Origin of the sequence: Antrihabitans spumae (assembly GCF_043944905.1) — a bacterium.
In the GTDB taxonomy this organism is placed as follows: Bacteria; Actinomycetota; Actinomycetes; order Mycobacteriales; family Mycobacteriaceae; genus Antrihabitans; species Antrihabitans spumae.
Genome location: NZ_JBIMSN010000102.1, coordinates 1 through 49,515, shown reverse-complemented (window position 1 = coordinate 49,515; position 49,515 = coordinate 1). Strand labels below are relative to the sequence as shown.

At 63.6% G+C, this 49,515-nt stretch carries 48 protein-coding genes and 1 pseudogene; 25 read left to right on the top strand and 24 right to left on the bottom strand.

Going from position 1 to position 49,515, the window contains the following annotated elements; genetic code table 11:
* Positions 1 to 2,411: 2,411 nt before the first annotated feature.
* The 3 genes from ACHIRB_RS21925 (at position 2,412) to ACHIRB_RS21915 (ending at position 5,343) form a co-directional block, all read left to right on the top strand.
* Positions 2,412 to 3,407 (top strand): ParA family protein, encoded by a 996-nt coding sequence (locus tag ACHIRB_RS21925; RefSeq protein WP_199708213.1) that lies wholly within the window; start codon positions 2,412 to 2,414, stop codon positions 3,405 to 3,407.
* Complete coding sequence (locus tag ACHIRB_RS21920) at positions 3,404 to 4,423, top strand: ParB/RepB/Spo0J family partition protein (RefSeq protein WP_395117775.1); 1,020 nt, start codon at positions 3,404 to 3,406, stop codon at positions 4,421 to 4,423. The genes ACHIRB_RS21925 and ACHIRB_RS21920 overlap by 4 nt, the downstream gene beginning before the upstream one ends.
* A gap of 194 nt (positions 4,424 to 4,617) precedes the next feature.
* The gene (locus ACHIRB_RS21915) at positions 4,618 to 5,343 is read left to right on the top strand and encodes a GNAT family N-acetyltransferase (RefSeq protein WP_395117773.1); all 726 of its coding nucleotides are present in this window, start codon (positions 4,618 to 4,620) and stop codon (positions 5,341 to 5,343) included.
* Between the two features lie 34 nt (positions 5,344 to 5,377).
* Here ACHIRB_RS21915 and ACHIRB_RS21910 read toward each other — a convergent pair whose 3' ends face one another.
* The 6 genes from ACHIRB_RS21910 to ACHIRB_RS21885 all read right to left on the bottom strand — a co-directional run bounded on the left by ACHIRB_RS21910 (position 5,378) and on the right by ACHIRB_RS21885 (position 13,624).
* The gene (locus tag ACHIRB_RS21910; protein WP_395117771.1) at positions 5,378 to 6,577 is read right to left on the bottom strand and encodes an N-acetylmuramoyl-L-alanine amidase; all 1,200 of its coding nucleotides are present in this window, start codon (positions 6,575 to 6,577) and stop codon (positions 5,378 to 5,380) included.
* A 126-nt stretch (positions 6,578 to 6,703) separates the two neighbouring features.
* On the bottom strand, positions 6,704 to 7,027 hold the full coding sequence (trxA, locus tag ACHIRB_RS21905; protein WP_199708217.1) for a thioredoxin: 324 nt from the start codon (positions 7,025 to 7,027) through the stop codon (positions 6,704 to 6,706).
* 48 nt (positions 7,028 to 7,075) lie between these two features.
* Positions 7,076 to 8,089 (bottom strand): thioredoxin-disulfide reductase, encoded by a 1,014-nt coding sequence (trxB, locus tag ACHIRB_RS21900; protein ID WP_395125636.1) that lies wholly within the window; start codon positions 8,087 to 8,089, stop codon positions 7,076 to 7,078.
* 80 nt (positions 8,090 to 8,169) lie between these two features.
* Complete coding sequence (locus ACHIRB_RS21895) at positions 8,170 to 8,886, bottom strand: hypothetical protein (protein ID WP_395125635.1); 717 nt, start codon at positions 8,884 to 8,886, stop codon at positions 8,170 to 8,172.
* Between the two features lie 108 nt (positions 8,887 to 8,994).
* Positions 8,995 to 9,594: an RNA polymerase sigma factor SigM gene (gene sigM, locus ACHIRB_RS21890; RefSeq protein WP_395117765.1), complete on the bottom strand. Its 600-nt coding sequence runs from the start codon at positions 9,592 to 9,594 to the stop codon at positions 8,995 to 8,997.
* Positions 9,595 to 9,835: 241 nt separating this feature from the next.
* The gene (locus ACHIRB_RS21885; RefSeq protein ID WP_395125634.1) at positions 9,836 to 13,624 is read right to left on the bottom strand and encodes a murein biosynthesis integral membrane protein MurJ; all 3,789 of its coding nucleotides are present in this window, start codon (positions 13,622 to 13,624) and stop codon (positions 9,836 to 9,838) included.
* On the opposite strand from ACHIRB_RS21885, the gene ACHIRB_RS21880 reads away from it, so the two are divergent.
* Positions 13,618 to 13,863, top strand: a complete 246-nt coding sequence (locus ACHIRB_RS21880) for a hypothetical protein (protein WP_395125633.1) — start codon at positions 13,618 to 13,620, stop codon at positions 13,861 to 13,863. The genes ACHIRB_RS21885 and ACHIRB_RS21880 overlap by 7 nt on opposite strands.
* Here ACHIRB_RS21880 and ACHIRB_RS21875 read toward each other — a convergent pair.
* Positions 13,858 to 16,296, bottom strand: coding sequence for a glycoprotein (locus ACHIRB_RS21875; protein WP_395125632.1), 2,439 nt, complete (start codon positions 16,294 to 16,296; stop codon positions 13,858 to 13,860). The genes ACHIRB_RS21880 and ACHIRB_RS21875 overlap by 6 nt on opposite strands.
* Complete coding sequence (locus tag ACHIRB_RS21870) at positions 16,293 to 16,865, bottom strand: NUDIX hydrolase (protein WP_199708225.1); 573 nt, start codon at positions 16,863 to 16,865, stop codon at positions 16,293 to 16,295. The genes ACHIRB_RS21875 and ACHIRB_RS21870 overlap by 4 nt, the downstream gene beginning before the upstream one ends.
* 77 nt (positions 16,866 to 16,942) lie before the next feature.
* On the opposite strand from ACHIRB_RS21870, the gene ACHIRB_RS21865 reads away from it, so the two are divergent.
* Positions 16,943 to 18,433 carry a CCA tRNA nucleotidyltransferase gene (locus ACHIRB_RS21865; RefSeq protein WP_395125631.1) on the top strand — a complete coding sequence of 497 codons (1,491 nt, stop codon included), beginning with the start codon at positions 16,943 to 16,945 and terminating at the stop codon, positions 18,431 to 18,433.
* Between the two features lie 16 nt (positions 18,434 to 18,449).
* Here the strand turns inward: ACHIRB_RS21865 and ACHIRB_RS21860 are convergent, their stop codons facing one another.
* Positions 18,450 to 19,301: an SRPBCC family protein gene (locus ACHIRB_RS21860; RefSeq protein WP_395125630.1), complete on the bottom strand. Its 852-nt coding sequence runs from the start codon at positions 19,299 to 19,301 to the stop codon at positions 18,450 to 18,452.
* Positions 19,298 to 19,615 (bottom strand): ArsR/SmtB family transcription factor, encoded by a 318-nt coding sequence (locus ACHIRB_RS21855; RefSeq protein WP_395125629.1) that lies wholly within the window; start codon positions 19,613 to 19,615, stop codon positions 19,298 to 19,300. Before ACHIRB_RS21855 ends, ACHIRB_RS21860 begins: the two co-directional genes overlap by 4 nt.
* Before the next feature lie 79 nt (positions 19,616 to 19,694).
* Here ACHIRB_RS21855 and ACHIRB_RS21850 point away from each other — a divergent pair, with 79 nt between their 5' ends.
* Positions 19,695 to 20,300 carry a hypothetical protein gene (locus tag ACHIRB_RS21850; RefSeq protein WP_395125628.1) on the top strand — a complete coding sequence of 202 codons (606 nt, stop codon included), beginning with the start codon at positions 19,695 to 19,697 and terminating at the stop codon, positions 20,298 to 20,300.
* Positions 20,301 to 20,304: 4 nt separating this feature from the next.
* Here the strand turns inward: ACHIRB_RS21850 and ACHIRB_RS21845 are convergent, their stop codons facing one another.
* On the bottom strand, positions 20,305 to 21,105 hold the full coding sequence (locus ACHIRB_RS21845) for a hypothetical protein (RefSeq protein ID WP_395125627.1): 801 nt from the start codon (positions 21,103 to 21,105) through the stop codon (positions 20,305 to 20,307).
* A 159-nt stretch (positions 21,106 to 21,264) separates the two neighbouring features.
* Between ACHIRB_RS21845 and ACHIRB_RS21840 the strand changes: the two genes are divergently transcribed.
* Positions 21,265 to 21,693 carry a hypothetical protein gene (locus tag ACHIRB_RS21840; RefSeq protein ID WP_395125626.1) on the top strand — a complete coding sequence of 143 codons (429 nt, stop codon included), beginning with the start codon at positions 21,265 to 21,267 and terminating at the stop codon, positions 21,691 to 21,693.
* Here ACHIRB_RS21840 and ACHIRB_RS21835 read toward each other — a convergent pair.
* A complete protein-coding gene (locus tag ACHIRB_RS21835; RefSeq protein ID WP_395125625.1) occupies positions 21,686 to 23,002 on the bottom strand; it encodes an MFS transporter in 1,317 nt (438 codons plus the stop codon). The genes ACHIRB_RS21840 and ACHIRB_RS21835 overlap by 8 nt on opposite strands.
* A gap of 122 nt (positions 23,003 to 23,124) precedes the next feature.
* On the opposite strand from ACHIRB_RS21835, the gene ACHIRB_RS21830 reads away from it, so the two are divergent.
* Together ACHIRB_RS21830 and ACHIRB_RS21825 are read left to right on the top strand one after the other, a co-directional pair.
* Complete coding sequence (locus tag ACHIRB_RS21830) at positions 23,125 to 23,679, top strand: hypothetical protein (protein WP_395125624.1); 555 nt, start codon at positions 23,125 to 23,127, stop codon at positions 23,677 to 23,679.
* Positions 23,680 to 23,835: 156 nt separating this feature from the next.
* Complete coding sequence (locus tag ACHIRB_RS21825; protein ID WP_395125623.1) at positions 23,836 to 25,470, top strand: ATP-binding cassette domain-containing protein; 1,635 nt, start codon at positions 23,836 to 23,838, stop codon at positions 25,468 to 25,470.
* On the opposite strand, the gene ACHIRB_RS21820 is transcribed toward ACHIRB_RS21825, so the two are convergent.
* Positions 25,450 to 25,830: a VOC family protein gene (locus ACHIRB_RS21820; protein ID WP_199708235.1), complete on the bottom strand. Its 381-nt coding sequence runs from the start codon at positions 25,828 to 25,830 to the stop codon at positions 25,450 to 25,452. The genes ACHIRB_RS21825 and ACHIRB_RS21820 overlap by 21 nt on opposite strands.
* A gap of 114 nt (positions 25,831 to 25,944) precedes the next feature.
* Between ACHIRB_RS21820 and aroQ the strand changes: the two genes are divergently transcribed.
* From aroQ to ACHIRB_RS21805, 3 genes are all read left to right on the top strand, one after another.
* Positions 25,945 to 26,385: a type II 3-dehydroquinate dehydratase gene (gene aroQ / locus ACHIRB_RS21815; RefSeq protein ID WP_199708237.1), complete on the top strand. Its 441-nt coding sequence runs from the start codon at positions 25,945 to 25,947 to the stop codon at positions 26,383 to 26,385.
* A 119-nt stretch (positions 26,386 to 26,504) separates the two neighbouring features.
* The gene (locus ACHIRB_RS21810; protein ID WP_395117744.1) at positions 26,505 to 26,897 is read left to right on the top strand and encodes a DUF4189 domain-containing protein; all 393 of its coding nucleotides are present in this window, start codon (positions 26,505 to 26,507) and stop codon (positions 26,895 to 26,897) included.
* Between the two features lie 126 nt (positions 26,898 to 27,023).
* The gene (locus ACHIRB_RS21805) at positions 27,024 to 27,647 is read left to right on the top strand and encodes an NAD(P)-dependent oxidoreductase (RefSeq protein ID WP_395117742.1); all 624 of its coding nucleotides are present in this window, start codon (positions 27,024 to 27,026) and stop codon (positions 27,645 to 27,647) included.
* 6 nt (positions 27,648 to 27,653) lie between these two features.
* Here the strand turns inward: ACHIRB_RS21805 and ACHIRB_RS21800 are convergent, their stop codons facing one another.
* From ACHIRB_RS21800 to ACHIRB_RS21790, 3 genes are all read right to left on the bottom strand, one after another.
* Complete coding sequence (locus ACHIRB_RS21800; protein WP_395117740.1) at positions 27,654 to 28,793, bottom strand: helix-turn-helix transcriptional regulator; 1,140 nt, start codon at positions 28,791 to 28,793, stop codon at positions 27,654 to 27,656.
* A 420-nt stretch (positions 28,794 to 29,213) separates the two neighbouring features.
* The gene (locus ACHIRB_RS21795) at positions 29,214 to 29,465 is read right to left on the bottom strand and encodes a hypothetical protein (protein ID WP_395117738.1); all 252 of its coding nucleotides are present in this window, start codon (positions 29,463 to 29,465) and stop codon (positions 29,214 to 29,216) included.
* Positions 29,458 to 30,309 (bottom strand): GAF domain-containing protein, encoded by an 852-nt coding sequence (locus ACHIRB_RS21790; protein WP_395117736.1) that lies wholly within the window; start codon positions 30,307 to 30,309, stop codon positions 29,458 to 29,460. The genes ACHIRB_RS21795 and ACHIRB_RS21790 overlap by 8 nt, the downstream gene beginning before the upstream one ends.
* A 60-nt stretch (positions 30,310 to 30,369) precedes the next feature.
* Between ACHIRB_RS21790 and ACHIRB_RS21785 the strand changes: the two genes are divergently transcribed.
* The gene (locus tag ACHIRB_RS21785; RefSeq protein WP_395117734.1) at positions 30,370 to 31,008 is read left to right on the top strand and encodes a GNAT family N-acetyltransferase; all 639 of its coding nucleotides are present in this window, start codon (positions 30,370 to 30,372) and stop codon (positions 31,006 to 31,008) included.
* Here the strand turns inward: ACHIRB_RS21785 and ACHIRB_RS21780 are convergent.
* Both ACHIRB_RS21780 and ACHIRB_RS21775 read right to left on the bottom strand, forming a co-directional pair.
* Positions 30,992 to 32,104: a glycerate kinase gene (locus tag ACHIRB_RS21780; protein WP_395125622.1), complete on the bottom strand. Its 1,113-nt coding sequence runs from the start codon at positions 32,102 to 32,104 to the stop codon at positions 30,992 to 30,994. The genes ACHIRB_RS21785 and ACHIRB_RS21780 overlap by 17 nt on opposite strands.
* Before the next feature lie 74 nt (positions 32,105 to 32,178).
* Positions 32,179 to 33,417, bottom strand: coding sequence for an acyl-CoA dehydrogenase family protein (locus tag ACHIRB_RS21775; RefSeq protein ID WP_395125621.1), 1,239 nt, complete (start codon positions 33,415 to 33,417; stop codon positions 32,179 to 32,181).
* 73 nt (positions 33,418 to 33,490) lie between these two features.
* Here ACHIRB_RS21775 and ACHIRB_RS21770 point away from each other — a divergent pair, with 73 nt between their 5' ends.
* On the top strand, positions 33,491 to 33,805 hold the full coding sequence (locus tag ACHIRB_RS21770; protein ID WP_395117728.1) for a GNAT family N-acetyltransferase: 315 nt from the start codon (positions 33,491 to 33,493) through the stop codon (positions 33,803 to 33,805).
* Between the two features lie 51 nt (positions 33,806 to 33,856).
* Here ACHIRB_RS21770 and ACHIRB_RS21765 read toward each other — a convergent pair whose 3' ends face one another.
* On the bottom strand, positions 33,857 to 34,594 hold the full coding sequence (locus ACHIRB_RS21765; protein WP_199708249.1) for a lysophospholipid acyltransferase family protein: 738 nt from the start codon (positions 34,592 to 34,594) through the stop codon (positions 33,857 to 33,859).
* Positions 34,595 to 34,603: 9 nt separating this feature from the next.
* Positions 34,604 to 35,194: a TetR/AcrR family transcriptional regulator gene (locus ACHIRB_RS21760; protein ID WP_395125620.1), complete on the bottom strand. Its 591-nt coding sequence runs from the start codon at positions 35,192 to 35,194 to the stop codon at positions 34,604 to 34,606.
* Between the two features lie 79 nt (positions 35,195 to 35,273).
* On the opposite strand from ACHIRB_RS21760, the gene ACHIRB_RS21755 reads away from it, so the two are divergent.
* The 6 genes from ACHIRB_RS21755 to ACHIRB_RS21730 all read left to right on the top strand — a co-directional run bounded on the left by ACHIRB_RS21755 (position 35,274) and on the right by ACHIRB_RS21730 (position 40,943).
* The gene (locus ACHIRB_RS21755) at positions 35,274 to 35,849 is read left to right on the top strand and encodes a dihydrofolate reductase family protein (RefSeq protein ID WP_395117724.1); all 576 of its coding nucleotides are present in this window, start codon (positions 35,274 to 35,276) and stop codon (positions 35,847 to 35,849) included.
* 77 nt (positions 35,850 to 35,926) lie between these two features.
* On the top strand, positions 35,927 to 36,901 hold the full coding sequence (locus ACHIRB_RS21750; protein WP_199708253.1) for a pirin family protein: 975 nt from the start codon (positions 35,927 to 35,929) through the stop codon (positions 36,899 to 36,901).
* 235 nt (positions 36,902 to 37,136) lie between these two features.
* Positions 37,137 to 38,567, top strand: a complete 1,431-nt coding sequence (locus ACHIRB_RS21745; protein WP_199708254.1) for a sugar porter family MFS transporter — start codon at positions 37,137 to 37,139, stop codon at positions 38,565 to 38,567.
* A 127-nt stretch (positions 38,568 to 38,694) separates the two neighbouring features.
* Complete coding sequence (locus tag ACHIRB_RS21740; RefSeq protein ID WP_395125619.1) at positions 38,695 to 39,465, top strand: pirin family protein; 771 nt, start codon at positions 38,695 to 38,697, stop codon at positions 39,463 to 39,465.
* Positions 39,466 to 39,485: 20 nt separating this feature from the next.
* The gene (locus ACHIRB_RS21735; protein WP_395125618.1) at positions 39,486 to 39,959 is read left to right on the top strand and encodes a DUF4190 domain-containing protein; all 474 of its coding nucleotides are present in this window, start codon (positions 39,486 to 39,488) and stop codon (positions 39,957 to 39,959) included.
* Between the two features lie 105 nt (positions 39,960 to 40,064).
* Positions 40,065 to 40,943, top strand: coding sequence for an intradiol ring-cleavage dioxygenase (locus ACHIRB_RS21730; protein WP_395125617.1), 879 nt, complete (start codon positions 40,065 to 40,067; stop codon positions 40,941 to 40,943).
* Positions 40,944 to 40,969: 26 nt separating this feature from the next.
* On the opposite strand, the gene ACHIRB_RS21725 is transcribed toward ACHIRB_RS21730, so the two are convergent.
* From ACHIRB_RS21725 to ACHIRB_RS21715, 3 genes and pseudogenes are all read right to left on the bottom strand, one after another.
* Complete coding sequence (locus tag ACHIRB_RS21725) at positions 40,970 to 41,482, bottom strand: hypothetical protein (protein WP_395117716.1); 513 nt, start codon at positions 41,480 to 41,482, stop codon at positions 40,970 to 40,972.
* Positions 41,479 to 43,381 (bottom strand): annotated as a pseudogene (locus ACHIRB_RS21720) (alpha/beta hydrolase). Before ACHIRB_RS21720 ends, ACHIRB_RS21725 begins: the two are co-directional and overlap by 4 nt.
* Positions 43,381 to 43,674, bottom strand: coding sequence for a hypothetical protein (locus ACHIRB_RS21715; RefSeq protein ID WP_395125616.1), 294 nt, complete (start codon positions 43,672 to 43,674; stop codon positions 43,381 to 43,383). The pseudogene ACHIRB_RS21720 and the gene ACHIRB_RS21715 overlap by 1 nt, the downstream one beginning before the upstream one ends.
* Before the next feature lie 91 nt (positions 43,675 to 43,765).
* Between ACHIRB_RS21715 and ACHIRB_RS21710 the strand changes: the two genes are divergently transcribed.
* Positions 43,766 to 45,754, top strand: a complete 1,989-nt coding sequence (locus tag ACHIRB_RS21710) for a M13 family metallopeptidase (protein WP_395125615.1) — start codon at positions 43,766 to 43,768, stop codon at positions 45,752 to 45,754.
* 4 nt (positions 45,755 to 45,758) lie between these two features.
* Here ACHIRB_RS21710 and ACHIRB_RS21705 read toward each other — a convergent pair whose 3' ends face one another.
* Positions 45,759 to 46,709: a helix-turn-helix transcriptional regulator gene (locus ACHIRB_RS21705; RefSeq protein ID WP_395125614.1), complete on the bottom strand. Its 951-nt coding sequence runs from the start codon at positions 46,707 to 46,709 to the stop codon at positions 45,759 to 45,761.
* A 106-nt stretch (positions 46,710 to 46,815) separates the two neighbouring features.
* On the opposite strand from ACHIRB_RS21705, the gene ACHIRB_RS21700 reads away from it, so the two are divergent.
* From ACHIRB_RS21700 to ACHIRB_RS21685, 4 genes are read left to right on the top strand one after another with little or no spacing between them, the layout of a single operon-like run.
* Positions 46,816 to 47,241, top strand: a complete 426-nt coding sequence (locus ACHIRB_RS21700) for a VOC family protein (protein WP_395117708.1) — start codon at positions 46,816 to 46,818, stop codon at positions 47,239 to 47,241.
* A 1-nt stretch (position 47,242) separates the two neighbouring features.
* A complete protein-coding gene (locus ACHIRB_RS21695; protein WP_395117706.1) occupies positions 47,243 to 47,836 on the top strand; it encodes a YdeI/OmpD-associated family protein in 594 nt (197 codons plus the stop codon).
* A 31-nt stretch (positions 47,837 to 47,867) separates the two neighbouring features.
* Positions 47,868 to 48,035 (top strand): hypothetical protein, encoded by a 168-nt coding sequence (locus ACHIRB_RS21690; RefSeq protein WP_395117704.1) that lies wholly within the window; start codon positions 47,868 to 47,870, stop codon positions 48,033 to 48,035.
* 22 nt (positions 48,036 to 48,057) lie between these two features.
* Positions 48,058 to 49,449, top strand: a complete 1,392-nt coding sequence (locus ACHIRB_RS21685; RefSeq protein ID WP_395117702.1) for a protein kinase domain-containing protein — start codon at positions 48,058 to 48,060, stop codon at positions 49,447 to 49,449.
* Positions 49,450 to 49,515: the final 66 nt, after the last annotated feature.

Sequence of the window (49,515 nt, the reverse complement as noted above, 5' to 3'; positions counted from 1 at the left end):
TCAGCTTCCCCCGGACTCTGTCCGGGATTAAGCGTGTCCAACACGCGGGGGCAAGGCCCGACCGCTCACAGTCGATCGGAGATGCCGGTTGTCACCGACCGGCTCATCTTTGTCGATGCCCCTGCATGGATGGTTGCTCGCTACAGGCAGCTCGGTCTGGATTCGAGCGGAATCCTGACACAGTTCATCGAAGGCTTCGTGACGATGCATGTCCCACCCGATCTTTGGTTCGTCGTAGTCGTCGCTGAGATGCACTTCGTGCGTGAAACCCCGAGAGTCGCGGCGAGGGGCGTGAAGGCGAAGTCCGGTCGGACCTCCCCCGCTAGGGTCGCGCCCTCGACGACGTGCAGCACGCCACGGAAGAACCGCTTCGGCGGAGGACTGCGCAACTACCGAATTCCTTCACACTGGTGTCGACTGTGCCTACAGGGCTACGGCATGCGCGCCCGCGACCGAGGAATGGTACTGCGCGGACATGGACAACCCGGAACCCAACCCGACGATCCGAACGACCGACCGAACACCGGGGCGTCCAGGTCTACGCGCGCACTGCGGATCGGTCGACGATCGTGCACCGGGCCTTCGACTGACGCTTTGTCGAGTGAGGGGTGGTGGACTTGCAATCGGCCACACAAAGCGGGCGGAGTGGATCTCGCGCTGTGACGCCCGTAGATCTCATCGCCCGGCGGCCGATAGCTCGTGGTGTTCCCTCGCCGCAATTGGATCCAGTCAGGCGAGTTGCGCGGCCCGAGAGTGGATCAGTCCTGACGGTAGGCAGAGCAACCGTGTGCGAACCGTGGTTGTTCGATCTGTTGAGATCTTCAGGCCTTCCCACTCATGTAGTCGGCGGCACGGCTATGGCTTGCTCGGTGGGCCGACCCCGGGCTTCCTGGAAGAGAGCGAAGGCGCGGAGAGGTGTTGGGTGGATTCTCGACCACGGATCATCGGCTGCACGCAGACCGTTCATTAGGGGGTGGCCGAACAACGGGAGCATCCGCTTGTCCTTTACGTCGCGCCCGTCGCTGAGATCGTCGGTCGTCCCTGAGAAGGAGATGGTCGCGGGGTCGGACCAGCTCTCACAACCTGTCGGTGTGGGCGCGCCACCGGCTGAGGTTCCACGTGAAACATGCGGTCGAGGTCACTGAGCCAGCCATCGTCTCCAACTCCCCCAACCGAGTGATTGTGTAGCTCCCTACTGCCGGTACTGGAGTGTTATTGCCAGGGACGACTCGTTGGATGGCAGTTCACGTGGCCGTTCGATTCCGACTGCGCTGGCCAAAACTCGGATGCACAAGCATGACGTCGACTTTTGGGAGCATGGTCTGAACCGACCAAACGTGACTTTGCGTCAGATGGACCGCGAGTGAGTTCGTCGTTGTCTGCGCGATCGGGAGCGTTCTGCTGGAACGGCGGTGGGAAGTCGTGGTGGAAAAGAGACCGTCGACCGCAACTAGGTGCGAGTCGGGAGGGCGGGTGACCGTGTCCGTGCAGTCACGTCCCACTGGTAGGTCTGAACGTCGTAATCCGTCGATGTCGGTTCGTCGTATTGGAGACGGATTCGATCTATCTGAGGACGTATTGCGACGAGCGGTGATCTGCAAATGTAGGCCAGCGTTCCGGAAGGATTCGCGACCGGGAATCGGATTGGCCGTACCGTGCGACAGCGTCCCCAGGCTATTCGGAGATGTCCGCAATGTTTCACGTGGAACGCTCGGGGACGAGCTCCGACGGTGGCGCTGATTCCCGATCAGTTGCCGCGTCGTCTACTCCGAAACCAAATACCGCACATCCCGCCCTGTCGACCGTTCCACGTGAAACACGGAGCTACGTCCGATCGCTTAAGGCTAGGCCTTCTCGGCCAAGGAACCCGGTGACATCGCCGCACCCCAGAGATTGACAAGTGCAGCCGAATCGGACGGGAGTCCAGGCGCGGATCGACGGACCACCTACCGCCCGACTCGATGACCCGCACTTCTCAATCTGGATCGGCGCCACAGGAATTCGAGTGACGGCGATAGGCGATCCGATGTCGCCCGTTGTCGATAGGTTCGGACATCTAGTACGGCTGAACGGGCCTCTCCGATCCGACGGCCAGCATGTCTCCGCAGACCACAATCACCCGGCGGGCGAACACAAGTTTCTTCGTCTGGTCGGGCTAGTGAGGCAACTTCTATTCGACAAATTACGTTTCGGCGTGTCGGCTGCGTGTCTCGGTTGGTTTGGCCGCGCCCGACTTCCTTATCGGAGCGGGTGCTGGCAAGCTTGGGTTCATCGCGTATGACGGTGGAGCTGACGCCGACCAGAGCCGCTCGGTGAAGCACGATCGCTGCGACGAGCCGATCATTTCTGGGGGGGCGACTCCTGTTGAAGTCATAGACTTTTCGATTCGCTGTAAGGGTTAAGGAGAGCTAATGCCAGGTGGTACCAACGTTTCACGTGAAACGTCCACAGAACCACTGTTGGAGGCCGGACGTCACGGGAAGGTCGATCCTGATTTCGCTGCCGCGTACCCCGGTATCTCCCTCACCGACACCCCGATAGGCGCTGCTGCGCAACGTGCAAGCCAAGTCCTGCACCCGGAGTCTGTAGCACTTCCGAAGCTGAAAGAACGCCGCGTGATCACGGTTGCGAACCAGAAGGGTGGCGTTGGCAAGACGACGACTGCAGTGAATCTCGCATCCGCGCTAGCACTGCAAGGGCTGACAGTTCTCGTCGTCGACCTGGACCCGCAGGGTAATGCCAGTACGGCACTCGGTGTCGATCACCGCTCCGGAATTGCGTCCAGCTACGAACTGCTGCTCGGCGAGACAACGGCGAAGGAAGCCATTCAGACGAGCCCGCACAGCCCGCGTCTGCTTTGCATTCCGGCCACGATCGACCTTGCCGGCGCCGAGATCGAACTGGTGTCGATGGTTGCGCGTGAAGGTCGATTGAAGACGGCACTGAGCGACGCCGCACTCGAGGAATTCGAGATCGACTTCGTGCTGATCGACTGCCCACCGTCCCTCGGACTGCTGACCGTCAATGCGATGGTCGCAGCCAAGGAAGTCCTGATTCCTATCCAGTGCGAGTATTACGCGCTGGAAGGGGTCGGCCAGTTGCTTCGAAATATCCAACTTGTGCAGGCACATCTCAATCCCTCACTGCACGTGTCGACCGTGATTCTCACGATGTACGACGGCCGAACGAAGCTCGCGGATCAGGTCGCAGACGAGGTGCGCAACCACTTCGGCGAAGCTGTACTGCGCGCGGTTATCCCGCGCAGCGTCAAGGTCTCCGAGGCCCCTGGCTACGGGATGACCGTGCTCGACTACGACCCGGGTTCGAGGGGTGCAATGAGTTATCTGGATGCAGGGCGTGAACTTGCTTCTCGCTCCGCCGGCGTAGTTGGGAGCGTAGAGCGATGAGTCAGGCACGCAACAAGGGTGGTCTCGGCCGCGGCCTTGCAGCTCTGATTCCAACCGGACCGACCGGCGGTGGACCCGTTCTCGGCAGTGCAGCTGCCGACGTCATCATCGGCGTCGAGCGATCGAGCGCGGCGTTGAAGCTGGCCGGTGCGAACGAAACGAAGGCACGTGCGGATGCCGCGGACGAGGCCGAACTGGCTCCGGCCGGCGCCGTATACCGCGAGATTCCACCCGGTCAGATCAAGCCGAATCCGAAGCAGCCGCGCCAGGTCTTCGAAGAGGAAGCGCTCACCGAACTCGTCCATTCGATCCGTGAGTTCGGGCTTATGCAGCCGATCGTCGTTCGACGGACAAGCCCGAAGAGCTACGAGCTCGTCATGGGCGAGCGCCGTTGGCGAGCAAGTCAGCTCGCGGGCCTGGAGGCGATTCCGGCAATCGTTCGGGAGACCGCGGACGAGTCGATGCTCCGCGACGCGTTGCTCGAGAACATCCACCGCGTTCAGTTGAATCCCCTCGAAGAAGCAGCCGCGTATCAACAGCTGCTCGAAGAGTTCGAGGTGACTCATGAGGAACTCGCGAACAAGCTCGGCCGATCGCGTCCCGTCATCACCAACATGATCCGGCTGCTGAAGCTTCCGATTCCAGTGCAGCGTCGCGTCGCTGCCGGTGTTCTGTCGGCGGGTCACGCGCGTGCTCTCCTCGCTCTCGAAGCCGGAGCGGACGCGCAGGAAGTCCTCGCAGCGCGCATCGTCGCCGAGGGACTGTCGGTTCGCGCGACCGAGGAAGCTGTCACGTTGGCCAACCGGGAGGACGCAACTGCGCTGCAACCCGCTGCCCGACGCAAGCCGATTCAGATGCCAGGACTGCAGGATGTGGCCGAGCGACTGTCCGAGTCCTTCGACACGCGCGTCACCGTCAGCCTCGGCAAGCGAAAAGGCAAGATTGTCGTCGAATTTGGATCGGTCGACGACCTTCAACGCATCGTCGGATTGATGGAAAAAGAAGGGGAAATTTAGCCCATTTCGAGGGGGTTCCGGCCATACGCGGTCGATACGTCACAGTGACAGGTCGTCGAAACGGACGTTTGGAGCCGTAACTCTCACCTGACAGGCGGTTCGCATCGCCTATCCTTAGCAGTGGCCAGTGCCGAATTCGCGGTGCTGGATTTCTCGAGCCGATTACATTCGGTGGGTATGGAGGCTGAGCGAGCGTGTCGACCAGCGTCACCGCCCTCACCCTCGACCGCCTCGACACCCTCCCGACCCACTCTCGACGATGTGTGTTCTGGGAACTCGATCCAGCAGTGGCAGCGACATCCAAAGAATTCACGGATCCGGTATTCGAGAAGGAAGCTTGGCTGTCGTCGGTGCTCCTCGAGTGGGGCTCCTGCGGACAGGTCGCGACAGTCGACGGATTCCCGGCAGGTTGTGCGCTCTACTCGCCGCCGAGCGCTGTTCCCCGCGCGACGCTGTTCCCGACCTCACCCGTCAGCGCGGACGCCGTCCTATTGACCACACTGCGCCTCGAGCGCGGAGCTGGCCGGGAAGACGTCGCCAACGACGACGCGCTGGCAAGCAGTCTCGTACAGGCAGTCGTCGCCGATCTTGTCCGCCGAGGTGTTCGTGCTCTTGAATCCTTCGGCATAGTCAAGACCGACGAAGAGAACGATCCCGATTCTGCGGCAGCCGACGCAACACCGACCGCCACAGCGGCACTCGACTGCTCGCCGGCGACCTGCATGATTCCCGCGGACTTTTTGGAAAGCGTCGGATTCGAAGTCGTTGCGCCTCATCATCGATTCCCTCGACTGAGGCTCGAATTGGACCGCGACCATGGTTGGAAGGCCGACGTCGAATACGCCCTCGAGCAGTTGCTGGCCGCCGCGCAGATTACGGTTCCGGATTTTGGCTACCGAACGAAGGTCGGTGCCAGATAGCGGCTTTCGTCCCAGGTGAGACGAAAGCCGATGATCAGCCGCGGTCGGCCGAAGCCAACTCTTCCGCCAGCAGTTCGGCGAATGTGTAAGTGCCGGTTGGCTGATCGTCTTGGCCGAGCAGGTAAAGACGTTTGACGGCAATCAGGATCGCCTCTGCGATGACGTCACGGAATCGTGGATTCGTGAGCACGGCAGCGTCGTATTGGTTTGTGAGATAACCGATATCGACCTGCACGGTCGGCATCTTGGTGAGGCGCAACAGATCCCACGTCCGACCGTGAACTCTGCAGTCCTGCAGCGAGGTTCGAGCAACGACCTCACGTTGAATGAATCCGGACAGAACCTGGCCGATCATCGACGTGGAACCGTGCGAATTGCCGAAATGGAAGCTCGCAACGCCGTTCGCGGACGGGCTGCCGTTCGACGCGCAGCGCAACGAGATCATCAGGTCGGCGTCGAACGAGTTGGATGTCTCAGCGCGTTCGACATCGGTCGGATTGGTGTGATGCGGCCGCGACAGGAACGTCTCCATGCCGGTGGCCGCCATCCGACCCTCCAGCCTGCTTGCGAGGTCCCAGAGAATTTCGGATTCGAACATGTCGCCGAACTCGGTCCAGACGGTTCGCCCCTTGTCCGGGCCACCGAGACCGGGATCGATGACGATTCGCTTCCCCGTGAGCTGCGGACCCGACCGGTGGACGAGTTCCTCTTCACTGATGCGGTGCGGATTGCCACCTGTGACGCGAGCGCCAAGCAGCTCGAGCGAACGCAGTGTGTCCGGACCGCAGATTCCGTCCGACGCGAGACCGATCTCTCGTTGGAACGAACTCAAGCCCTCGTGGGTCTGCGGACCGAAGTAGCCGTCGACGCGGTCGACGTAGAAGCCGAGGTCCTGCAATCGGCGCTGCAGGGTTGCGACGTCATCACCGTAGAGGGGTGCGGACAATTGGTAGAACATCGTCCGCGCGCCCAGGCTGTAGGACGCCTCTTTGAGCGACCTATACGTCGCTGGACCTACAACGCCGTCCACAAGCAGGCCACGTTGCTGCTGAAACGCCCGTACGGCGCTGTCCAATGCCTGGTCGAACGCCACATCGGGCGCGATCCAGTAGGTGTCTTCGCCGTCGTCCGAATCGATTGTTTCGCCGTTGTCGTGCAGATAGCCGAGACGGACCAACGTGCCTCGTACCTCTGCTACGGCAGCGCCATGATCGCCGTGACTGAGTCGATGCATTGCGTCAGCGCCTTCCTGTTATCGGCCGGTGTGCGCGCGAAACCGCGCGCACACATCGGTCGATTGTCTCAGAAGCTGCGCAGCCACGGGCACACGAGGGCAATTCCGCCTGGCGGCGAGTCGGTCTCAGATGACGTCGGACAGCTCGCGCAGGAGAGCAGCCTTGCCTTTGGCGCCGACTATCTGCTTCGCTGGCTTGCCACCCTGGAAGAGGATGAGCGTCGGGATCGACATCACCTGGTAGTCACGCTGCGTACCCGGGTTGGCGTCGATGTCGAGCTTGGCGATGGTGAGCTTGTCGCCGTGCTCTTTCGAAATCTCCTCGAGCACGGGCGCAACCATGCGGCACGGGCCGCACCAGGTTGCCCAGAAGTCGACGAGAACCGGCTTCTCGCTGGTGAGGACATCGTCAGCGAACGATGCGTCGGTGACGTTGATGATGTTGGACACGGTTGCTCCTGGTGTGTTGGAGAAAAACTTGGGTGGTTGGCTTTTCGATCAGCCGACGGCGACGGCGTGACCCGCGTTGTCGACCGTGTTGGTGGTGATGTCGCCACGTTCCGACAGCCAGCGCTCGGCGTCGATTGCTGCGGAACATCCGGTGCCAGCAGCGGTGATGGCCTGGCGGTAGGTGTGGTCGACCAGGTCGCCTGCGGCAAACACGCCCTCGACAGTTGTTGCGGTAGAGGGCGATTGGACGCTGACATAGCCTGCCTCGTCGAGTTCCACCTGACCCTTGACCAGTTCGCTGCGTGGATCGTGACCGACGGCGACGAACATGCCCGTCACATCGAGCTGGGTCTCTTCGCCGGTGATGGTGTCGCGCAGCGTCACGCCGGTGACACTGTTCTCACCAAGCACCGCCACGACCGACGAGTTGAGTACGAAGCGGATCTTGTCGTTCGCCTTCGCGCGCTCGAGCATGATTCTCGATGCACGGAACTCCTCGCGGCGGTGCACGATTGTCACCGAGCGAGCGAATTTCGTGAGGAAGGTGGCTTCCTCCATGGCAGAGTCGCCACCACCGACGACGACGATGTCCTGTTCCTTGAAGAAGAAGCCGTCACACGTCGCGCAGGCACTGACGCCACGTCCGAGCAACTCCTGCTCCCCCGGAATGTTCAGATAGCGGGCTGCGGCGCCCATCGCGAGGATGATCGCGTGCGCACGGTAGGTCTCTCCGTAGACGGTGACGGTCTTGATCGGACCTGACAGGTCGATCTCGTCGACATCCTCGGTCCGAATATCCGCACCGAAGCGCTTTGCCTGCTCGCGCATCTCGTCCATCAGGTCGGGGCCCATGATGCCGCCGCGGAAGCCTGGGAAGTTCTCGACCTCGGTCGTCGTCATCAGTGCGCCACCGAATTGAGTGCCCTCGAAGAGTAGTGGTTGGAGTTCGGCGCGTGCCGCGTAGACAGCAGCGGTATATCCAGCGGGTCCGGAGCCGACGATGATGAGGTCGCGGACGCTCGATTCAGCGGCCTGTGCAGAGGGGGCGTTCACTTCGGACATGTGTCCTTCCGGGTACGGACTGGTTGATTCATTCCGATCAACACCAGCGTAAAGGGTGTTGTTCCCGCATTCGCGTCGAGTCAGCCGATGTCCGACCGTGCTCGCAACTGTGGATCGTCCGCCTTGCAGCCTGTTCCGACGACCACAGCGGTCACGGTCGGCGGTGTCGGGCCGCCGACGAGCAGGAGGACCGCATCCTGGCCGCGGAAGGTGACTGGTGCCGCGCCAAGCGGTTTCGCTGCTGGATTCAGCCCGTTGGCCGCCAGACACTCGCTGAGGTTGCCTGCCAGCACGCTCGGCACATCTTGGCGTCCCAGCAGTGTCAGCGCGGTCGGCGCGAGTTCGTCGCCCAGGTCGACAGGTGCGACCGTCGAGGTCGGCTGTGCTTCGACCGACCCGCTCGGCGTTGGCTCGCGCAGCACGACCACCGCAAAGACGACAGCCACGGCTGCCGCGACGGCTGCTCCCGCGCCGAGTGCCCAGCGGCGACGGTTGACGAATCGTGGGTGCGAGGTCAAGGAACTTACCGACGTCGGACTGGGCTGGCGAGCAATCGCGGCTTCCATGCGGGCGGCGACGTCGTCTGGAATCGTCGTTCCGACGCTGGCGTCGCGGCCGAGATCACCGAGTTGAGCAGCGACCCGATCGAGGGCGGCAATCGTACGCATCGCGTCGTCGTCGGCTCGGACGAGTGGCCATAGTTCGGTAGCTACGTTTTCGGGGAGTTCGCCGGCGTGCAGATCGGCAAGCAGTTCGACTGAGTACGGCGGCTGCGGCACGCCGCTGCGAGTGCCCATCTCACGCCTCCACCTGATACTCGATCACGAATACTGCGACACCACACGACGTACTGGGCGCGAGGTTCGGAGAACTTCCTACCCCACACTAGTTTCGACGTACCGATATCAGATTCGGTTCCCGGGATCACGAAGATAGTCCAACTTTTCCGCAAGTTTGAGGCGTCCTCTGGCACAACGGCTTTTGATCGTGCCCGCAGGAACACCGAGGGCTTGCGCGGCGTCCGATACCGAGTAGCCCTCGACGTCGACGGCGACCAGTGCGGCGCGTTGTTCGGCAGGCAACGACATCAATGCTTTCTGTACTACGAGAGACATCTCGAGGTCTGCGTAGTGGTTGCGGTCGTCACGTGGCTCGTCGGATTCGTCCGTCGTCAGCGAGACAGTCGGGCGTGACTTGTTTCGGCGGATGCGATCGAGACAGGCATTCACGACGATTGCGTGCAACCAGCTCCGCACTGCGGCATCCGCTCGAAAGTTCGATGCCTTGCGATGCGCGGAAAGCAACGCTTCCTGCAGTGCGTCGGCCGCGTCTTCACGTGTGTAGGAAGTCCGAAGGGCTGTCTGCCAGAGATGGTCGTAATGGCGACGCATCAGCTCGGCGAACGCGTGGCCGTCCCCAGCTACGTGGGCAGCAAGCAGATCGACATCAGTTGACACCACTCCCCCGCCCCCCTGGATTCCGCACTCCGACTGTGTCGACCCCATCCGTCGACTTCCCCGACGAACACAATAAGCGAGAACCGCGACTCAGGTACGACCTAGGCCGTCGGAATGCTGATATGCCCCCCTGCCGGCATACCAACAGACTCCCGACGACACCCTCTGACGATCGGAACCCGGGTAGGGAGTTCCAGTGCGTCCCTCGTGGGGAGCGCCAATAGATAGTACCTAATCCATCAATAATCTAGCAAACCGGCAGTTACCTTTTTGCTGTCGAGGAACTGCGTCAGCGAGGCGCGGTGAAGATCAGGTCTGCGATCGTGGACTGGTTCTGGTTGCCCTTCTCGGCAAGCTTGGTTATCCACACCAGTACGTAGCGGACCGGTTGATCGCTGGTCACCGGAATCTGCGTTATTCCGGGACCCAGTGTCGCGGAACCGATTTCCTGCGTCTGATCGAGCGTCGGGTTCGTCGAAGGCGACGACCGGATCTCGACGACCGTGCCCGGACTCGGCGAGTTGATCGCCACCTCCGACAGCTTGGTCGGCTCTGGCAACGTGACCAACATGCCGATGCCCGACTTCAATTTCGGGAAAGGCTCGGAGTACTGGTCGGACTCCCAGACGGTGTTCGGATTGCCGTCGAGCACCAGTTTCGCGGCCTCGGGGCTGTCGGGTGTGCCCTGACCCGGCAGCGAGAACTCAGCGACAGCGCTCGCAGGGACCACGATGCCCCCCGGCGCGGGCGCATCGGTTGCGCCGGAAGGCGCCGCGGGAGCCGACGTGAAGCCGGGGACGGTGAAGCCTTCATCCCCGCTGCCGGTCAGCTTGTTGGCCAGAAGAGCACCCGCAGTTGCAAGGAGAATGATGACCACGGCACCGAGGCCGGCGATCATCAGCATCGTCCGCTTGGACCTGGCCTGTTCGGCCGCGAGTTCTTCCGGATCGGCGAGCGAATGTCCCGACGAACCAGGCGACCGCTGGCCGAGACGCAGCGCAGGCATCAGGTCGGTCTTCTGATCGACGACAGACGCCTGGTCGAGGACATGCTGGACGGTGGCGGCGGTGCGAACACCACGATTCGTTTCGAGTGCTCGCACAGCGACGGCGGAGATCTCGAACGGCACCTCCGGCCGAAGCTCACGCGGCTCGATCGGAGCACCGTCGGCGCCACGAGTGGCAGGCAGGAGACCGCCGACCTTCGCAACGGGGACAGCGGTACCGGACACTCCGCCGGGAGTATTGCCGGCCAGGGGCCAGCGAGCGGTGATCAAGGCATAGAGCATGGCGCCGAGGCCGCGGACGTCGGCTTGCGCATCCGCGTCGGCCAACGTTCCGGGGAACGCGAGCACGGCGTCGCCAGCGACACTGATGCGAACACGATCGGGATGATCGATCGACAAGGCGCCGCCACTGCGGTGTGTGAGCTCGGCTGCCGAGGCGAGCGCTCGGATGGCACGGGCTGCGCCGATCGGCGACGGCGTTGTTTCGGCCATCTCGGCAAGGGAACGGCCCGGCGTCCATTCGGCGACGACGATGCCACCCGAACTGCCGCGGACTACGTCGAGTACGCGGGCGAGACCGGGGGAATTGATGCGCCCGAGTCGCAACGTCCGAGACAGGATCGCCTGCGGACCCTCGTCGAGGGTCGACGTCGGATCTGCTGCCTGTTCCGAGTCGACGAAGGTCAGCGCGACCTCGCGATCGAGCTTCGTGTCGAGTGCCTGCCAGAACGTGAGTCCACGTGAGCCACCGTGCGCCGCAAGAAGTCGGTAGCGACCACCGGCGACGGATGCGCCAGGAACGAGTTTCGGTCCGCGAGGAGCACGCCGAACCGTCGGATCGTCGAAGGCAGGACGTGGCGGTTGCACCTGACCGGGAGCCCGGCCATCCTGGTCCCGCGGCAGTTGGCGTGGCCGGACCGGTGTGGTCGCATCGCTGGGCTGTGCAGTGGGTGGGGTCGGACCGGACGCTGCGGGTCCATCCGCGGGAGGACGAGGTGCTGCGGGTTCGGGTCGGTCGGCCGATGTGGGCGCCTTCGTGAACCGCACGGTCTCGTCGGCGGGCTTTGTGTTCGATGTCACAGTGTCTGTCGACACACCACCAGCACCGATGCCGGAAACGGTGGGCTTCGAGGTATCTGCGGCGGTACTGCCGACGGGCTTGCCGGCGATCGAATCGTCGCCCATCCTCACTCCTTCACGAGTTTGTCCCCAAGCTGGTCCCGCTGGTCCCACGTGGGGCCGACCACCCGTCCTCTGCCGAACAGGGTACGGGAACTCACCAACGCCAGTGATATCAACGGCATCGACCCTGATAGTCGGGATGACCATCGTTTGGGCGTCCATCATCGGGTCGTAGGCCGGTTCCGGCTCGGGTTCGATAACGCGGGTCCCACCGAGTCGCCGTCGCAACGCCACTGTTATGGCGACGATCTCGGGAACATTTGCGATTCTCAGAATTGTAAACGTCACAGCGAGCATCAGGAGACCGCCGATACCCACGCGAAGCAGTGAACCGACGCCGCCGAGCCCTTCGGTGAGACGGTCGAACCGGAGCAGCCAGTCGATTCCACGCATCACACCCGCGCCGACCAGCGCTGCTACGAGGACGATCCACACCGTCTTTCCGACGTTCGCCAGGCGCAGCGATCCGAGGCTTCGGCGCAGCAATATCGCGCCGATGATCGCGCCGAAAAAGAAGCCGATGCCGTTCGCGACGCCGAGCAGAATGACGACATCGTCGGCGTCGTTGGCCACGACGGGCGCCAAAGCAGACAGACCGACCTTGACGACCGTGATGCCGAGGATGATCCAGGTCGGGGTCCATGCCTTCTCTCGTGCATAGAAGACACGGAGGTGGATCAGGACGACCGCGTACGGAATAAGAGTGAACGCCGAGCAACTGACGGCGAATCCGAGCCGACTCGCGTCACCGACGAAGTTGCCGTGGCCGTACAGCGCCTCGCCGACCTCGGTGCCTGCGAAGGTGAGCAGGACGACGACGGGGATCAGGGCGATCATCGTCAGTCGGGTCGCGATCGAGAGATCGTCGACAACGGCAGGGGTGTCGTCGCTCGCGGCATTGCGGCTGAGTCGAGGCATGATCGCAGTCAAGACCGTGACGCCGAGAACGCCGTACGGAAGTTGCAGCAGCAGCCACGCATTGTTGTAGATGGCAGGTCCGGCAGCATCGAAGTGCGACGAGATACGGGTCGCGAAGACGTAACCGAACTGGCTGATCACCACGTAGACGACGATCGCGATCGCCATGCCACCGAACTGTTTGAGGCGAGCGTCGAGACCCCACAGCGGTCGTAGCGAGATGTTGTTGCGCCGGATCGCCGGGATGAGGCTGGTTGCCTGCACGATGACGCCCAGAGTGACGCCGCCGCCGAGGACGAGCAATTTCGGGTCGCCCATGCTGACCGGATCGAGCGAGATGTCGCCGGGGACCGCGACATACACGCCGAGCACAAGAAGCACGACGACGTTGTTGAGCACCGGCGCCCACGCGCCGGGCTTGAAATCCTGGCGGGTGTTGAGAATCGCCGTGAGAAGTGCGGTCAGTCCGTAGAACAGAATTGCCGGCAGCAGCAGAAACGACAGCGCTGTCGTCAGCTGCGGGTTGACTTCACCGTCTTTCGACAGAAAGACGTACTGCGTGAGGATCGGCGCTGCTGCTGTCGCGAGCAATGCGGCGGCCGCCAGCAAGGTGACCGCAAGTGTGAACAAGCGTCTGACGAACTCCGCGCCCTGATCGGGATCTTCCATTTCGGCTCTGACCAGCACCGGGACCACGATCGCCGTCAGCACGGCGCCGAGAACGAGCTCGGCGATCATGTTCGGCAACACGCTGGCGACGGTGTACGCGCTGGCGATAGCTGACCCGAGAACGGTCAGCAGCAGCACCTGCTTGAAGAAGCCGGTGATCCTGCTGATCAGCGTCGCGATCGCGATCGAACCCGTCGACGCGAGCAGCGCCTTGTTGGAACTATCGGGAGCTTCACGCCGAGCCGGCTTCTCCTCGAGCAGCACCGCTGCCGGGGCCGGTGCCGACGGAGTCGGCGGTGTCACCGGGCCGCCGGGACGGCCGGGAGGAATACGGACAGGCTGGGCGCGCTGCTGCTGGTTCGGCGGGGGCTGCAACGGCGGCAGTGGACGAGGTGGAAACGCCTGCGGCGGAGCCTGGCGCAGAGGACGTTGCGGCTGATTCGGACGCTGTGCGGGATTTGTGCGACGCGGCTCTATCCACGGAGTGCGCTCCCACGGTGCCGATGGCGCCGACCGTGGCGGCGGGCCGCTACCCGTCATGAACGCTCAAACCCTTCGTCGGCTGGATCCGGCTGGCCGCGGAATCGGTGCAGCAGTCGACGTCCAGCCAACAGCAACAGCAATGCGCCTGCACATCCAGTAATTATCGCCAAGGCTTGACCGTACGCGTTGGAACGCACCGAAACGGTCGTCGGTTCGCCCAAGTCGTGACCGCCCGGTGTTGTAAGCGCAACGTCGACGAAGAGGTTCCTGGTGTCGCTGACCTCGGCGGGGACCTGAAGTGGGCGGCTTCCCCGCGGCGGCAACTGCTGTTCGCCGATGTCGGTGATCTTCATCTCCGGCGGTGCATCGATGCGTAGTCGCACACGAATGCCGACCGGAAGATCGTTGCGGGCGACCAGAAGCAGTGGGCTCTGTTCCGAGGCGAGGGTGTACACACCACCGGGCGAGAGGACGGTTACCGACCTGAACATCGCGTCGACGGACTGTCGCGATTGCGACATCCGCGCCTCCGCCGCAGCTTCCGCCGCGGACCGTCCGTCGTCGCGCCGACCCGACAGTGACATCACACGCAACAGATCTTCGCGCAGCGGTGCGCCGAACAGTCGCGGCGTCAGTTCCGACTGCGGATCTTCGACGAGCGCACCGAGCAGTGCCGTCACCGAAGCGGCCTGCGAGCCCACCGCCGCACGGATCGATTCGGGTACCGCGTCGTCGACGGCCTGCTGTGGATAGGTCAAGGCGAACGGCCGCAGGTCCGCAGGCCGACCGAGGAGGTCGGTGAACGATCGTGGGGTGGCGAGCCCGGATCTAAGCAGCGTTGTGACTGCCGAGAGGATCGCTGCCGCTTCGTTGCCGTCGGCGGTCCACTGCTGCGGCGGCACGAGCAGCATCGATCGTGGTCGGTTGGGTTGCGGGGTCAGCGCCGACCAACTGATCGCGCCGAGCGCGTCCTGCAGCCTGGCCTCGCGGGAATCGTCTTCCAGGTCGTAGCGCGCCTTTGCCGGGGTGAACGACGGCGTCTGTGGCTGCGCACCGACCGCAGCGAGTGCGGTTGCCGCAGAGATATCGAAGGTCGCGGCGTGCAGCGGTTCGGTGTTCGCGGGTGCATCCGGTGTGTTGGCCGGCGCAGAAGGCGGGACCGCGGTCGGTATGCGGACCAGGTCGGGCTGAGCAGTGACATCTTCGGTGTTGCCGTCGACCGCATTTCCGGCGACGACGACCGTCGTGGTTCCGAGCGAGCGCACGAACATGCCGGTGTCGTCGTCGATCGTCCCGGCATCAGGCCAGGTGACGCCGCGGACCGACGTCGCACCCAAGATCCCGTCGACGATGTCGGCAGGAGCCGTGATGGCGCTTGCCGTGATTTCGGAGTCGTTCAATGTTGCCACCGCCGGTACATCGACCTGCGCGAACGGCATTGCGAGCGTGCACATCTCGGTGGCTATCGAGCGGAGCTGTTCCAGCCATTCCGCAGCCACGGCTGCGCCGGTGCCGTCGCGCGTCGGACCGGTCGGATCGTCGGGATTTTCGAGGACGAGATAGCCACGTGCCATGTTCGACACGGTGATCAGCAGGTCGGGGTCGACGGCTATGCAGGTGCTGTCGCGCAAGCGTCTCGCGTCGTCGGCGGATGGTCCGGTCGCGAATTCGAGTGCGCTGACCAATTGCCCGAGGCGGCCGTCCTTACGCAACGAGGTTGCCAGATCGTCGTCGACGAGGCGGACGCGTTGATCGAGCGAGCCGGGGATGCCTGCGACGAGCCGGGGTCGGTCGGCGAGCGGCCACAGCAGTGTCGTCGCGACCGGCGTCGCAGTCGATGGTGCTACGGCTCTGGCGTCGTCGGCCGCTGGGTCGGGCGCCGTCGGGTCCGGTGGCACGCCGAGCACGGGGAGCAGAAAGCGAGCGTCGTCGAGTCGGGCTTCGTCACCGAACTCGGGAGCGCCGTTGACGTTCAACAGAAAGGGATAGATCCCCGGCTGGCCGATACCGAGGTTCGGTGGTGCGTCGGGTCCGGGCTGGGCCGCGCGCAACGGCATGGTCAACGTGAAGGTCTTCTTCTGACCGGCGCCGAGCCGATCGGCGACGGTGACGAACTCCCCGACGATGTCGAAGTTGTACTGATCGAGGCGCAACGAGGTCCGCAGCTCGGCAGACGTTGCCACCGCGGCTGCCCGTTGCATCCGGACATTGATGTCGTCGACGGGTCGGTCTCCGACGTTGGTGACGGTTGCACTCACGCTGACGGTCGGGTCGCTTGTAGTGGTGACCGAACTCGGACTCACCGCGTCCACCGAGAGTTCCAGAAATCGCGGTGCGCGGTCGGTGAGCGGCGGCTCGGTGCCGGGAGCTTGGATACCTGGCTCCGAGTTGCCCGGGACAGCGATCGCGGTCGCCGCCGCCGGACCCAACGCCAGCGCCACGCTTGCCAGCAAAGCCGTCGCAATGCGCGACTGTTTCCGCCACCGCGTCATTCGTCGCCGGCACCGACGGTCGGGCGCTGCGGATCCGAGATCGGATCGGCGAGCTGCGCGATCAGTTTTCCCGCTACTTCGGCAAGTCGACGCTCGTCGGCGTAGGCGAGCCGCGATTCGAGTTCGGCGAGAGGAACCCAGGCAACCTCGGTGACCTCGATATCGGCATCGGAGAGCTCGCCGCCGAGATAACGAAGTAGGTAATGGTGAACAGTTTTGTGAATTCGGCGACCCTCGGCGACGAACCAATAGTCGATGCTGCCGAGCGAGGCGAGCACTTTTCCGCGAATTCCGGTCTCTTCGGCGACTTCACGCATCGCCGTTTGCTCAGCTGTTTCGCCCTGCTCGATGTGGCCTTTCGGCAGGGACCAGAGCAACCGGCCGCGACGGTCGGTTCGGCCGATCAGCGCTGCGCACAACGCTTCTCGTGGGCCGTCCAGGCCATCGACGACCAAACCGCCCGCCGAGGTTTCGCGCACCGTCTTGAGCCGCGGTTTCGTCTGATTTCCGACCGCACCCCGGCGTCGCGGCTGGCGACGACGATTGTTGGCGCGTTCGGCTGGAGACACCCGATCAATTCTAGCTGTGTTGGCGCCTCTCGCCGGAAGGGCGCTCCGAAGCAACGTCTCACCTAAGCTGCATCCTTGTGTCATCTCCAACCCCGAACGGTAAGTCGTCGAGCGGCGCATCCTCCGACGACGAGCGCCGCTCTCGGCTCCTCGCGGGCGCCGCAGTCACTTTAGGGGGACTCTCGGATGTGCTGACGCCGCTCGGTGCCTTGTTCGCGGCAGAGGGTCACGAGCTGTATCTGGTCGGTGGCAGCGTGCGCGACGCGATACTCGGTCGGCTCGGGTCCGATCTCGACTTCACCACCGATGCGCGTCCGGAGGCTGTCCAATCGATCCTGCGGCGCTGGGCCGACAACCAGTGGGACACCGGGATTGCCTTCGGAACGATCAGCGCGTCGAAAGATCAGCAGCAGATCGAGATAACGACATACCGCGCGGATTCCTACGACCGCGTCTCCCGCAATCCCGTCGTCGCGTTCGGTGACACCCTTGCCGGGGACCTGATCCGGCGCGATTTCAGCGTCAACGCAATGGCGGTGCGGATCGGCGCAGATGGATCGCTGGAATTCGTCGACCCGCTCGGTGGCCTCGACGCACTTGTTGCAGGGGTGCTCGACACTCCAGCAGCTCCGCAGGATTCGTTCGGCGACGATCCGCTGCGAATGTTGCGCGCTGCACGATTCGTGTCGCAACTCGGGTTCACCCTCGCGCCACGAGTTGTCGACGCGATGCGTGAGATGGCCGGCGAAATCGACCGGATCACCGCCGAACGGGTGCAAGCCGAACTCGACAAACTCGTCCTGGGCGACCACGCGACCGACGGCGTCGACATCATCTGCGAAACGGGTCTTGCCGATCGTGTGTTGCCCGAGGTGCCTGCGATGAAGCTCGAGATCGACGAGCATCACCAGCACAAGGACGTCTATCAGCATTCGCTGACCGTGTTGCAGCAAGCGATCGACCTCGAGGACGGCGACCCCGACCTCGTTCTGCGTTGGGCGGCGTTGCTGCACGACATCGGCAAACCGGACACACGCCGACTCGAACAGGGCGGCGGCGTCAGCTTCCACCACCACGAGGTGGTCGGCGCAAAAATGGTGCGCAAGCGGATGCGGGCGCTGAAGTATCCGAAAGCGCTGACCGACGATGTCGCGCAACTCGTCTTCCTGCACCTCCGGTTCCACGGCTACGGCAAGGGGCAGTGGACGGATTCGGCGGTCCGCCGCTATGTCACCGATGCCGGCGACCTGCTCCCCCGGCTGCATAAATTGGTCCGCGCCGACTGCACGACGCGTAACAAGCGTCGAGCTGCCGCGTTGCAAGCTACCTACGACGACCTCGAGTTGCGGATCGACAAGATCGCCGCGCAGGAAGATCTTGCACGTGTTCGTCCCGACCTCGACGGCAACGCGATCATGGAACTGCTCGACATACCCGCCGGCCCGAAAGTGGGCATGGCCTGGCGGTTTCTCAAGGAACTTCGCCTCGATCGCGGACCGTTGAGCCGCGACGAGGCCGAAGCCGAACTTGTGAAATGGTGGGCGTCGCAGGGCGATACGACCGCCTGATTTGCTGGTTGGCTGCTCAGCCGACGTGCATGAGGCGTGCCGCTTCGCGCACGATGTGCGCGAGTGCGCCGCCACCCCATTGATCGATCGCGGCGTCGATCTCCGTGGGATCGGTACCGGCGACTTCGAGGGTGAGCCGCGCGCCGTGTCCCGTCCCTTCACCGAGTGTCAGCCGGACGTCGTCGCCAGGCTCGCCCACGCCCGTCGAAAAGCTGAAGGAGCGCTGCGGGTCGAGTTCGGTGACGGTACCGAGCACGACGTCCGGTGCCGCGAACGGCCGAAACTGCTCGCCGACCGCGGGTGCATCTATGCCGCCGAAGAACAGCTGCCACGCGACATCCGCGCTACAGATGAGCTGTCGCTCGAACCTGACCTGCCAGCCGCCGTCGGCGTTGGTCACCTGCGGCTGATCGAGGCCGAAGCGGGTGACGAGTTCTTCGTGCCGTTCGTCGCGACGATCGGCCGTGGCGGAATCCGGTTCGCGATCTGCCAAAACCGACTCCAGCGCAGCGAAGCACTGTTCCCAGCCGGTCGCGAAACTCGCGGCGCCTGCCCGATCTCCGAAGTGATGCGTCAGCGTGAGAACCGTCCCGACAGCCGAAGAGGCGAGCTGGAACTCGAGCACGTCCTCTTCCCAGGTGAACACCAGCCGATGGGGAGGTTCGATCGCCCGCACCTGCCCGTCGCCGCCGAAGCCGAAGCGGACGACTCCCTCAGGCTTCAATTCGATTTCGACGTCGGACGGAAACCAGTGCTTCAGGTTGTCGGACGTCGTGATGGCGCGCCACACGCGGTCGACGGGATGGTCGTATGTGCGGGTCAGCCGGATCGACGGCTGGGTTGGCGAGTCGAGAAACTCCGTATTCATGATTCCTCCGCTTCCATTGCGTCCAGGTGGTCACCGAGTAGATCGAGGCGGCGCTCCCACATCCATCGGTAGGGTTCGAGCCAGTCCGCGACTTCCATCAGTGGCTCCGCGCGGAGCTGATACCAGCGGCGTTGCGCGTCGACACGGACGGTGACGAAGCCGGCCTCGCGCAGGATCCGAAGATGCTTGGAAACGACCGGCTGGCTCACTTCTATCTCGGTAACCAGGTCGTTGACGGACTTCGGCCCGCTGCGCAGCGAATCCAGGATTTCGCGGCGGACCGGCTGCGCGAGTGCCTCGAAGATCAGGGACATATCTGCAATATGCCAGCTTTGATATATAACGTCAATGGCATATATAGGCGTCTCGTCGCTCTACCGGGATACTTGTCGCGTGCCTCGTGATACCGATGACGATCAGTCCGACCGCTCGCCCGCTTCGCCGCGACGATCAGGTCCGCCGCCGCGTCCGCCCGTTTCGGTCAAGCCGTTCGAGGTTGCCGCCGCGCCGAAGGCGCCGACGAGGATGTTGATCGCGGGCTGTCTGTGGCTGGTCTCGGCGTTGCTCGCGCTGCCAACCGTGCTGTATGCGCAAAGCAGATTCGACGAGAACTCGGCTGTGCTCCTCGAGCGCCTCACCAAGGATCGCGACAACACGGTCACCGAGTTGGACAGCGCGCGTGGAATTGCCGACGCCTTGCCGCCCGCGATCTTGGGCGCTGTGCTGGTCGCGGTGGTCGTGCAGTTGGGCTTCGTGGCGTTGATGATCATGAAACGCAGCCGAGGTGCGCGGGCGGCTTTGGTCGTGTTCGGCATCGTGACACTGGGCTTGCTGGTGGTGTGGCACGACATCGTGTTCACCGAGCCGGCCCCGATCTATCAGATTGTGTTTGCGCTGCAGGCTGTTTCGCTGTTGGTAGCGATGGTCGCGATGTTCGGTGACGCACCGAGCGCCTGGTTGCGTGGCGACTTCGGCGTGCCCGAGGGCTCGGCGGGCTAGCGCGTTACCAGACGATGAGCGCGGACCCGGCAACGATGGCGTTGCGGATCTGCGCGAGGTCGAGCTTGCCGGTGACGCTCGGCACGTGAATGAGGAACCGCACGTGGTTGTCTTCGCGGACCGCACGCACGATGCTCGCCTCGTTGGGTAGGTGCGCCAGCGGAATATGGCGTGGCGGAACGACATTCGACGGTACGGGGAAGCCGAACCAGCGGACGCTGCGGATATCGAGCCGAACGAGGTCTTCGCGGACGGATGCGTCGACGACGGCAACCAGCTTCTTCACCGGGTTGGTGGCCTTGATCAGGCCGGAGTCCAGCGCTTCCAGCTCCCAGTCGAGACCTCGGGTGTTCAGCCAGGCGACGACGGCTGCGACGGACACGAGACCTTCCAACTCGACCTGCTCGGCATCGAGGCGCGTCGGGACGCCGGGAACAACGCGGACCCCCGTCGCGATCCCGCGGACCTCTTCGATGAGGTGACCGTCCCAGTCGACGTTCACCAACTCGATCTCGCCCTCGAAGAGCGCGCCACGACGGCGTGCGACGAGTCGTTTGAGGACGCCGCGCATCTGCAGTCCGTGCACTTTGATGTCGATTTCGCGCCCGAGGAAGCGGCTGAGAATGCCGTCGGTCAGGACAGTCATCACCACGTCGGGTAGCAGGGCAGTAACCGTGCCCGCACCCAACGTCGCCACCGGATCTACCCAGGAGGTCGTCACGGCTGCCCACTGGTCCAGCCAGGACTTGCCAACTCCGGCGGCTCGAAAAGGCGACCAGGACTTCGGATCGAAATACGAGGTCATGATTGGTCGAGAATACTGGCGATTTGCCTGTGTCGCCGCGTGTCGTACAACATGTGCCGCCGATCGGGTGCCTGAGCTGCAGACACGCCTCGATTTCGGCTGTGAGGTCCCGCACGCCGGGTATGGAACCGTTCTCCGGTTCTACACATCCAAGTGGTTATGGGTGGATTCGAGTACAGCTTCGGCACAGGTGCAGCTGAGCCGACGTTGTGGTCGTCGAGTGCAGAACTCGACCTCGGACCGCCTGGCGCGTTGGACTCGATATCGCTCGATTTCGACGGCGACGGTCGTACCGACGACGCGATGTGGGATTCGGATGCCGACGGCGTCGCGGACAGGTCGGTCCTCGACCTCGACGACGACGGCACACTCGACGCCTACTTCGCGGATCCGTCGGGCACCGGTGTCTGGAATCAGCAGGTACCCGGCCCTGGGTCGGTGCTGCCGGATATGCACAGCGCTGTTCCGGGCGTCGACGATGTACTCGACACCGACGGCGACGGTCGGTTCGACACCCTTGTTCTTCCCGACGCGACTGTCACCGACACGGACGGCGATGGGTATCTCGACGCGGTGGAATTCACGTAGATCCTTGTCCGGCCGTGATTCTGCGCTGGTTCAACGCAATTGCGACGAGGCCGATGACATAGAACCCGCTGACCGTGACCGCGACTGCGACGGAATGCCCGTCGGCAGGAACGTTTGCCGCGGTGACGACCAGCGCGAGAACGAAGGTGATGTTGAAAACGGTGTCCTGCAATGCGAATACCTGCCCACGTCGGACGTCGTCGATCTCGATCTGCATGGCCGCATCGCCCGTCAGCTTGATCGTTTGTCCCGCGAGACCGAGGAAGAACGCACCGGCAAGCAAAAGCTGTTGAGAGAGCGTTGCGACCAACCCGACCTGAACGACCGCTGCGAAGCACAGCGCGACGACGATCGTCCGGGAGCGGCCGAGGCGCGGGATGAGAAACGGGGCGACGATGGCCGCGATCAACATCCCCGAAGCCGTCGCAGCAACGGCGACGCCGAAGCCGACGAGCCCGTTCGGAACGTTGCCGCCCTCCTCCGGCTCTCGCAGGATCAGCACCATGATCAGCGTGTTCGCGCCGAAAACGATTCGATGCGAACCGATTCCGATCATCGCAGTCGTTACCCCGGGCGAGTTCCAGACCGCTGCCGCTCCGGTCCGTAGACCTGCGGCGACGACCCGGATCGCGTCGAATCCGGTGGGTCCGGCGTTGAGGTCGACGTCGGGTCCGAGTGCGCGGGCGGCAAACCTGGCTGCGGCGATCGCGCCGATGATGGAGCCGAGCGCGCTGCCGATCACGGCGACGGCCGACGCGGTGTCACCTTCGCCGATGACTGCGATGAGCGCGACTGCTGCGGCAGCACCGATGCCGGCGAATCCTGACGCGACGGTTGCGAGAACGGAGTTCATGGGGACAAGCCATGACGGCTTGACGACGTGTGGCAGTCCTGCGGATACGCCGGCCATGACGAATCGACTCACGCCGACAACAGACAGAGCGAGCAGGAGCAGCAGTGATTCGCCTGCGCCTGCGAGGAGGCATGTTGCGACTACGGCGATCAGGATCGCGCGGACGATGTTGGCGACAAGCAGCACGAGCCGCCGATCCCAGCGGTCGAGCAGGGCTCCAGCGAACGGGCCGATGATCGAGTAGGGCAGCAGCAGCACTGTGAAGCCGGCGGCGACGGCGAACGGGTCGGTCTCGCGTTCGGGATTGAACAGGATTGCGCCGGTCAGAGCGGCCTGGAACATGCCGTCACCGAACTGTCCCGCAAAGCGGACGGTGGCAAGTCGACCGATGTCGGGACTTGCTCTGATCGCGCCGACAACGCGGGAGATGCCACGCCCCGGGTCGTCGTCGATCACGGAGATGGACTCTAGGCGCTTCGCGCTCGTGAGTCTTTCCGGAGGGCGGACCCTCCTAAAAGACTCACGACCAAAATGCGGTGTAACGTTGTAATCATCATTACAACGAAATAGGAGCAAGCATGAAACACGCACCACGTGGTCGAGGATTCGGCCGTCCCGGCGGTTGGCAGCAGGCCGACGTCCCCGATGCCGCAGACGCGTCCGACTGGTTCGCAGGTCGACTGCCGAGCGACTGGTTCGACGGCTCGGCCAGTGTCGAAGTCGATCGGGAAGAGATCGTCGTCATCGGCACGTTGCCGAAGCCGGACGAAGCAGAATCGGACGCGACCGCCGAAGGTCGGGTCGCTCGCTTCCGGGAAACGACACGGTCCGCGCGTATGCAGATCGCCGACGAAGCCGAAGCCCGCTACGGACGCAAGGTTGCCTGGGGCGTCAAGGTGGACGACAAGACAGCGCTCTTCACCCACCTCGCGGTGCCGGTCATGACGCGACTGCGCCAGCCCGAGCGCAAGGTTCTCGACACACTCGTCGATGCCGGCGTCGCGCGTTCCCGGGCGGATGCCCTGGCGTGGACGGTCAAACTCGCGGGTGAGCACGCCGAAGAATGGCTCGCCGAACTGCGCGGAGCGATGAAGAAGGTCGACGATCTGCGAGGCGAAGGACCGAAGCTCTGATTGTCGATAAATCAGTTGTCACCCAACGCGATGAGATCTAACCTGGTTCTCGTCTTGTAATCGATGATCGGAGTAGGACCCTTGCTCTTCTAGAGGCAATTGCCGCTGCAGCCCGCGTCGCGCGCTGCGTTATCGCCGCAACCTCTGGAGGGCACCATGGCCTCTCGTTCTATCGCCATCTCCGACCTGGCATTCACCTGGCCCGATGGCACAACACAATTCACCGGTATCGACGCCGTATTCGGTCCGGGTCACACGGGCGTCGTCGGTCTCAACGGCTCCGGAAAATCGACACTGCTGCGATTGATCGCGGGCGATCTCGTGCCGGATCGCGGGTCGATCACCGTCGACGGACGGATCGGCTATCTGCGGCAGAGCATCGCTCTCGATGCCGAACGGCATGCCGACGAGATACTCGGGATCGACGGCATCCGAAAGGCGTTGCACCGCATCGAATCCGGCACGGGAGCAGCGGACGATTTCGACGTGGTGGCCGGCCGCTGGGACGTCGAGGAGCGTGCCGTCGCGCTGATCGGTTCGCTCGGTCTCGGGCACATCGTGTCCGAACCGGCGCAACTCGATCGACCGGTGTCGACGCTCTCGGGCGGCGAGGCAGTACTGCTCGGATTTGTCGCGGAACTACTGCAGGACCCTGATGTGCTGCTGCTCGACGAGCCGACCAACAACCTGGATCGCTTTGCGCGACAACGACTCTACGAGGCGGTCGACGCTTTCGCGGGAACCGTGTTGACAGTGAGTCACGACCGCGACCTGTTGGATCGGGCCGACGACATCGCCGAGCTGCGCGCGGGATCGATGCGGTTGTTCGGTGGCAACTTCACGACCTATCAGCGGATTGTCGAGCGGGAGCAGGAAACTGCCCGGGCCGCGATTCGCGATGCTCGTAGTGATGTTCGCAAGCAGAAACGCGAACTGGTCGAGGCTCGGATCAAGTTGGATCGTCGCCTGCGGACCGCGAAGAAGGCCGAGGAGGAAAAGCGGGTTCCGAAGATCATCTCGGGTTTGCGGAAGATGGCTGCGGAGGAATCGGCAGGCAAACTTCGCAACAATCACATCGAGAAGGCTGCGGACGCGGCAGCTCATCTTGTGCAGGCAGAGACTCAGCTGCGCGACGACCGTGAGATCCGCGTGGATCTGCCTGCTACGCAGCTCTTTCCGGGTCAGGACGTGATCGAGCTGACCGACCTCCGGCTTGCGTGCGGTCCTGTTGTGTCGCTGGCAATCACTGGACCCGAACGCATCGGGCTGATCGGTCGCAACGGTATCGGCAAAACCACGTTGCTGCGGGCAATCGTCGATGCGGGACCGCACGTGCCGTGGCGGTGGTTGCCTCAACGGCTCGACATCTTCGACGGTGACCGTTCGATCGCCGACAACGTCGCGAGCGTTGCACCACAGGCGTTGCCGGAGCAGATTCGTGCGCAGCTGGCGCGCTTCCTGTTTCGCGGGTCGGATGCGGACAAACCCGCAGCGGCATTGTCGGGTGGTGAGCAACTGCGGGCGGCTCTGGCCATGTTGCTGTTGGCCCAACCCGCACCGCAGTTGCTGCTGCTCGACGAACCGACGAACAACCTCGATCTGCCGAGTCTCGCCCACCTGACGCAGGCGCTGTCGAATTACCGTGGCGCGCTGATCGTTGCAAGTCACGACATCGCATTCCTGCGGCAGATCGGTATCACGCGGTGGGTCGAACTCACCGAGAACGGTTTGGTGCCCGCCGATGACATGGCGTCAGGTCGTCCCGAAGCGTCAGGTCATCCACTGCACTAGCTGAATCACGACGCCGTTGGGATCGAGCATCTGGAAGTAGCGTTCACCCCAGGGTTCGGTCTCGATGGGCGTCGCGATCAGCACGCCCTCGGCGGTCAGCCGTTCGTATTCGGCGTCGATCGCGTCGACGACGAACACAACGAGCAGGCCCTGCCCCGCGGACCCGGCCATGCTCGCCGGCTTGAACGTGCCAAGACCCGTGCGCAGGTAGATCAGGTTGAAGCCTGCGTCGGGACGCGACAGGGATACGAAGCCGTCGGCGGACATGTCTTCGGTGAAACCGAGATGCGTTTTCGCGAACTCGGCTGATGCCGTCGGGTCGGCGACGTTGAGTGAAATTGCCGATGACGTGATCTTCATAGGGGTTCCTTCCCGGCGCGCCGGTACGCGCATTCCTCTACAACGTACGACGTACGGAGAATGTTCCGGCTTGTCGACCGAATCTGATTGCGCGCGATTGCTACCGTTGCCATTGTGACGTCTCCCGCACCGATTCTCCTGCTCAACGGCCCGAACCTGAACATGCTCGGCGTGCGTCAGCCCGAGGTGTACGGCAGCGAATCATTGGCCGACGTCGTTCGCCGGACCCGCGAAGTGGCCGAGGCCAACGGCCGCGCTCTGCTCGATTTTGCGTCCAACTCCGAAGGCGAACTGATCGACCGCATCCATCAGGCGCGCGGCGAAGTGTCGGGGATCGTGATCAACCCCGCCGGCTTGACCCACACCTCGGTCGCCCTGCGTGACGCGTTGGTCATTCCCGAGGTCCCGATCGTCGAGGTTCACATCAGCAACGTCTATGCCCGCGAGCCGTTCCGGCATCACTCCTACGTCTCGCCCATCGCCGCCGCCGTCATCTCCGGGCTCGGCACATACGGCTACGTCGCAGCCGTGCAATACCTCTGTGAAACCTCTTGACCTGCGCCGACGCCTGCGTTAAGCCTTCTTTAAGGGACGCGTAACCGGCTTCATGAAATCTCTTCCTCATCGAACGAGCGCGGAACCCCCTCCGCCCGTACCGCACAGGGAGAAACATCATGAAGCTCACCAACACAGTTGCCCGCGCCGCCGCCGTCACCGCGATCGCAGCAGGTGCAGTCGCGATGGCCGCGGCTCCTGCATCGGCGAACAGCTACGACAACTGGGGCGCGATCGCCATTTCGATCGACACCGGCGCGACGGCCTACGCCATCGACTACGGTTCGGCCGGTGCTGCCGAGAGTGCCGCCGTTGGGTCGTGTGGCCAGTACGACTGCCAGGCGGTCGTGAACTTCGCGAACGGTTGCGGTGCGGTCGCGCAGGCACCCAACGGTGCGTGGGGCTGGGCCTACGCCGCGGACCGCGCGGGCGCGGAAGCAAGCGCAATCGGCGCGACACCCGGCGCAGGCGCTCGCATCATCACCTGGGCCTGCACGACCGGCCACCTCTGACCCGTGGAGTGAGGGGCGCCCTGACCACGTCCGACGTGGTTGGGGCGCCCCTCGTTCCACGTGGGGCGGCGGCATCGCAGAAAAGTGGTATTCCACCGCCGACCTGGCAGTTTTACCGTTCGTTGCATGAAAATTGCAATGTTCGGCGTGACGGGCACTGTCGGTAGCGTGTTGTTGGAGCAGGCGCTCGATGCCGGTCACGATGTAGAAGTTCTCGTGCGGTCCCCGGGCAAGCTCGCGACTCGATCGCCGCACCTGTCGATCACCGAGGGTGATGCGTGTGACGCTGCGGCCGTCGAATCGGTGGTCGCCGGCACCGACGCCGTACTCAGTACTTTGGGCGGATTTCGTGGACCGGAAAGTCTCAGTGTCGGTACCGCCGCGATCATGGGTGCGTTGGCCCGCCACAGCGTGCGGCGCATCGTGATCATGCAGGGCTTTCACCTGCACATCGAAGGCGATCCGCGGAACGTCGGCAAGCGTCTGATCGGGCCGATCATGAAGACCGTTGCGCCTGCGATCGTGCGTCATGCGGCGATCATGGGAAAGGCGGTGGGCGAGAGCGACCTGGACTGGACGATAGTTCGAGCTCCACGTGTCATCGCAGGCGGACCGACGGGTCGCATGCGGACGGGCATGTTGAAGATCGGGCCGTGGAGCACCGTGACCTGCGGTGACGTCGCGTCGTTGATGCTCGAGTGCCTGACCAGCGATCGGTTCGTCGGCGAGGCCCCGATGATCGCGTCCTAGCCGGTTCTAGTCTGCATTCCACGGACCGCCGCGAACCGCCTTGTTCGCCAGCACTCGCTTCTCGTTGTCACGAAACCGTGGCTCGTAGTGGTTGAAGAAGATCTTCCCCACCAGGTCGCGTCGACTACGGACCCCCGTCTTGTCGAAGATGCTCTTCAGGTGCTGCTGCACGGTGTGCACGGAGACGACCAGGTCGGTCGAAATCTGCGTCGTCGATGCGCCTTGCAAAACCAGGCGGGTGACGTCCTTCTCCCGCTCGGTGAGTCCATATGCCGACATCAGCAGTGGATTGATTCGGCTCGGATGCGCCGGTTCGACTATCACGGCGATCCGCCGCTGGCCTGTCGAGGTGAGGCAGGCGCCGTGCAACACGAGCCACCTGCCGGAACGCGACCGTATGCGCGACACCGCCACGTCGCCGGGTCGGCTGCGATCTTCGGCCGAACGCAAGGTCCTTCCAGCGAGTGTCGTTACCGCAGAGGGCAATTCGCCACGATCCCAATCGCCGTCCGGTAGCTCTGCCAGCCAGTGCGCCACCCCTGGCGTCACGGACTCGATGTCCCAATTCTCGTTCAACACAAGCAAACCCGGCGAATCCACGTATTCGGGTTCCGCAGCTTGGCCGAACAGCAGCGCGCGGCGAGCGCCATCGGCGAGGCTCGGCGCCACCGCCGCGATGAACGATTTCTCCAGCTCGGTGAACATCGGCTTGTCCGCGTCCCGATAGAGACCGAGAGCACCCCACACCTCGCCGGTTCGAGTGCGCAGCCGTGCGATCAATTCCTGATCGCCGCCCATCGACATGTTGCGTCGCCATCGTGGACTGCTGGACGGATCGCCGTCGGTTGCCTCGTGGAGGGTCGAGATGCCCGTCGACGATCGAATGACATCGGGGACCGACTGAGCATCGTCCTCGTAGTACTCGGCCGCCAGCCACTCGCCGGAGAATTCGGGTAGACCGACATGAAAGTGGCTTGTCATCAGCAACGACGCCGGGTCGACGGTGTACCAGCACGGTGTCTGGAAGAAGGGGACCACGCTGCCGACGACCTCGGTCACCTCGTTCCACAGCGTGACGAGATCCCGCGGTTGGGTGCACAGCCGCGCGACCTTCTCCGTTGCACGCTGAACAGAGTCGACGCTCACGGAGCCAACGCTACGAGCACACCGCACCGAAACGGAATACCAGGTTTGTGTAGGTCTGGCTCCGGTGTTGCACGACCTCCCGCCCGCGGCGAACGGACGGGAGATCGTTCTAACCGGTGGCTGTCCCCCTCATCTTGGACAAGCGAGCAGCTTGCATCAATTAACCTCCACCGATTTGTCGGCACACACGTCGCCGCCGCTCACGGGACGCCCGCTGCGGTCGGATAAATGCTCGTGTGGCTCAACTATTTGCATCCCAGCTCGGAAGAACGGTCGGAAAGTACGTCGAATAGACGCACTTCATCAGTTCGTCCGGCACCGTCTTCAGACTCGAGCCAGGGATCGTCCCAAAGGACGCTGGCCGATCCTATGACCTCTCCAGTGGTGCCGCAACCTGCAGCGCACCGCAGGACTGCTGTGTCAGTCGGTATTTCCGCGGGTTCGGCCGGGGTCGACCGTCAAACCTGGGTGTCCAGGATCGGTTGCGGGAACGGGATCCGGTTCGTCCGATTCGCCGATGACCTTCATCTCGATGAGGCCGAGTTGCGGTCCGCCCTCGTGACGGATCACGGCACCCGAACCGTTGACGACGGTCCACCCGCCGCCGAATCTGCGCAGGCGGATGTTGGCAACTTCGGCTCGATCGGTCTTGCCGGTGAACACCTCAGCCACCGCTTCGAAGATGCGCTTCACATCGTCGGGATGCGGCGCGTCGCGATTGTCGACCATGCCTTTCCACTGGATACCCGTCGGCGGATCGGTGATCCTGAATCAGCCGCATCCGACTCAAATCCATCAGCACTATGTGGGTACTCAGAGCTACCTGCGACATCGCCGCCAGCGCCGCAGACTCCAACGATCGTGGCAACGGGCTGTTCGCAGAAACGTCGTGCAGCAACCCTCGCCACACCTGGTTGTCCTGTTGCGCGGCAAGCACGAGGTGCGCGACACCGGTCCTGCCTGCAGAGCCCCGGACTCTGGCAAGCCCGTTCCAGGTCGATCCGGCATGCGGTTCGAGCACTCGACTGATCATGCCGAGGCCGTCGTCGACACTCATATATCGAAGAGCTTCGGGAGCGGTGAAGGTTCGCCGGTCGGACGCGACGACGTCCGCAGAAAACAGATCGGGCAGTGTTGCAGGAAGCTCGACCAACCGCAGTGTGGAATCCCAGTCGAAGGCAAGGGCCGTGGCCGGCGAGGTCTGCGGCTCCGAAGTCGAGGGGCCGATCCACAGCTGGACCCCGTGGACCTCCGTAGGTCCGATGATCGGCTCGAGTATCAGCCGTGTCGATTGGCCTGGCATGAGTTCTCGCGTCGTGTCGTACCGGATCTTCGTGGTCCGGACGAGTTCGATCTCGCCAAGGACCCACCGCTGGACAGCATCCGAGAGCCGACCGCCGACACGTTCCTTGAGCGCTCGTTCGAGGGACGTCCGTGCTTTCGCCTGCCCGTCCCTGCCGACCAACCTAGGGTCGCCCTCCAGCACGTCCACGACGAACCAGCCCTTGTCGGTCATGTCTCCCCCTGCAGCTCAGCGTGGTTGTCACCCTAGCTGTAGCCGAACAGGCGACAATGAATGTCTATGCAACCCGAACCGATCGTTCGTACATCGGCACGCAGTGACGTTCGTGCCGCGGCCCGCGTTCTTGCCGATGCCTTCGCCGACGATCCGTTGATGGCCTACATCTGGCCGGATCGCGAAGCGCGGATCGCCTCCCTGCCAAGATATTTCGAGGTCTCGCTGCGCCATGTGCACTCGGCGGGAGGCGGAGTTCAGGTGGTGTGCGACGCAGGCGGAAGGATCGCAGGCGTGGCGATCTGGGATCCGCCGAACCGGTGGGAGCAATCGACGACGTCCGCCATTCGCGCTGCGCCCGGCCAACTTCTGGCTCTCCGGACGAGAGTTTTTGCCGCGTTGCGAGTTCGGGGCACTCTCGAAGAGCGGCATCCGCGGCATCCGCCACACTGGTATCTGTCGAACATCGGCACGGCGTCTGCCGTTCGAGGGGCTGGCTACGGCAGAGCATTACTGGACAGTCGGCTGGCCGACTGCGATGCCAACGAGCTTTCGGCGTATCTGGTCTGCACCCGCCGCGAAAACATTGCCTATTACGAAAAGTTCGGATTCGTTGTGACCGAGAGCTTTTCGCTTCCCGGCAACGGTCCTGAGCTTTGGTCGATGGTCCGCGCGGCTGCCGTCAGAACTGTTCCGTAATCCGCCGACCCACTCCTTCTAGCAGTTCGGCAGCATTCGCGATCGACCGCTCCAGGACTGGCTCGACGTCGGACAGGGTGTAGACCCTGGCGAAACCGGCTGCCCGGAGCTGCTCGTTGCTGAGCACGCTACGACCCGCGACCGCGACGACCGGAACGCCGACGGCTTGCGCCCGCGCCGCGACACCGATCGGAGCCTTGCCCGCCAGGCTCTGCTCGTCGAGTGAACCCTCGCCGGTGACGACGAGGTCGGCGTCGACGAGAACCGCGTCGAACCCGACCAACTCGAGGACGATGTCGATCCCGGGACGCTGTCGCGCACCGAGGAAAGCCATGGCTCCGAAACCCGTTCCGCCCGCGGCGCCTGCGCCGGGTTCGGTGCTGACATCGCGACCGATCGCAGCAGCTGCGGTCGAAGCCCATTGCGCCAGAGCAGCCTCCAATTCGACGAGGTCCGCGGCATCCGCACCCTTCTGCGGTGCATAGACGGCGGTCGCCCCGTTCTCGCCGAGCAGTGGATTATCGACGTCACACGCGAGGACGAACGTCGCGGCCGCAGCCGCGGGGACGAGTCCCGACAGGTCGATGCGAGCGGCACCCGCCAACGCCGCGCCGCCACGCTCTACCTCGGATCCGTCGGCGTTGAGAATTCGAGCGCCGAGCGCCTGCATCATCCCGGCACCGCCGTCGGTCGAGGCGCTGCCGCCGAGGCCGATGACGATCTCGCGCGCCCCGCGCTCGAGCGCATCCTTCATGACGAGGCCAAGCCCGAATGTGCTGGCCGTCAACGGTTCTGCGCGGCCGTTCGGCAGCAGAACCAGTCCGACCGCAGCGGCCAGCTCGACGACCGCCGTGGACCCGCGTCGTGCATAGGTCGCAACCACCGGCGTGCCGGTCGGCCCTTCGGTCGCAACTGATACCGCCTCCCAACCGGCTGCGACGGCAGCTGCGACGGTGCCGTCGCCTCCGTCGGCAATCGGCACGCGCTGCACGGTCCACTCCGGCTTTGCGTCGAGAATGCCAGACGCGAGTGCGTCCGCGACGTCGGCGGCGGTCAGCGATCCTTTGAACTTGTCAGGTGCGACGACGACGCGCATGGGGCCTCGCTCTTCTCAGCGTTCCGCAGATATGGCAGCGGGCCCCGTCATTGTGCGTGGGCGAACGCGGACCCTCAACTCGAGGAGCGGCCCAACAAACCTTTCGCTATGTGGGTGACCTGTACTTCGTTGCTGCCTGCGTAGATCATCAGCGACTTCGCATCTCGCGCCAGCTGCTCGACGCGGTACTCGGTCATGTAGCCGTTGCCGCCGAACAGTTGCACTGCTTCCATGGCAACTTCCGTGGCCGCTCGCGAGGAATACAACTTCATCGCCGAGGCCTCCGACAGCGAGACCTTCTTGCCCGCGGCCATGCGCTCGACTGCCGAGAACACCATGTTCTGCACGTTGATCCGCGCGACCTCCATCTCGGCGAGCTTGAGCTGGATCAGCTGGAACTTTCCGATCTCCTGACCCCAGAGGGTGCGGCTCTTCGCGTAGTCGAGGCTGAGGCGATGGCATTCGTTGATGATGCCGAGAGACAGCGACGCGATGCCGATCCGCTCGGCCGAGAAGTTCTCCCGCGCGCTTTCCTTGCCGTCACCCGATGCGGCTGTTTCGGATTCGCCGAGCAGGCGGTCGGGGGTGAGGCGGACGTTGTCGAAGAACAGCTCGCCCGTCGGCGAGGAGTTCATGCCCATCTTCTTGAACGGCGCGCCCTGCGTCAGGCCTTCCATACCTTTGTCGAGAACGAAGGCAAGCACCTTGCGGTCGCGACGGTCGACCGTCGAGTCGCCGTCGTCGAGCTTGGCGTAGACGATGATGACGTCGGCATACGGACCGTTGGTGATGAACGTCTTCTGCCCGTTGAGCAGGTAGTCTTCGCCGTCGCGCTTGACGTAGGTCTTCATGCCGCCGAACGCATCCGAGCCGGAATCGGGTTCGGTGATGGCCCAGGCGCCGACCTTGTCGAAGGTGACGAGCTCGGGTAGCCACCGCTTCTTCTGTGCGAGCGTGCCGCGGCTGCGGATCGTCCCCGCGGCAAGACCGAGGCTTACCCCGAGCGATGCGACCAGGCCGAGGCTGACCCCGGCAAGTTCGCTGTTGAGTACGACGCCCATGCTGCCCGCGCCGCTGAACACACTCTCCGAACCTGGTTTAGCGGCGTCCCCGGATTCTTCACGGGCGAGCGATTTGTCGAGCGACTCTTTCGCCATCGCGTCGATGCCGAAGGTCTTGAACAACTTTCGGATGATGTCGAACGGCGGGAGCTTGCCGCTCTCGAGATCGTCGACGTACGGGCGGATCTCCTTGGTGATGAAACCCCGTAGAGCGTCGCGAAACATGATGTCGGTGTCCGACCATTCGTACATACCCTCGAATATAGAACAGGTTCTCGTCTGCGGGTCCGCGGCCTGGCGCTGGCCGGCGAGTAATGTCGCCGCCATGGAGACCCGCGTCGAGAAGAACGTCGACCTCAATCGCTTCGAGATCCACGTCGGCAATCAGATAGCCGGGCTTGCCGCGTACGAAAGTGCCGCTGCGAACCGGGCTTTCACGCACACAGAGGTCTATCCGCAATTCGAGGGACAGGGTCTGGCGAAAATTCTGATCAAGTTCGCACTCGACGCAACGCGCGAGGAGGGGCTCGGCGTGCTGCCGTTCTGCCCCTTCGTGAACAAGTACATCTCGAAGAATCCCGAGTACCTCGACCTCGTCCCCGAGTGGGCGCGGGAGCGGCTGGGCCTGCCGACCTCGTGAGCACTTTCGGCGGGCGGAACCTCCGAAAGGACGCACGAGCGGAGTAGCCGCCTAATACCGCGCGACCGCCTCGTCGAGCGCTGCCTGCATGCCCTTGACGACGTGACGCGTGATTTCGCCAGGACGGGCCGGTAGGTCGGTCTCGGGTGTGTCGATGAAGAAGCTGGCCGATTTGTAGGACTCCTGTGTGGGTCCGTAGCTGAGCCCGACGTAGACCATCGCCGGTTCGATGCCTAGTTTCTGTGCGCGGCTGGTGATGTGGCCGATGCCGCTGCCGACCGACTGCACCTTGGTCGGGTCGGTTTCGTTGCAGGTGCCCTCGGGGAAGACTGCGATGTTGTCGCCCATCGCCATTCTTTCGGCGCAGACATCCATCATTCGTTGCCCTGCTGCGTTGACCGCACGAATCCCGTGGTTTTTGCCCCGGAATACCGGTAGCCCACCCATCATCTCGACCTTGGCGCGGCGTTCCTCGTCGAGGAACAGTTCGTCTTTGGCGAGGACGCGGGAGTGACCGATGGTCGGACGGATCGGGCTCCGCGCAGCCATTGCCGCGACGGTGTACGGATCCGTTGTGCTCAGGTGATTGACCGCCAGAATGATGCGCCTATCGGAACGGACCAAATCCTGCAACGCCTTCTTCGCACCGGCGCGATAGGAGATGCGCGGACGGTACTTGAAGCCCAAGATCGCGTAGGACAGCTTCGCCTTCAGCACGTTCTGCTTGTGTGCGAGGTAGTAGTCGTACACGGCTTCGTAATTCTCGAGCCGGACCTCGGGTGGTTCCATTCTTCGACTCTACGAGGGTCCGCTTGTTGTGGCAGGGCCGAGTATCCGGTGGACCAGTTCGGTCACTACTTCGTCGAGTGGAAGTCCCGCATCGATCGATGTTGTGAGCTGGTCGAACAGCAGTCCGTCGAGTGCGTAGTGCAGCATCGCGATCTCCTTCGCGCCGCCCGGCAGTCCCGCTTGCGCGTTGTAGTCGACGTCGCCGCGATAGCCCGATGTCAACGTCGCGCGAAGTATCTGTGCAAGCCCGGGTCGACGTGTTGCCTCGATGCGCAGCTCGAACAACGCGCGCATCAGGTCGGGAGCGGCGGCCGTCCGTTCGACGATGTAGCGGACGTAGTCGGTTGCGAGTTCGATTCCCGGCGTGCGTGCGGCGAGTTGTTCGAGTCGTTCCGGGTCCGGCGCGATCCGTTCGAAAACCCGCTCGCCCAGTGCGCCGAGCAGCTCGTCACGAGTGCGGAAGTAGTTGGCCGCGGTGCCCTCGGGCGCTTCGGCTTCCCTGTCGACCGCCCGATGGGTGAGCCCGCGTGTGCCGGCCGAGGCGAGAACGCGCAGCCCGGCGTCTGCTAGCTGTGCGCGTCGTTCGGGGTTGGCGACCATGAGGATCAGGCTAGCACCGACCACAACAGCTGTGGTACTTTAACCACAACAGCTGTGGTGGATAATCGGAGGAGTTCACATGCGAAAGCTGACGTATTACATCGCCACGTCGATCGACGGATACATCGCGGCGCCGGACGGTACGGTCGACGCGTTTACGGTCGTGGGCGACCACATCTCGACCATTGCAACCGACTATCCGGAGACGTTGCCGAAGCATGTGTGGCCACATTTCGGGGTCGACGCCCAGGCGACAGGCACAAAATTCGACACGATTCTGATGGGTCGCAAAACGCTCCAGCCGGCTCTCGACGTAGGCCTCACCAACGCCTACCCCCACCTGCGGACGATCGTCTTCTCACGATCGCTACAGCTCGACGACCCAACTGTGACGGTGACAGCGGAGGACCCCGTCGCCGTTGTCGCTGATTTGAAACGCGAGGACGGCCTCGGCATCTGGCTCTGTGGCGGCGGCACGCTCGCCTCGGCACTTGTCGCCGAGATAGACGAATTGATCGTGAAGACCTACCCCGTGCTGCTCGGTGCGGGAATCCCGATGTTCGTCGGGGGTGAGTACACGCCGGCCGAGTTCGAACCGACCGAAACGAAGGTCCACGAGAACGGTGTGGTCTTCTCCCGGTATCGGCGGAGATGAGGTGGGAATATCTCACTGTGCTGGATGTTGAGAAGGATAGTAGTTAAACTCTCAACTAATTCTTCGAGGAGGCCACCATGCCCGCCGTGACCGTAGAGAACATCTTGACGCTCCCGCGCATCGCCGAGCCGGATGTGTCGACACGTCCGCGCCCGGTGGTCTCGGTGACGACCGCTCCGACGGGGTACGAGGGCGAGGGCTTCCCGGTTCGCCGGGCATTCGCGGGCATCGACCTGCGCGCACTCGATCCGTTCATCCATATGGACCAGATGGGCGAAGTGAACTATGCGCCCGGTGAGCCGAAAGGCACCCCGTGGCATCCGCACCGCGGCTTCGAGACGGTCACCTACATGATCGACGGAATCATGGAGCACCAAGATTCCAACGGCGGCGGCGGAACCATCGGAGGCGGCGACACCCAATGGATGACCGCAGGCGGCGGGATTCTGCACATCGAGACTCCCCCAGAGCATTTGGTTGCATCGGGTGGTCTGTTCCACGGCGTACAGCTGTGGGTGAACCTGCCCAAGAACAACAAGATGGCGGCACCCCGCTACCAGGACATCACAGGTAGCAAGGTGGCGCTCGCGTCCTCACCGGACGGCGGTGCTCTGGTGCGTGTGATCGCGGGCGAAATCGCGGGACAGCACGGTCCAGGATCGACCTACACGCCGATTGCGCTGTCGCACAGCACCATCGCACCCGGCGCGACGTTGACACTGCCATGGAATCCAGACTTCAACGCCATCGTGTACGTGCTTGCGGGTGCGGGCACAGTCGGGGCCGAGCGGCGCCCGATCCGAATGGGCCAGACCGCCACCTTCGGCGCCGCTCGATCGGGAGACACGATCACGATTTCCGCATCGGATCAGCAGGATTCGCGCAACGAGTCGCTCGAGGTCTTCGTACTCGGCGGCAAGCCGATCCGTGAGCCGATAGCCATGGCGGGACCGTTCGTGATGAACACGAAGGCCGAGGTCCTGCAGGCCTTCGAAGACTTCCAGGCGGGACGGCTCGGGTCCATCCCAGCCGCTCACGAAGCGATCGGCTGACACCAGGGGCGTCGATGGGTGTATCACGACGTTCGGGCGAGATGTAGTAAGGCGCACCAGGCTTGGGCGTTACCCACGGGTAGCGCCCATCGCCATGTCGTGGGGTCCGGGCTTCTTTTCGAAGGCAATAAAAGTTCTTTCCAAGATCAATTGACTGTGACCTGTGTCACGGCGCATGCTGTGCCAAGTCGTGGTGTTTTCGAGGAATTCTTGCCCTCCCGAAGGAAGTCCCATCATGAGTGAGCACGGTGCGATCGCCGAAGAACCCATCTTCGACGACGAAGAACACACAGGTCGCGGAGTTGTCCGAATTGCGTCGGTCGCCGCGCTCGGTGGCTTCCTTTTCGGGTACGACAGCGCCGTCATCAACGGTGCGGTGTCCTCGATCGAGTCCTATTTCGAAGTCGACTCCGATGCCCTCGGCTTCGCGGTCGCTTCGGCACTACTCGGCGCTGCTGCAGGTGCGCTGACCGTCCGCCGCTTCGCCGACCGCTACGGCCGATTGTTCGTCATGAAGATCGCGGCCGTGCTGTTCCTGGTGAGCGCGTTCGGCACCGGCCTCGCGGTGAACCTCGAAATGTTGATCGTCTTTCGAATCGTCGGCGGTCTCGGCGTCGGCATCGCATCGGTGATCGCACCCGCTTACATCGCCGAGGTGTCACCCGCCCGAATACGAGGTCGGCTTGCGTCCTTGCAACAACTCGCCATTGTCACGGGCATCTTCATCTCGTTGCTCGTCGACTTCCTGCTTGCCAGCCTCGCCGGCGGCGCTCGCGAGGAACTGTGGCTCGGGCTCGAAGCATGGCGATGGATGTTCATCGCGATGTTCGTCCCCGCTCTTGCCTACGGCCTGCTATCGCTGACCATCCCGGAATCGCCACGCTTCCTCGTTGCGACCCATCGGATTCCAGAAGCCCGCAAGATTCTGAGTGCACTGCTCGGCGAAAAGGGCGTCGACATCAAGATCAACCGCATCCGTGAGACGTTGGAGAATGACGTCAAACCGTCGTGGAAGGATCTGCGCGCACCCAAGAGCGGTCTGCTGCCGATTGTCTGGGTCGGCCTGGGGCTCTCCGTCTTTCAGCAGTTCGTCGGCATCAACGTGATCTTCTACTACTCGAACGTGCTGTGGGAGGCCGTCGGGTTCAGTGAGGACGGATCGTTCGTCATTACCGTCATCACGGCTGTCGTCAACATTCTGACGACGTTGATAGCGATCGCCTCCATCGACAAATTCGGCCGAAAACCGCTGCTGCTCATCGGATCGGCGGGCATGGTCGTCACGCTGCTCACGATGGCTGTCATCTTCGGAACGGCCGCCACGGACGCAGACGGCAAGCCATACCTCGAAGGTGCCGCCGGACCGATCGCACTCGTCGCCGCCAACCTGTTCGTCGTCGCGTTCGGTATGTCCTGGGGGCCCGTCGTCTGGGTGCTGCTCGGTGAATCGTTCCCCAACCGCATTCGCGCTGCGGCCCTGTCGTTCGCGGCAGCCGGTCAGTGGGTGGCGAACTGGGCGATCACCGTCTCCTTCCCGAGCCTCAAAGATTTCTCGCTGGGCTTCGCCTACGGGTTCTACGGAATCTGCGCCGCCCTCTCGTTCGTGTTCGTCTGGAAATGGGTCGAGGAAACGAAGGGCAAGGAACTCGAGGATATGCATACTTGACGTCTCATGCGCTGGTCGGGGTTGGTATCGATTGCGCCCCGACCACGCGGAGGTCCGTCAATTCGCGGCCTATTCGACGAACTCCTAATAGGCTTACCCCATCGGGGGTAGGCAGGAGGAGGTCGGCATGGCTGCGCCCGCAACACCGCATATCGACGTCCACCGTGGTGGCGATCGACTGAAAACCCGTGTCTCCTGGCTTGATTCGAAGCATTCGTTCTCGTTCGGCGAACACTACGATCCGGACAATACGCACCACGGCCTGCTGCTCGTCAACAACGACGACATCGTCGCGCCGGGCGAAGGGTTCGACACGCACCCGCATCGCGACATGGAAATCGTCACGTGGGTGCTGCAAGGCAGTCTCGTGCACCAGGATTCGCTAGGACACTCCGGAGTGATCTACCCCGGACTTGCCCAGCGAATGAGCGCCGGATCCGGCATTCTGCACTCGGAGAAGAACGATGCGTGGCGGATCGGTGGCGAGATGCATTCCGAGCCAGTTCATTTCGTTCAGATGTGGGTCGTTCCGGATCAGCCGAACAGCACACCCGGCTACCAGCAGCAGGAAATCGGCGACGACCTCCGCTCAGGCGACCTCGTGACCGTGGCCTCCGGCATGGATGTGTACCGCGATCGAGCAGCAATTGCCATCCGGAACAAGCACGCCGCACTACACGCCACGCAGTTGCAGCCTGCAAAACCGGTAGTCCTCCCCGATGCGCCCTTTTTGCACGTCTTCGTGGCTCGCGGTGAGGTCGAGATGGAGGGCGTCGGTACGCTGTACACGGGAGATGCTGTGCGCCTGACGAATTCGGGTGGTCAGCGAATCGTGTCGGAACTTCCCGCCGAGGTGCTTGTGTGGGAGATGCACGCGCGTCTGTCCGGCTGGGACTGACCTCTCGACCAAGGAGTGCCATGTCGGACCAGCCACCGTATCCACCGCCGTACCAGCCGCCCGCCTACAACGCGCAGTACGCTGCCCCTGCCTACAACTCGCCGTATCCGGCGGGACAGTACGGATCTCAGGTCCCGCAGGGGCGCAACGGGATGGCACTGGCCGCGCTCATCGTCGGGATCATTGCGCTGCTCACCTGCTGGAGTGTCGTCGGCGGCATCATCGGTGGCGTCGTAGCAGCGATACTCGGATTCGTCGGTCTATCTCGGGCCAAGAAACAAGCAGGCAACGGACGAGGGATGGCGATCAGCGGCCTGGTGACCGGAATACTCGGACTCGTTTTCGGGATCGTGTTCATCGCCATCTACATCGGGGCCTTCCGAAGCGTATTCGGCACCGACTACTCCGATTGCCTCGATCGGGCGGGAACGAACAGTTCCCGAATCTCCGATTGCGTCGACTTCTGGGATCCGAACACCAGCCGCTCACGGTGAGTTCACAGCTCGCGCACAGACTTTGCAGGTTTTGCCCATAGCGAGGTCGGCAATGCTGGTGGGCAACGCTCCCGATCAGGGACGGGTTGAACGGTGGAGGACTACGTGAACGACGACATCGAACGCAGCAGACGACGGATCAGCCGGCGCCGCGCACTCACCCTCGGAGGGGCGGTGGGTTTGGGCGGCGTTCTGACCGCCTGCGCTTCGGATTCCAGTTCCGGGTCACCGACTGTCACGCCCCCGACGTCGACGGCAACCTCCGCGCCGACAGGTGCGGGTTCGACGGTAGCGGACCTGCTCGCTCGCGCACCGCAGTGCGCGCTGAGCAAAGAGGAGACGCAGGGACCGTACTGGTTCGACGTCGATTCGATCCGCAGCGATCTGCGCGAGGATCGGCCGGGGACGACCTTCGTTCTCGCCCTGCGTGTGCAGGACGGCGCCGAATGCGCGGTGGACCCGAGTGCTGGCGGCATCGCGAACGCCGTCGTCGAGATCTGGCACTGCGATGCAGGTGGCGTCTACTCCGGTTTCGAATCCGGGTCGAGCAGTGGACCCGGCGGCGGACCTCCACCCGGTGGCGGCGGGCAGCCAGGTGCGAGTGGGGAGACCTCCGACGGCAGCTACAGCTCGGGTGATCAGGAAGCGACGCCGACCGACGACGGCACCTACCTGCGTGGCGCTCAGACGACGGACGCAAACGGCATCGCGCAATTCACCACGATCTTCCCCGGCTGGTATCCGGGTCGTGCAGCGCACATTAACCTCAAGGTGCATGTGGATCGCAAGACCGTCCTGACCAGCCAGCTGTACTTCGAGGAAGTACTGCTCGACGAGGTTTACGCGACGACGCCATACAACAGCCATGTCGGCAGTCGCACGACCAACGCGAGCGACAACATCTACGACGCCACCGGGCTAGTCGCAACCGCCGCAACGGCCGACGGCTACCTCGGCGCGATCAACCTCGCCGTCGACCAGTAGTCGTGTTGGACCGGTGACGAAGCCACCTACTCAGCTGCGCACGGAGAGTTGGAGTAGATGGTCAATCCCGGGCCGCCGAGCACCATGACGCTGGTGCTTGTGATCACGGTGTAGCCCTTGTCATCTTGGTAGGTGCGATCTTCCGGGGTCTGGTCGTTCGGCGTCCGTGGTTGTAATTCGAAGCCGCGATCAGTGAGCTTCTCTACGCGGGCCATGGCCTCGGCGAGAACGTCGGGTGAGGGTGCCGCGACCTCGTGCGATAGGCGAACGCGGTAGGGCGGGCCGATGCTCATCAACGATTCGGGATCCGTGCGGCAGCCGACCTTCACGACACGTTCGCGCGCCGGGTCCAGCGGAACCCCGACGGCGACAGAGAGATTTGCGGCGGCGACCCGGGTTGCTTCTGCGACCGTGAGTCCGGTGGATTGCATGATCTCCTCGTTCGTCGGTCCTTCGTCGACAGTGGGGCTGGGCGCGCAGCCCGCGGCAACGGCCACAGCCGCGGAAATGACGAAAAGGCACAGTTGATTGCGGTTCATTTCACGTCGATCTTCGGCCCGAGTTCGGGCCTGTCGGTCACGGTCGGATTCCCGTACGGATCTTCGTATCCGCCGAACTCGGGCAACCGCAGCGGGCCGGGAAGGATATCGGCGCCCGAAACCGCTTTGCCCGCTTCGGCATTCGCGAAGTCGAACGCTTCGTCTTCGAAGTTGCCGGTGTCGCCCAGGTCGATATCCACGTTGTTTGCTTCGATGCCGCGTTCGACGTACCCGTGCACCTCGCCGCCGCTGATGACGCCGGCCATGTTCTGGAACGCAGTAGAGGACGGGTCATCCCAGTACTTTCCGTGCCCGTCCGGACCGAACACAATCTGACCGGCGTCGTAGGCGTCCCCCTTGTCATCGCTGCCGTAATACCCGGTGTCGAGGCGGGTGACGCCCGGTATCTCGTCCGGATCTCCGCCGAGCGGGTGCCCGCCGTGGGGGTTGCCGGTGTTGCCGTCAACGGTGTGTGGAATCCATTGTTCGGCAGCAGCGATGCCGGGGATGCCTGACAGGTTCACGTTGCGGTCCGTTGATTGGGATATGCCGATCGGGTCCCCGGGGGCGGTCATCGAGAACCGTTCGACATTCGGGTTCGGGTTGTGCCATTCAGTGCTGTGAATTCCGGTACCTGCCGAGGACGCGTGCACGATTCGGTCGGCCCTCAGCCCTTCCTGTTCGGCGGATCCGACTATGGACCCGCCGTAGGAATGGCCGATGTAGGTCACCTTCGTGCCTGGTGCACCGTGCTCGATGGCCCGGTCGATCTCGTGCCCGAAATCGACGAGTTTGGGCGCCATGTCCGCGGCGTAGCTGGCATCGGTGGCCATGTCCAGACCTTGGGGGAAATCGCCCTCCATGTAAAGAAAGATCGGGGATCCGGATTGTTTCGCCAATTCGACTGCGGCGTCGTGGTTCGAGCTGCTGCCGTTGAGGTTTGTGTTCGTGCCAGGGACGATCACCCCAGCGCCGTGGATGCCCGGCCTGATGTCGCCGACCATTTCGATCATGCGGCCGTTGCCCTCGGTGGAGAACATGACGAACTTGCGGTCGACCAGAAAATCCGTCGGGCTCGCTCCGGCCGGCCTGGTCGCGAGCGGATCCGGGATCGGTGTCAGCATCTTCTGAAGTTGATCGACCCGGGATTGGTCGGGCTCGGTCTTCTGCAGTTCGTCGGTCAACGCATTGCGGACATTGATCTCGTTCGCGTCGATCCGGGTATCGAAGGGCACGCCGTTCATGTTGCCCATCGCCTCGGGGTTCGCCGTGACGAGTGCCTGAACGTCGTCGGGATTCATCCCAGCGAGGAAGGCGGCGCGCTCGTCGGCGCTGGGCATTCGCCCGAGTAGGTCAACAACCTCATCCGGGTCGGCCCTCTGACCGTTCGGCATTGTGACGTCAGGTTGGCCTTCCTTCATCGCGGCCAAGTCGCCCGCCGCATCCCGCAGCGGGGTGCCGTACATCGTGTCGAGGCGGTCCACCTCGTCCAGACCCGATTGGATGCTGTGCTCTATGTGGTCGGCGTCCTCCGCCTTCTCGGCATCGGGATGTGCCACCTCGCCGGTCGGGGACACCGTAAACCCCTGCCCCGTAGCAAGATCCACCTCACGGATCACGAAGTCCTTGGCGAACTGCAACGTCCGGGGCAGCATCCTCGGCATCGTCGGCGATCCGGTTGAAGACGTTGCGTACCTCGCGGCCGTGGTCGAATTCTTGATCCGTCCTCACAGTCGCCGCATCGTGAGTCTTGCCGTACCAGTCACCCGCGCCGTCGATCGCCTTCTCCGCCGAATCCAGCGACCCGTCGAGCAATCTCGCGTTGTCGCGCGCTGCAGTACCCGCGGTAGCCAGGCCCTGCAGATTCCAGCCGCGTAACTGGTCGATTGTCGGGCGCATCAGCGCGGCGTCAACGCGTCCAAGGACGCTGCGATCTGATCGTCCATCGCCTCCATATTGGTGGCGAAAGTGTCGACGAGCCCAGCCATCGTCTGAAACCGTGTCGCAATCGACTTCACCGCCTGTCCAGCAGGATCCGCGCATTCACGAACGGCCGCCAGAGCAGCGCTGCCCTCCCCCTCAGCACCAGAGAACGCTGACCAATTCAGCCGCTCGATCTCCCCGGCCTCCGACCGCCAGGTCGATGAAATCTGCCTCAGCCGGTCAGGACTGATGCCATACCCATCACTCATCGGACACCCCCTCAGTGTTGGCGAATAGTAGCAATCCGACCGCTGCCTCGGCGCGATCAACGTCCCTTCGGCAGGTAGGCATACTGGACCGGTGACGACAGATGCAACTCAGCAGAACCCGGCTACCGATTCGATCTCCTGCGGTCTCGATCTGAGCCATCGTGACGCAGACACGCGAGTGCAGGACGACCTGTTCGCGCACGTCAACGGTCGCTGGCTGGAGGACTACAAGATCCCGGCCGACCGCGCCGTCGACGGAGCTTTCCGCAAGCTCTACGACCAGGCCGAAGTCGACGTGCAGACCATCATCACCGAGGCAGCGGCGAGCGACAGCGCGCCCGGTACTCCTGCGCAGCAGATCGGTGACCTGTTCGCCAGCTTCATGGCCGCCGACGCCGTCGAAGCCGCCGGTCTCGACCCGATCGCCGACGAGTTGTCCGCGATCGCGGACGCCGGCGACCACGACACTCTCGCAGTGGTACTCGGGAAACTGCAGCGAGTCGGTGTGGGCGGCGGCGTCGGCCACTATGTCGACACCGACGCCAAGGATTCGACGCGGTATCTGATGCATTTCAGCCAGTCCGGCATCGGCCTGCCCGACGAGTCCTACTACCGCTCCGACGAGCACGCGGGCATTCGGGCCAGCTACGTCGAGCACATCGGGAAGATGTTCGCGTTGGCAGGCGTCGAGTTCGACGCGGCCAGGGTGCTGGAATTGGAAACGAAACTAGCCGCGCAGCACTGGGACGTCGTCAAACGACGCGATGCCGAGCTCAGCTACAACCTCGTCACCTTCGACGCACTGATCACGGGAAGTCCGGGATTCAACTGGATCGCGTGGGTCAGCGGACTCGGGTCCACGTCGGAGGCGTTCGCCGAGATCGTGGTCCGGCAGCCGAGTTTCGTTCGGTCGTTCGCCTCGCTGTGGACCTCGGAGCCGCTCGACGATTGGCGCGCCTGGCTGACGTGGCGGGTACTGAATGCGCGCTCACCGTATCTGACGGCGGCGTTGGTCGACGAGCATTTCGACTTCTACGGACGCACTCTGACGGGAACCGAAGAGAATCGGGAGCGGTGGAAGCGCGGCGTTTCCCTCGTCCAGGATCTGCTCGGCGAGACGGTCGGAAAGCTGTACGTCGAGCGGCACTTCCCGGCATCGGCGAAGGCGCGGATGCAGGAGCTCGTCGAGAATCTGCGAGAGGCGTACCGGCGCAACATCACCGATCTCGAGTGGATGAGCCCCGAGACTCGGACTGCCGCCTTGGCCAAGCTCGACAAGTTCACCCCGAAGATCGGCTACCCGGACAAGTGGCGCGACAGCTCGGGACTCGAAATCGCTGCGGACGACCTCGTCGGCAACTACCGGCGTGGCTACGCGGCCGAATACGACCGTGATCTGGCCAAACTCGGCGGACCGGTCGACCGCGACGAGTGGTTCATGACACCGCAGACCGTCAATGCCTACTACAACCCCGGCATGAACGAGATCGTCTTCCCTGCCGCGATATTGCAGCCGCCCTTCTTCGACGCCGACGCCGACGATGCCGCCAACTACGGCGGTATCGGTGCGGTGATCGGGCACGAGATCGGGCACGGGTTCGACGATCAGGGCGCGAAGTACGACGGCGACGGCAATCTCGTCGATTGGTGGACCGACGCCGACCGCACGGAGTTCGGCAAGCGCACGACCGCGCTGATCGAGCAGTACGGCGAATTCGAGCCGAAGGCCTTGCCGGGTCACAAGGTCAACGGCGAGTTCACGATCGGTGAGAACATCGGCGATCTTGGCGGTCTGTCGATCGCTCTCGTCGCCTACGAGATCGCCCGCAACGGCGAACCCGCACCGGTGCTCGACGGATTGACTGGTCTGCAGCGGGTGTACTTCGGGTGGGCGCAGGTGTGGCGGACGAAGGCGCGCAACGAGGAAGCTCTGCGTCGCCTCGCGATCGACCCGCATTCACCGCCGGAGTTCCGATGCAACGGCGTCATACGCAACATCGACAGCTTCTATGAAGCGTTCGACGTCAACCCGGGTGATGCGTTGTATCTCGAACCCGATCAGCGCGTGAAGATCTGGTAGCTGTTCACGTCTCGGTGACGTAGCGGCCGGCGAGTTCGGTACCGATGCGGGCGAGTTCGGCCTGCACGGTCGGCGGGTCGAGGACTTCGACCATAGTTCCCCAGCCCGCGAGGTTTCGCGCGATGTCGAGTGGAGTCGGCGCCGCTATGCGGACCTGCTCGCGGCCGTCGTCGCTGCGCCCTTCGCTGTGGCAGTGCCGCCCGAAGTGGTCGTTGAGTATCGGCAGATAGCGGCCGTCGATGAGCACGGTCGCCCAGGTCCGTGATCGGCGTTGCTCCATTTCGCCGACGACTTCCTCCCACGCCGCCGCGAGGGTGAAGTCGTCGGGTCGTTCGGCTGGTTCGTCGGCTTGTGCGGCGGTGACGATGCGATCGACACGGAAAGTGCGCTGGCCCTTCTCCGTTCCGGCGATCAGGTACCAGATGTCGTCTTTGTCGACGAGTCCCCACGGATCGACGAGTCGCTCGGATTGTTGCCGCGCATTGTTGCTGTAGGTCAGTTGCACCTTCTTTCGACGCACGACCGCGGCCTGCAGTAGGTCGACCATCTCGGGTCGCCTTCGCGTGTTCTCGCCCCATCGCGTCGAATCGATCATGGTGGCGTCGGCGGCAGCCTCGGCGTCCGCCCGAAAAGTCTGCGGCAACGCACGAACCAATTTGCGCAGCGCGGCCTTTGCCTCTCCCGACACCGCCGCCGCTGGGCCGACGAGAAGGAACAGGGCCTGCGCCTCCGTCGACGACAACCCGCTGAGGTCGGTCCTTGCACCTCCGACAAGCGACCACCCGCCGCCTCGGCCCGGTTGCGGATAGACGGGAATGCCTGCCGCCGAGAGTGCTTCGAGGTCGCGACGGGCGGTCGCGACCGACACTTCGAGTTCTTCGGCCACTTCGGCGGCGGTTACTCGACCACGCGATTGCATGAGGAGGAGGGTGGCTACAAGCCGGTCTGCGCGCATAAACAAATCTTCCTCAACAAAGTGCTCAGTTGATGAGCACTTTAGCTGGAAAGATTACAAATATCAGAAAAGCAAGACACCCAGAGCGAACCGAAAAGGACCCAAAATGTTGCGAGGACTCACCACAACCAACTTTTTCGCCGACGACGTCGCGGCCGCAAAAGACTGGTATACCAAGGTCTTCGGCGTCGAGGCGTACTTCGTCCGTCCGCTCGAAGGTCCGCCGGCCTACGTCGAGTTCCGGATCGGCGACTACTCGCACGAGTTCGGAATTCTCGACAGCCGGTACGCCGGATACGAGATCGGTAAGCCGGGTGGCGCCGTGACCTACTGGGCAGTCGATGACGTCGAAGCCATGTTTGCTGAGCTCATCCGCCACGGCGCGACGGAACACCTCGAGCCGACCGAACGCGGTCCCGGCTTCGTCACCGCGTCGGTCATCGATCCGTTCGGCAACATCCTCGGCGTGATGTTCAACCAGCACTACCTCGACATTCTCGCCACGAAGACCGCAGCCGTGGCGCAGGCCTGACATGGAAACGATCGTCGCGAGCAGCGCAGAGCAGTGGCGAGGATGGCTCGCCGCCAACGGGCAGACGGAGAAGGAGGTCTGGCTGATCATCCATCACAAGGACAGCGGCACGCCCAGCCTGCGCTACGCGGAGGCGATCGAACATGCATTGTGCTTCGGCTGGATAGACGGGCTCCACAAGAAGCGGGATGCGGAGAGCTCTCAGCTCCGCTTCACCCCGCGCAAGCCGACCAGCTCCTGGAGCAAGGTCAACCGGGAACGCGCGGAGAACATGATCGCGAACGGCCTGATGGCCGAGCCTGGGCAGGCACTGATCGACCTGGCCAAATCGCAGGGAACGTGGGAGGTCGTGGTCGACGGGGACGGGTCGGCTCTTCCCGCCGATCTGCAGCAGGCCCTCGACTCCAACGACGCCGCGCGCGGGAACTTCGAGAAGCTTCCGCCCTCTGCCCGCCGGCTGATACTCGAGTGGATCGTCACTGCGAAGCGGCCGGAGACCCGCGAACGACGCATCGAGAAGTCGGTCGCGCTCGCGGCGCAGAACATCAGGGCGAACAACCCCGGCACACGCCAGCCGAAAGCCGATCCCGCCTGACCATCGGCTCCTGATCGCGCTACCGTGAATCATGGGTATGTACGGCGAGATCTTCGGATCGTCGAAGCTTCGCAAAGAGAGCGGCGAAGACGCGGGAACTGGCGAGGAAACCGAGTGGGGCGCGCTCGACCTCGATCGCGGAGTCGTCTACCTGGACCGACGCGGTCCGGCGGTCGGCGCGGACGACGCGGACGAGTAGGTCGTCGCGGTATCCTCGCACGGTGACTTTGGAACCCGGATCGGTGTTTGCCGGGTACACGATCGAGCGCATGCTCGGCGCAGGCGGAATGGGGTCCGTGTATCTGGCCCGGCATCCGCGGCTACCGAGACACGATGCCCTCAAAGTCTTGACCGGCGCACCGGCGGCAAATTTCGACTACCGGCGCCGCTTCGAACGTGAGGCCGACTTAGCGTCCCGGCTTCGGCACCCGAACATCGTGTCGATCTACGATCGCGGCGTCGCCGAAGGTCAGCTCTGGATCGCGATGGAGTACGTCGAAGGAATCGACGCTGCGCATCTGATCACCAGCGGCCGCGATTCCGTCGAGCCGATGCGTGCGATCGAGATCATCCGTGACGCCGCGAAAGGCCTCGACTTCGCGCATCGCAAGGGGTTGCTGCACCGAGATGTGAAGCCCGCCAACATCTTGGTCACCGGCGACGAGGACGAGGGTGAACGCTCGCTCATCGCCGACTTCGGCATTGCGCGGTCCATTGACGATTCGCATCGTCTCACCGCGGCCGGCGACGTCCTGGGAACGCTGGCCTACGCGGCACCCGAGCAGCTGGAAGGTCGCGACGTCGATGCCCGCGTCGACGTCTACGCGCTCGGCTGCACACTCTTCGAACTGCTCACCGGCAGCAAGCCGTATCCGTACCCCACGATGATTCCCGTGATGAAAGCGCACCTGAACGCGCCGCCACCACGCCCGACCGACACGGTCCGCGCGTTGTCGTCCGGGATCGACGGCGTCATCGCCAAAGCGCTGGAAAAGAATCCGGACCGGCGCTACGCCTCGTGCCGCGAACTGGCCGAAGACGCGATGCAGGCGCTGACAGTACCGATGCGCCGACCATCGTTGGCCAAACCGGCTGCTCCTCCCGAGCAAGCGCGGTCACAGCAGGAGATGACGCAGCGACGCCCGCTGACCGACCCGACCCGGATCACCGACCGCGCGCAGCATTCCGCGCCGAACCACTTCTCGGCGCCGCTGCAACGAATCCAAGGGCAGGGCCAGCACGCTGCGCCTGCGCATCAGTCGTCCCCGAACCAGCGCGTCCCGCTGACTCCGATGCACGCGCAATCCCAACCGATCCAGCCCTACTACCCGCCGCTGCAGCATTCACCGCAGCAGGGCGAAACAAGCAACGGGCTGGCGTTGTGGTCGATGATCAGCGGCATTGTCGGCTTGATCAGCTGCTTCACGCTGATCGGCGGCTTCGCGCTGAGTCTCACGGCGATCGGTCTGGGCATAGCTGGACAGAAGAAGGCGAAGAGCGGTGCCGGACGGTCGGGCATGGCCATTGCTGGCATCGCCCTCGGCGTGGTGACGCTGATCTTGACGATTGTCTTCACCATCTACGTTGCGACGACGGACACCACAACAACCTGAGGGCGCTTCGCGCCTCGTGAGTTAAAGGTGCCCTCCGGACGCGCTGCTGGGGTGAAAATGGGGTGT

Excerpts from the sequence above, each read along its gene's own strand:
- ACHIRB_RS21775 (WP_395125621.1), bottom strand. The coding sequence starts at position 33,417 with ATGTACGAATGGTCGGACACCGACATCATGTTTCGCGACGCTCTACGG.
- ACHIRB_RS21785 (WP_395117734.1), top strand. The coding sequence starts at position 30,370 with ATGTCTATGCAACCCGAACCGATCGTTCGTACATCGGCACGCAGTGAC.
- ACHIRB_RS21750 (WP_199708253.1), top strand. The coding sequence starts at position 35,927 with ATGCCCGCCGTGACCGTAGAGAACATCTTGACGCTCCCGCGCATCGCC.
- ACHIRB_RS21690 (WP_395117704.1), top strand. The coding sequence starts at position 47,868 with ATGGGTATGTACGGCGAGATCTTCGGATCGTCGAAGCTTCGCAAAGAG.
- ACHIRB_RS21740 (WP_395125619.1), top strand. The coding sequence starts at position 38,695 with ATGGCTGCGCCCGCAACACCGCATATCGACGTCCACCGTGGTGGCGAT.
- ACHIRB_RS21765 (WP_199708249.1), bottom strand. The coding sequence starts at position 34,594 with ATGGAACCACCCGAGGTCCGGCTCGAGAATTACGAAGCCGTGTACGAC.
- ACHIRB_RS21845 (WP_395125627.1), bottom strand. The coding sequence starts at position 21,105 with ATGACCTCGTATTTCGATCCGAAGTCCTGGTCGCCTTTTCGAGCCGCC.
- ACHIRB_RS21700 (WP_395117708.1), top strand. The coding sequence starts at position 46,816 with ATGTTGCGAGGACTCACCACAACCAACTTTTTCGCCGACGACGTCGCG.
- ACHIRB_RS21805 (WP_395117742.1), top strand. The coding sequence starts at position 27,024 with ATGAAAATTGCAATGTTCGGCGTGACGGGCACTGTCGGTAGCGTGTTG.
- ACHIRB_RS21770 (WP_395117728.1), top strand. The coding sequence starts at position 33,491 with ATGGAGACCCGCGTCGAGAAGAACGTCGACCTCAATCGCTTCGAGATC.
- ACHIRB_RS21840 (WP_395125626.1), top strand. The coding sequence starts at position 21,265 with ATGGGTGGATTCGAGTACAGCTTCGGCACAGGTGCAGCTGAGCCGACG.
- ACHIRB_RS21825 (WP_395125623.1), top strand. The coding sequence starts at position 23,836 with ATGGCCTCTCGTTCTATCGCCATCTCCGACCTGGCATTCACCTGGCCC.
- ACHIRB_RS21925 (WP_199708213.1), top strand. The coding sequence starts at position 2,412 with ATGCCAGGTGGTACCAACGTTTCACGTGAAACGTCCACAGAACCACTG.
- ACHIRB_RS21790 (WP_395117736.1), bottom strand. The coding sequence starts at position 30,309 with ATGACCGACAAGGGCTGGTTCGTCGTGGACGTGCTGGAGGGCGACCCT.
- sigM (WP_395117765.1), bottom strand. The coding sequence starts at position 9,594 with ATGGGGTCGACACAGTCGGAGTGCGGAATCCAGGGGGGCGGGGGAGTG.
- ACHIRB_RS21820 (WP_199708235.1), bottom strand. The coding sequence starts at position 25,830 with ATGAAGATCACGTCATCGGCAATTTCACTCAACGTCGCCGACCCGACG.
- ACHIRB_RS21875 (WP_395125632.1), bottom strand. The coding sequence starts at position 16,296 with ATGACGCGGTGGCGGAAACAGTCGCGCATTGCGACGGCTTTGCTGGCA.
- ACHIRB_RS21830 (WP_395125624.1), top strand. The coding sequence starts at position 23,125 with ATGAAACACGCACCACGTGGTCGAGGATTCGGCCGTCCCGGCGGTTGG.
- ACHIRB_RS21695 (WP_395117706.1), top strand. The coding sequence starts at position 47,243 with ATGGAAACGATCGTCGCGAGCAGCGCAGAGCAGTGGCGAGGATGGCTC.
- ACHIRB_RS21715 (WP_395125616.1), bottom strand. The coding sequence starts at position 43,674 with ATGAGTGATGGGTATGGCATCAGTCCTGACCGGCTGAGGCAGATTTCA.
- ACHIRB_RS21705 (WP_395125614.1), bottom strand. The coding sequence starts at position 46,709 with ATGCGCGCAGACCGGCTTGTAGCCACCCTCCTCCTCATGCAATCGCGT.
- ACHIRB_RS21735 (WP_395125618.1), top strand. The coding sequence starts at position 39,486 with ATGTCGGACCAGCCACCGTATCCACCGCCGTACCAGCCGCCCGCCTAC.
- ACHIRB_RS21860 (WP_395125630.1), bottom strand. The coding sequence starts at position 19,301 with ATGAATACGGAGTTTCTCGACTCGCCAACCCAGCCGTCGATCCGGCTG.
- ACHIRB_RS21760 (WP_395125620.1), bottom strand. The coding sequence starts at position 35,194 with ATGGTCGCCAACCCCGAACGACGCGCACAGCTAGCAGACGCCGGGCTG.
- ACHIRB_RS21810 (WP_395117744.1), top strand. The coding sequence starts at position 26,505 with ATGAAGCTCACCAACACAGTTGCCCGCGCCGCCGCCGTCACCGCGATC.
- ACHIRB_RS21895 (WP_395125635.1), bottom strand. The coding sequence starts at position 8,886 with ATGGGCACTCGCAGCGGCGTGCCGCAGCCGCCGTACTCAGTCGAACTG.
- ACHIRB_RS21910 (WP_395117771.1), bottom strand. The coding sequence starts at position 6,577 with ATGCATCGACTCAGTCACGGCGATCATGGCGCTGCCGTAGCAGAGGTA.
- ACHIRB_RS21755 (WP_395117724.1), top strand. The coding sequence starts at position 35,274 with ATGCGAAAGCTGACGTATTACATCGCCACGTCGATCGACGGATACATC.
- trxB (WP_395125636.1), bottom strand. The coding sequence starts at position 8,089 with ATGTCCGAAGTGAACGCCCCCTCTGCACAGGCCGCTGAATCGAGCGTC.
- ACHIRB_RS21920 (WP_395117775.1), top strand. The coding sequence starts at position 3,404 with ATGAGTCAGGCACGCAACAAGGGTGGTCTCGGCCGCGGCCTTGCAGCT.
- ACHIRB_RS21725 (WP_395117716.1), bottom strand. The coding sequence starts at position 41,482 with ATGAACCGCAATCAACTGTGCCTTTTCGTCATTTCCGCGGCTGTGGCC.
- ACHIRB_RS21745 (WP_199708254.1), top strand. The coding sequence starts at position 37,137 with ATGAGTGAGCACGGTGCGATCGCCGAAGAACCCATCTTCGACGACGAA.
- ACHIRB_RS21855 (WP_395125629.1), bottom strand. The coding sequence starts at position 19,615 with ATGTCCCTGATCTTCGAGGCACTCGCGCAGCCGGTCCGCCGCGAAATC.
- ACHIRB_RS21780 (WP_395125622.1), bottom strand. The coding sequence starts at position 32,104 with ATGCGCGTCGTCGTCGCACCTGACAAGTTCAAAGGATCGCTGACCGCC.